This is a genomic window from Salipiger bermudensis HTCC2601 (assembly GCF_000153725.1).
GTDB classification, from domain to species: domain Bacteria; phylum Pseudomonadota; class Alphaproteobacteria; order Rhodobacterales; family Rhodobacteraceae; genus Salipiger; species Salipiger bermudensis.
In genome coordinates, this window is record NZ_DS022276.1 from 2025166 (window position 1) to 2080407 (window position 55242).

Annotated in this window: 57 protein-coding genes and 1 tRNA gene (1 of these 58 only partly in view); 41 read left to right on the top strand and 17 right to left on the bottom strand. The window is 67.4% G+C overall.

What is annotated here, in order from left to right; translation table 11 throughout:
* The 3 genes in view from R2601_RS09655 to R2601_RS09665 are tightly spaced (at most 2 nt apart) and all read left to right on the top strand, a layout consistent with a single transcriptional unit that may run on beyond the window.
* Nucleotides 1-292, top strand: the 3' portion of a protein-coding gene (locus R2601_RS09655) for an ABC transporter permease (protein WP_007797233.1). Its footprint begins 701 nt before the window's first position; the window shows 292 of its 993 coding nt (coding positions 702-993); its start codon lies off the left edge, out of view; it ends in the stop codon at nucleotides 290-292.
* 2 nt (nucleotides 293-294) lie between these two features.
* Nucleotides 295-609 (top strand): L-rhamnose mutarotase, encoded by a 315-nt coding sequence (gene rhaM / locus R2601_RS09660; protein ID WP_110740008.1) that lies wholly within the window; start codon nucleotides 295-297, stop codon nucleotides 607-609.
* Entirely contained in the window at nucleotides 606-2000 is a 1395-nt protein-coding gene (locus R2601_RS09665) for an FGGY-family carbohydrate kinase (protein ID WP_007797240.1), read from the top strand. The genes rhaM and R2601_RS09665 overlap by 4 nt, the downstream gene beginning before the upstream one ends.
* A gap of 161 nt (nucleotides 2001-2161) precedes the next feature.
* Here the strand turns inward: R2601_RS09665 and R2601_RS09670 are convergent, their stop codons facing one another.
* Nucleotides 2162-2650, bottom strand: a complete 489-nt coding sequence (locus R2601_RS09670; protein ID WP_007797242.1) for a hypothetical protein — start codon at nucleotides 2648-2650, stop codon at nucleotides 2162-2164.
* Between the two features lie 500 nt (nucleotides 2651-3150).
* On the opposite strand from R2601_RS09670, the gene R2601_RS09675 reads away from it, so the two are divergent.
* The 4 genes from R2601_RS09675 to R2601_RS09690 are packed head-to-tail and all read left to right on the top strand — an operon-like array spanning nucleotide 3151 to nucleotide 8504.
* Nucleotides 3151-4776 carry a peptide ABC transporter substrate-binding protein gene (locus tag R2601_RS09675; protein ID WP_007797245.1) on the top strand — a complete coding sequence of 542 codons (1626 nt, stop codon included), beginning with the start codon at nucleotides 3151-3153 and terminating at the stop codon, nucleotides 4774-4776.
* 57 nt (nucleotides 4777-4833) lie between these two features.
* On the top strand, nucleotides 4834-5757 hold the full coding sequence (gene oppB, locus R2601_RS09680; protein WP_007797248.1) for an oligopeptide ABC transporter permease OppB: 924 nt from the start codon (nucleotides 4834-4836) through the stop codon (nucleotides 5755-5757).
* Nucleotide 5758: 1 nt separating this feature from the next.
* Nucleotides 5759-6694, top strand: a complete 936-nt coding sequence (locus R2601_RS09685; RefSeq protein WP_007797253.1) for an ABC transporter permease — start codon at nucleotides 5759-5761, stop codon at nucleotides 6692-6694.
* A 1-nt stretch (nucleotide 6695) separates the two neighbouring features.
* Nucleotides 6696-8504: an ABC transporter ATP-binding protein gene (locus R2601_RS09690; RefSeq protein ID WP_007797256.1), complete on the top strand. Its 1809-nt coding sequence runs from the start codon at nucleotides 6696-6698 to the stop codon at nucleotides 8502-8504.
* 294 nt (nucleotides 8505-8798) lie between these two features.
* Here the strand turns inward: R2601_RS09690 and R2601_RS09695 are convergent, their stop codons facing one another.
* On the bottom strand, nucleotides 8799-9446 hold the full coding sequence (locus tag R2601_RS09695; protein WP_007797260.1) for a TetR/AcrR family transcriptional regulator: 648 nt from the start codon (nucleotides 9444-9446) through the stop codon (nucleotides 8799-8801).
* Nucleotides 9447-9557: 111 nt separating this feature from the next.
* On the opposite strand from R2601_RS09695, the gene R2601_RS09700 reads away from it, so the two are divergent.
* The 6 genes from R2601_RS09700 to speB are packed head-to-tail and all read left to right on the top strand — an operon-like array spanning nucleotide 9558 to nucleotide 15006.
* The gene (locus R2601_RS09700) at nucleotides 9558-10607 is read left to right on the top strand and encodes a polyamine ABC transporter substrate-binding protein (protein ID WP_007797263.1); all 1050 of its coding nucleotides are present in this window, start codon (nucleotides 9558-9560) and stop codon (nucleotides 10605-10607) included.
* 48 nt (nucleotides 10608-10655) lie between these two features.
* Nucleotides 10656-11471, top strand: coding sequence for an ABC transporter permease (locus R2601_RS09705; RefSeq protein WP_254656046.1), 816 nt, complete (start codon nucleotides 10656-10658; stop codon nucleotides 11469-11471).
* Nucleotides 11471-12241: an ABC transporter permease gene (locus R2601_RS09710; RefSeq protein ID WP_007797269.1), complete on the top strand. Its 771-nt coding sequence runs from the start codon at nucleotides 11471-11473 to the stop codon at nucleotides 12239-12241. Before R2601_RS09705 ends, R2601_RS09710 begins: the two co-directional genes overlap by 1 nt.
* Nucleotides 12238-13263: an ABC transporter ATP-binding protein gene (locus tag R2601_RS09715; protein WP_007797273.1), complete on the top strand. Its 1026-nt coding sequence runs from the start codon at nucleotides 12238-12240 to the stop codon at nucleotides 13261-13263. Before R2601_RS09710 ends, R2601_RS09715 begins: the two co-directional genes overlap by 4 nt.
* A complete protein-coding gene (locus R2601_RS09720) occupies nucleotides 13260-13988 on the top strand; it encodes an MBL fold metallo-hydrolase (RefSeq protein WP_007797277.1) in 729 nt (242 codons plus the stop codon). The genes R2601_RS09715 and R2601_RS09720 overlap by 4 nt, the downstream gene beginning before the upstream one ends.
* 19 nt (nucleotides 13989-14007) lie before the next feature.
* Nucleotides 14008-15006 carry an agmatinase gene (speB, locus tag R2601_RS09725; protein ID WP_007797281.1) on the top strand — a complete coding sequence of 333 codons (999 nt, stop codon included), beginning with the start codon at nucleotides 14008-14010 and terminating at the stop codon, nucleotides 15004-15006.
* Nucleotides 15007-15201: 195 nt separating this feature from the next.
* On the opposite strand, the gene R2601_RS09730 is transcribed toward speB, so the two are convergent.
* A tRNA-Cys gene (locus R2601_RS09730) sits at nucleotides 15202-15275 on the bottom strand.
* 289 nt (nucleotides 15276-15564) lie between these two features.
* Here R2601_RS09730 and R2601_RS09735 point away from each other — a divergent pair.
* From R2601_RS09735 to R2601_RS09795, 13 genes are all read left to right on the top strand, one after another.
* Nucleotides 15565-15888 (top strand): hypothetical protein, encoded by a 324-nt coding sequence (locus R2601_RS09735; RefSeq protein WP_144266900.1) that lies wholly within the window; start codon nucleotides 15565-15567, stop codon nucleotides 15886-15888.
* The gene (locus tag R2601_RS09740) at nucleotides 15885-17807 is read left to right on the top strand and encodes a cellulose biosynthesis cyclic di-GMP-binding regulatory protein BcsB (RefSeq protein ID WP_007797284.1); all 1923 of its coding nucleotides are present in this window, start codon (nucleotides 15885-15887) and stop codon (nucleotides 17805-17807) included. Before R2601_RS09735 ends, R2601_RS09740 begins: the two co-directional genes overlap by 4 nt.
* 3 nt (nucleotides 17808-17810) lie before the next feature.
* Complete coding sequence (locus tag R2601_RS09745) at nucleotides 17811-19697, top strand: glycosyltransferase family 2 protein (protein WP_007797286.1); 1887 nt, start codon at nucleotides 17811-17813, stop codon at nucleotides 19695-19697.
* Entirely contained in the window at nucleotides 19694-21115 is a 1422-nt protein-coding gene (locus tag R2601_RS09750) for a hypothetical protein (protein ID WP_007797289.1), read from the top strand. Before R2601_RS09745 ends, R2601_RS09750 begins: the two co-directional genes overlap by 4 nt.
* Complete coding sequence (locus R2601_RS09755) at nucleotides 21116-22060, top strand: response regulator (RefSeq protein ID WP_007797291.1); 945 nt, start codon at nucleotides 21116-21118, stop codon at nucleotides 22058-22060. It abuts the gene before it with no gap.
* Nucleotides 22061-22073: 13 nt separating this feature from the next.
* Nucleotides 22074-24038, top strand: a complete 1965-nt coding sequence (locus R2601_RS09760; RefSeq protein ID WP_007797294.1) for an ATP-binding protein — start codon at nucleotides 22074-22076, stop codon at nucleotides 24036-24038.
* A complete protein-coding gene (locus R2601_RS09765) occupies nucleotides 24035-24403 on the top strand; it encodes a response regulator (protein ID WP_007797297.1) in 369 nt (122 codons plus the stop codon). Before R2601_RS09760 ends, R2601_RS09765 begins: the two co-directional genes overlap by 4 nt.
* Nucleotides 24396-25073, top strand: coding sequence for a hypothetical protein (locus R2601_RS09770; RefSeq protein WP_007797299.1), 678 nt, complete (start codon nucleotides 24396-24398; stop codon nucleotides 25071-25073). The genes R2601_RS09765 and R2601_RS09770 overlap by 8 nt, the downstream gene beginning before the upstream one ends.
* A 116-nt stretch (nucleotides 25074-25189) precedes the next feature.
* Nucleotides 25190-25549, top strand: coding sequence for an ElaB/YgaM/YqjD family protein (locus R2601_RS09775; RefSeq protein ID WP_007797301.1), 360 nt, complete (start codon nucleotides 25190-25192; stop codon nucleotides 25547-25549).
* Nucleotides 25550-25558: 9 nt separating this feature from the next.
* Nucleotides 25559-25894, top strand: coding sequence for a phage holin family protein (locus R2601_RS09780; protein WP_007797304.1), 336 nt, complete (start codon nucleotides 25559-25561; stop codon nucleotides 25892-25894).
* Nucleotides 25895-26022: 128 nt separating this feature from the next.
* Entirely contained in the window at nucleotides 26023-26673 is a 651-nt protein-coding gene (locus tag R2601_RS09785) for a protein-L-isoaspartate O-methyltransferase family protein (RefSeq protein WP_007797306.1), read from the top strand.
* A gap of 36 nt (nucleotides 26674-26709) precedes the next feature.
* Nucleotides 26710-28116: a TolC family outer membrane protein gene (locus tag R2601_RS09790; protein ID WP_007797309.1), complete on the top strand. Its 1407-nt coding sequence runs from the start codon at nucleotides 26710-26712 to the stop codon at nucleotides 28114-28116.
* A 68-nt stretch (nucleotides 28117-28184) separates the two neighbouring features.
* A complete protein-coding gene (locus R2601_RS09795) occupies nucleotides 28185-29522 on the top strand; it encodes a hypothetical protein (RefSeq protein WP_007797312.1) in 1338 nt (445 codons plus the stop codon).
* A 114-nt stretch (nucleotides 29523-29636) separates the two neighbouring features.
* On the opposite strand, the gene R2601_RS09800 is transcribed toward R2601_RS09795, so the two are convergent.
* Nucleotides 29637-29966: a DUF6280 family protein gene (locus R2601_RS09800; protein WP_007797315.1), complete on the bottom strand. Its 330-nt coding sequence runs from the start codon at nucleotides 29964-29966 to the stop codon at nucleotides 29637-29639.
* Nucleotides 29967-30183: 217 nt separating this feature from the next.
* On the opposite strand from R2601_RS09800, the gene efp reads away from it, so the two are divergent.
* Nucleotides 30184-30747, top strand: coding sequence for an elongation factor P (gene efp / locus R2601_RS09805; protein ID WP_007797318.1), 564 nt, complete (start codon nucleotides 30184-30186; stop codon nucleotides 30745-30747).
* Between the two features lie 95 nt (nucleotides 30748-30842).
* Nucleotides 30843-31310: a GNAT family N-acetyltransferase gene (locus tag R2601_RS09810; RefSeq protein ID WP_040545287.1), complete on the top strand. Its 468-nt coding sequence runs from the start codon at nucleotides 30843-30845 to the stop codon at nucleotides 31308-31310.
* 12 nt (nucleotides 31311-31322) lie between these two features.
* Here the strand turns inward: R2601_RS09810 and R2601_RS09815 are convergent, their stop codons facing one another.
* The 4 genes from R2601_RS09815 to R2601_RS09830 all read right to left on the bottom strand — a co-directional run bounded on the left by R2601_RS09815 (nucleotide 31323) and on the right by R2601_RS09830 (nucleotide 35368).
* Nucleotides 31323-32120 carry a fructosamine kinase family protein gene (locus R2601_RS09815; protein WP_007797322.1) on the bottom strand — a complete coding sequence of 266 codons (798 nt, stop codon included), beginning with the start codon at nucleotides 32118-32120 and terminating at the stop codon, nucleotides 31323-31325.
* Nucleotides 32117-32851, bottom strand: coding sequence for a CAF17-like 4Fe-4S cluster assembly/insertion protein YgfZ (gene ygfZ / locus R2601_RS09820; RefSeq protein ID WP_007797324.1), 735 nt, complete (start codon nucleotides 32849-32851; stop codon nucleotides 32117-32119). The genes R2601_RS09815 and ygfZ overlap by 4 nt, the downstream gene beginning before the upstream one ends.
* 76 nt (nucleotides 32852-32927) lie before the next feature.
* A complete protein-coding gene (locus R2601_RS09825; RefSeq protein WP_007797326.1) occupies nucleotides 32928-34676 on the bottom strand; it encodes an ABC transporter ATP-binding protein in 1749 nt (582 codons plus the stop codon).
* Entirely contained in the window at nucleotides 34673-35368 is a 696-nt protein-coding gene (locus R2601_RS09830) for a phosphatase domain-containing protein (protein WP_007797330.1), read from the bottom strand. Before R2601_RS09830 ends, R2601_RS09825 begins: the two co-directional genes overlap by 4 nt.
* A 142-nt stretch (nucleotides 35369-35510) precedes the next feature.
* Between R2601_RS09830 and R2601_RS09835 the strand changes: the two genes are divergently transcribed.
* Complete coding sequence (locus R2601_RS09835) at nucleotides 35511-36710, top strand: pyridoxal-phosphate-dependent aminotransferase family protein (protein ID WP_007797335.1); 1200 nt, start codon at nucleotides 35511-35513, stop codon at nucleotides 36708-36710.
* Between the two features lie 16 nt (nucleotides 36711-36726).
* Here the strand turns inward: R2601_RS09835 and R2601_RS09840 are convergent, their stop codons facing one another.
* From R2601_RS09840 to R2601_RS09850, 3 genes are all read right to left on the bottom strand, one after another.
* Nucleotides 36727-36915, bottom strand: a complete 189-nt coding sequence (locus R2601_RS09840) for a hypothetical protein (RefSeq protein ID WP_007797338.1) — start codon at nucleotides 36913-36915, stop codon at nucleotides 36727-36729.
* Nucleotides 36916-37033: 118 nt separating this feature from the next.
* Nucleotides 37034-38152, bottom strand: a complete 1119-nt coding sequence (locus tag R2601_RS09845) for a pyridoxal phosphate-dependent aminotransferase (RefSeq protein WP_007797340.1) — start codon at nucleotides 38150-38152, stop codon at nucleotides 37034-37036.
* 128 nt (nucleotides 38153-38280) lie between these two features.
* The gene (locus R2601_RS09850) at nucleotides 38281-38913 is read right to left on the bottom strand and encodes an NAD(P)-dependent oxidoreductase (protein WP_007797342.1); all 633 of its coding nucleotides are present in this window, start codon (nucleotides 38911-38913) and stop codon (nucleotides 38281-38283) included.
* Nucleotides 38914-39035: 122 nt separating this feature from the next.
* On the opposite strand from R2601_RS09850, the gene R2601_RS09855 reads away from it, so the two are divergent.
* Entirely contained in the window at nucleotides 39036-40322 is a 1287-nt protein-coding gene (locus tag R2601_RS09855; protein ID WP_007797344.1) for a lipoprotein-releasing ABC transporter permease subunit, read from the top strand.
* Entirely contained in the window at nucleotides 40315-40998 is a 684-nt protein-coding gene (locus R2601_RS09860; RefSeq protein ID WP_007797347.1) for an ABC transporter ATP-binding protein, read from the top strand. The genes R2601_RS09855 and R2601_RS09860 overlap by 8 nt, the downstream gene beginning before the upstream one ends.
* Nucleotides 40999-41014: 16 nt before the next feature.
* Here R2601_RS09860 and R2601_RS09865 read toward each other — a convergent pair whose 3' ends face one another.
* On the bottom strand, nucleotides 41015-41449 hold the full coding sequence (locus tag R2601_RS09865; RefSeq protein ID WP_007797349.1) for a DMT family transporter: 435 nt from the start codon (nucleotides 41447-41449) through the stop codon (nucleotides 41015-41017).
* 173 nt (nucleotides 41450-41622) lie between these two features.
* On the opposite strand from R2601_RS09865, the gene R2601_RS09870 reads away from it, so the two are divergent.
* Nucleotides 41623-42039, top strand: coding sequence for a c-type cytochrome (locus R2601_RS09870; protein ID WP_007797352.1), 417 nt, complete (start codon nucleotides 41623-41625; stop codon nucleotides 42037-42039).
* 28 nt (nucleotides 42040-42067) lie between these two features.
* Here R2601_RS09870 and R2601_RS09875 read toward each other — a convergent pair whose 3' ends face one another.
* On the bottom strand, nucleotides 42068-42658 hold the full coding sequence (locus R2601_RS09875; protein ID WP_007797355.1) for a TetR/AcrR family transcriptional regulator: 591 nt from the start codon (nucleotides 42656-42658) through the stop codon (nucleotides 42068-42070).
* Nucleotides 42659-42757: 99 nt separating this feature from the next.
* Between R2601_RS09875 and R2601_RS09880 the strand changes: the two genes are divergently transcribed.
* The 3 genes from R2601_RS09880 to R2601_RS09890 all read left to right on the top strand — a co-directional run bounded on the left by R2601_RS09880 (nucleotide 42758) and on the right by R2601_RS09890 (nucleotide 45370).
* Nucleotides 42758-43045: a hypothetical protein gene (locus R2601_RS09880; protein ID WP_007797357.1), complete on the top strand. Its 288-nt coding sequence runs from the start codon at nucleotides 42758-42760 to the stop codon at nucleotides 43043-43045.
* 9 nt (nucleotides 43046-43054) lie between these two features.
* The gene (locus tag R2601_RS09885) at nucleotides 43055-43948 is read left to right on the top strand and encodes a serine hydrolase domain-containing protein (RefSeq protein WP_007797361.1); all 894 of its coding nucleotides are present in this window, start codon (nucleotides 43055-43057) and stop codon (nucleotides 43946-43948) included.
* Between the two features lie 135 nt (nucleotides 43949-44083).
* Entirely contained in the window at nucleotides 44084-45370 is a 1287-nt protein-coding gene (locus tag R2601_RS09890; RefSeq protein WP_007797364.1) for a homoserine dehydrogenase, read from the top strand.
* Between the two features lie 324 nt (nucleotides 45371-45694).
* Here R2601_RS09890 and R2601_RS09895 read toward each other — a convergent pair whose 3' ends face one another.
* Nucleotides 45695-46867: an acetyl-CoA C-acyltransferase gene (locus tag R2601_RS09895; RefSeq protein WP_007797367.1), complete on the bottom strand. Its 1173-nt coding sequence runs from the start codon at nucleotides 46865-46867 to the stop codon at nucleotides 45695-45697.
* Nucleotides 46868-47116: 249 nt separating this feature from the next.
* On the opposite strand from R2601_RS09895, the gene R2601_RS09900 reads away from it, so the two are divergent.
* The 3 genes from R2601_RS09900 (at nucleotide 47117) to R2601_RS09910 (ending at nucleotide 49034) form a co-directional block, all read left to right on the top strand.
* Nucleotides 47117-47425 carry an STAS domain-containing protein gene (locus R2601_RS09900; RefSeq protein ID WP_040545288.1) on the top strand — a complete coding sequence of 103 codons (309 nt, stop codon included), beginning with the start codon at nucleotides 47117-47119 and terminating at the stop codon, nucleotides 47423-47425.
* 24 nt (nucleotides 47426-47449) lie between these two features.
* Nucleotides 47450-47932, top strand: coding sequence for an ATP-binding protein (locus tag R2601_RS09905; RefSeq protein WP_007797372.1), 483 nt, complete (start codon nucleotides 47450-47452; stop codon nucleotides 47930-47932).
* 538 nt (nucleotides 47933-48470) lie between these two features.
* Nucleotides 48471-49034, top strand: coding sequence for a DUF805 domain-containing protein (locus R2601_RS09910; protein WP_110740066.1), 564 nt, complete (start codon nucleotides 48471-48473; stop codon nucleotides 49032-49034).
* A gap of 65 nt (nucleotides 49035-49099) precedes the next feature.
* Here the strand turns inward: R2601_RS09910 and R2601_RS09915 are convergent, their stop codons facing one another.
* The 3 genes from R2601_RS09915 to R2601_RS09925 form a co-directional block, all read right to left on the bottom strand.
* Nucleotides 49100-50470, bottom strand: a complete 1371-nt coding sequence (locus R2601_RS09915) for a glutamate--cysteine ligase (RefSeq protein ID WP_007797378.1) — start codon at nucleotides 50468-50470, stop codon at nucleotides 49100-49102.
* A 67-nt stretch (nucleotides 50471-50537) separates the two neighbouring features.
* Nucleotides 50538-51062 (bottom strand): hypothetical protein, encoded by a 525-nt coding sequence (locus R2601_RS09920; RefSeq protein WP_007797380.1) that lies wholly within the window; start codon nucleotides 51060-51062, stop codon nucleotides 50538-50540.
* Nucleotides 51059-51781 carry a 16S rRNA (uracil(1498)-N(3))-methyltransferase gene (locus R2601_RS09925; RefSeq protein ID WP_040545290.1) on the bottom strand — a complete coding sequence of 241 codons (723 nt, stop codon included), beginning with the start codon at nucleotides 51779-51781 and terminating at the stop codon, nucleotides 51059-51061. Before R2601_RS09925 ends, R2601_RS09920 begins: the two co-directional genes overlap by 4 nt.
* A gap of 12 nt (nucleotides 51782-51793) precedes the next feature.
* On the opposite strand from R2601_RS09925, the gene ubiA reads away from it, so the two are divergent.
* From ubiA to R2601_RS09940, 3 genes are all read left to right on the top strand, one after another.
* On the top strand, nucleotides 51794-52762 hold the full coding sequence (gene ubiA / locus R2601_RS09930) for a 4-hydroxybenzoate octaprenyltransferase (RefSeq protein WP_040544562.1): 969 nt from the start codon (nucleotides 51794-51796) through the stop codon (nucleotides 52760-52762).
* A 74-nt stretch (nucleotides 52763-52836) separates the two neighbouring features.
* Nucleotides 52837-54750, top strand: coding sequence for an OmpA family protein (locus tag R2601_RS09935; protein ID WP_007797388.1), 1914 nt, complete (start codon nucleotides 52837-52839; stop codon nucleotides 54748-54750).
* Nucleotides 54747-55079 (top strand): hypothetical protein, encoded by a 333-nt coding sequence (locus tag R2601_RS09940; protein WP_007797390.1) that lies wholly within the window; start codon nucleotides 54747-54749, stop codon nucleotides 55077-55079. Before R2601_RS09935 ends, R2601_RS09940 begins: the two co-directional genes overlap by 4 nt.
* The last annotated feature ends 163 nt before the right edge of the window (nucleotides 55080-55242 follow it).

The following is a 55242-nucleotide window of genomic DNA, read 5'->3' on the forward strand; positions in this document are numbered from 1 at the left end:
GGGCGTGGCGGCGATCTGCCTGACCTCGCGGCTGGGCTCCACGCGCCCCTCGATCGGCTTCGGCTGGGAGCTCGAGGTCGTCACCATGGTGGTGCTGGGCGGGGTCAGCATCCTTGGCGGCTCGGGCTCGATCCCGGGCGTGGTGATCGCGGCCTTCGTGATGGGCATGGTGACTTTCGGGCTGGGCCTTCTGAACGTGCCGGGCATCGTCATGTCGATCGTCATCGGCGCACTGCTGATCGGGGTGATCGCGCTGCCGCGGCTCTGGTCGAAGCTGCGCTGGGGGGCATGAGCATGGAGAAGCACGCCTTCCGCATGGTCCTGAACGAAGGCCAGCTCGACGAGTACAAGCGCCGCCACGACGCCATCTGGCCCGAGCTCGTCGAGGCGCTGAAAGCGGCCGGGGTCGAGGATTACTCGATCCATTACGACCCCGAAACCCGGCATCTCTTCGCGGTGCTCTGGCGGCGTGAGGATCACGGCATGGCGGCGCTGCCCGCGCATCCGGCGGTGCAGAAATGGTGGGCCTACATGGCCGACATCATGCAGACCAACCCCGACAACAGCCCCGTAGAGACGCCGCTCGTACCGGTGTTTCACCTGCCATGAGCGCGCCGCGCAACATCGCCGTGATCGACGTGGGCAAGACCAACGTCAAGCTCGCGCTGGTCGATCTCGAACGGCTCGAGGAACTGGCCGTGGTCACCCGTCCCAACGCCGTGCGCCCGGGCCCGCCCTATCCGCATTTCGACCTCGAGGGCCACTGGTCGTTCTTCCTCGAGCATCTGGCGGCGTTCCACGAAAGCCACGGGATCGACGGCATCTCGGTCACCACGCACGGGGCTGCGGCGGTGCTGCTCGACGCGGAAGGTGGGCTCGCCGCGCCGATGCTGGACTATGAGCACACCGGCCCTGATGCGACGGCCGAGGCCTACGACGCGCTGCGCCCGCCCTTTGCCGAGACCGGCAGTCCGCGCCTGCCCATGGGGCTGAACCTGGGCGCGCAGCTGCACTGGCAGCTGGCCTGCGACCCGTCCCTGAAAGACCGCATCGCCCACGTCGTGACCTACCCGCAATACTGGGGCTTCCGCCTCAGCGGCGCGCTGGCCACGGACATGTCCTCGCTGGGCTGCCACACAGATCTCTGGCGCCCCCGCGAGGGCCGGTTTTCCGACTTGCCGGGCCGCCTTGGCCTCGAGGGAAAGATCGCCCCTCCGCGCCGCGCCACCGAGGTGCTGGGCCCGATCAGCGCCGAGATCGCCGATCGCACCGGCCTGCCCGCCGACACGCAGGTAGTCTGCGGCATCCACGACAGCAACGCCTCGCTGCTGCCCCACCTGCTGGGCCGCGCCGGGCCGGTTTCGGTGGTCTCCACCGGCACCTGGGTGATCGCCATGTCGGTGGGCGCCACGGCCCCGGCGCTGGACCCCGCTCGCGACACGCTGATCAATGTCGACGCCTTCGGTCAGCCGGTGCCCTCGGCGCGCTTCATGGGGGGGCGCGAATACCAGTTGATGAGCGAGGGCCTCACCGGCGCCCCGACCGGGGCCGAGCGCGAGGCGGTGCTGCGCGACGGCATCATGCTGCTTCCCGCGGTGGTCCCCGAAAGCGGCCCCTTCGCCGGCCGGACGCATCGCTGGAGCCGCGAGCCGCGCAGCGACGGAGAGCGCCTCTTCGCGCTGTCACTCTATCTCGGGCTGATGACCGACACCTGTCTCGGGCTCATCGGCGCCGAAGGGCCCCAGCTCATCGAGGGCCCCTTCGCGCGCAATCGCGACGTGCTCGACATGCTCTCTGCCCTGCGTCCCGGCGGGGTCGAGACCGCCGCCTCTGCCACCGGCACCTCGATCGGCGCGGCGCTGCTCTTCGCGCCCGGACACAGCAGCGCCACCGCGCGCCACGACGGACCGGCGGACCCGGCGCCCTACCGCGACTATGCCGCCCGCTGGCGCGCCGCTCTCGGCACCCAAGACCGGGCACGCGCGCATCAGCCGGTCTGACCGAGCGACATCCCTGTCTTCTCTGGTTCGGAAAATACCTCGGGGGTGAATTGGCGCTTGCGCCAAGAGGGGGCAGCGCCCCCTGATCCGGTCCCTGAACCTGCCGGATGGGCGCACCGTGGCGCGATCTTGCCGCGCCACGACAGTGTCGTTGCCAGCCCTCAGGCCGCGATGCTGCGGCCGTTCGGGGCTTCCGCTTCCGCATTGCGGGCGGCGGCATAGCTCGCGGCGCCACGGCTCGGGGTTGCGCCGAGCTCGGGGGCGGATTCGCCGGTTTCGGTGCTCATGCTGGCCACCAGCAGGCTCTTCTTGAAGCTCTCCTGCGTGGCGATGGCCTCGGCACGGGCCGCCGCAAGGTCATCCTCCGAGGCGGTCTCGGGGGCGGCTGCCGTCCCGGTGGCGCCCGAGGGGGCGTCGGCCCTGGCGCTTGTGGCGCCAGACCGCTCGGACGGCTTGGCGGCGGTGCTCGCGGTTTCGTCGCTGCCCGAGTTTGCCGCGACCGGCGTCGCGCCAGCGCTGGCTGTCGTCTCCTCGATGGCGGTTTCGACCGCGGAAACAGTCACGGGGGCGGTGGTTTCGGGCTCTGCAGGCTTGGCCACAGGCTGCGCCGCGGAGGGGGAGAAGAGGCCCGCTGCGGCGCTCGTTATCATACCTAGCATTCTGTTAACCTTTCTGATCGTAACGGCTTTTGCCTGCGGGCGAAGCGTGGAAAAAGTTGGGCGACAGATAGACCTTTAAGCGCCGGGATCGTTTCTGTGCCAACAATCTCGCAGCTGCGGCATGATTGTCGGAAAATCCGTCCGCGTTGCGGAATTCGGCGCGGTCGCGGGCCTTGGAATGCTCACGCAATGCGTGTGCCAGGGGGGCTTCACAGCCGGCGGCTGTCCCGAGAGCCCCGATGGGCGGCGGCAAGGACTCGCCCAATCGTCGCTGCATTTCGCCCGATGCGCGATTACGTCGCGTTGTGCCCCCTTGTCTGCGGGAGCGGAATCGGATGTTGGTCCGCCCCATGTCCTCGAGACCGCAGGATCCGTGGTTCTGCAATGCGCAGCCACACGTTTCACGTGATGATTGCTGTGGCTCGAATTCACTTTACCTTGGCGAGAAGGGGGCGCACCGCTCCCGACCCCAGAACAGGGAGGCACATGCCATGACGCGATTGACCCGACTGACCCTGACCACGTTCCTCAGCGCCGGCCTTGCCGCCAGCGCGGTGGCGCAGGAGACCCATCCCGAGACCGGCGACACGCTGGCGGCGGATCAGACCTTCACCTACCGAATCCTCGACAACATTTCCTCGATCGACCCGCAGATCGTCGAGGATACCGACGGCTCTGACGTGGTGCGCGATCTGTTCGAGGGCCTGTTGAATCAGGATGAGAACGGCGAACTGGTCCCCGGCGTGGCCACCGACTGGGAGGTCTCGGACGACAAGATGACCTACACCTTCCACCTGCGCGACGACGCCAAGTGGTCGAACGGCGATCCGGTCACTGCCGGCGATTTCGTCTACGCCTGGCGCCGCGCCGCCGATCCCGCCACCGCCTCGCCCTACCAGTGGTTCATCTCGCTGATGTCGCTCGAGAACGGCGATGCCGTGGTTGCCGGTGGCATGGCCCCCGAGGAGCTCGGCGTCGAGGCCATCGACGACACCACGCTCGAGGTGCGCCTGACCTCGCCGCTGCCCTACTTCCCGCAGATGGTGGTGCACTCGACCACCTTCCCGTCGCCGCAGAGCGTCATCGAAGAGCACGGCTCGGCATGGACCAGCCCCGAGAACTTCGTCGGCAACGGCGCCTATGTGCTGACCGAGATGAACCCCGGCGAATCCATCGTGCGCGAGAAGAACGACCAGTACTGGGATGCCGAGAACGTCATCCTCGACAAGTCGGTGGCGCTGATCATCAACGACGAGAACGTGGCGCTGACCCGGTACCGCGCCGGTGAGCTCGACATGACCGACATTCCCGCCGGCCAGTTCCCGCGCCTGCGCGACGAGTATGGCGAGGAGGCGCACAGCTTCCCGAAGCTCTGCAACTACTACTACACCTTCAACCTTTCCGAGAGCGGCCCTGAGGCCTTCAAAGATCCCAACGTCCGCAAGGCGCTGGCGCTGGCGGTGGATCGCGACATCATCGTCAACAACGTCATGGCCGGTGGCCAGCCCCCGGCTTACGTCTTCACCCCCGAGGCAACCGCGGGCTTCAACGCGCCCGAGACCGAGATGGCGGGCATGACCCAGGCCGAGCGTGATGCGAAGGCCAAGGAACTGCTGGCCGAGGCCGGCTTCGGCGAGGACAATCCGCTGAGCTTCGACATGGTCTACAACACCTCCGAGGCACACCAGAAGGTGGCCGTGGTGCTGTCGCAGATGTGGAAGCAGAAACTTGGTGTCGAGGCGCAGCTTTCCAACATGGAGTGGAAGGTGTTCCTCGAGGAGCGCGGCAACCAGAACTTCGAGCTGGCCCGCGGCGCATGGTGCGGCGACTACAACGAGGCGTCGACCTTCCTCGACCTGCTTCAGTCCGACTCGGGCTACAACGACGGCAAGTACTCGAACGCCGAGTACGACCAGCTGCTCGAGGACGCGCTGACCGCCGAGGACACCGCGCCGCTCTACACCCGGGCGGAAGAAATCCTCGCCGCGGACATGCCGGTGATCCCGCTCTACCACTATGCGGGCGTCTACATGATCGACGATTCGCTGAAGAACTTCCCGGTGAACAACATCCAGTTCAACTGGTACTCCAAGGACCTCTACAAGGCCGCCGAGTAAACCGACCCGAGCGCCCCGCCATGCGGCAGGGGCGCTCCCCCACGGGGAACCCCTGACATGCTGATCTATATCATCCGGCGGCTTCTGGTCGCCATTCCCACCATTGCGCTTCTGGTCATCGCCGCCTTCTGCATGATGCACCTCGCGCCGGGTGGCCCGTTCACCTCCGAGCGGCCGCTGCCGCCGGACGTTCTGGCCAATATCGAGGCCCGCTACGGGCTCGACCAGCCGCTGTGGAAGCAGCTCTGGGACTATTTCGTCAACATCGTGCTGCATTTCGATTTCGGGCCGTCCTTCGTCTACAAGGACCGCGACGTGAACGACATCATCGCGACCGGCTTCCCGATCTCGCTGACCTACGGCTCGCTGGCCTTTCTTGCGGCCACGCTGGTGGGTGTCGCGCTCGGCATCGCCGCCGCAATCCGCCACAACACCTGGATCGACTATTTCGCCGTCAGCCTCGGCATCGCGGCGCAGGCCCTGCCCAACTTCATCATGGGCCCGATCCTGATCCTGACCTTCACGCTCTGGCTCGGCTGGCTGCCCGGCGGCGGCTGGAACGGTGGCCAGTGGCAGTATCTCATCATGCCGGTGATCGCGCTCTCGACCTCCTACATGGGCTCGATCGCGCGCATCACGCGCTCCTCGATGCTCGAGGTGATGAACGCCAACTTCATCCGCACCGCGCGGGCCAAGGGCCTGCCGCAGCGCTCGATCATCTGGCGCCACGCCATGAAGCCGACGCTGCTGCCGGTGGTCTCCTACCTTGGTCCGGTCTTCGTCTACGTGCTGACCGGCTCGGTCTTCGTCGACCTGTATTTCTCCACCGGCGGCCTCGGGCAGGCCTATGTGAACTCCGCCCTGACCCGCGATTACGCGGTGCTGCTGGGCGTGACGATCCTCTATGGCGCCCTGACCGTCATCGTGAACCTTCTGACCGACCTCGCCTATGCGTGGTTCGATCCCAAGATCCGGTACTGACATGGCATTCTTCGGCACTTCCCCCAAAGCCGCGGAGCTGGCGGACGAGATCACCGATTTCACCGCTGTGCGGGGCCGGTCGCTGTTTCGCGACGCGCTCAACCGCTTCCTGCGCAACAAGGCCGCGATGGCGAGCCTCTTCATCCTCGTGCTGATCGCGGCCTTCGTGGTCCTCGGTCCGTTCTTCTCGCAATGGTCGAACGAAGAGATCGACTGGGTCGTGATGGGCGACGTGAAGGGCATGGGCGGCCCGTCGATCGAGACAGGGCACTATTTCGGCGTCGACGACCTTGGCCGCGACCTCTTCGCCCGTACCATCCAGGCGACCCAGACCTCGCTGCTGGTGGGCCTGATCGGCGCCGCCATGGCGCTGCTCGTCGGCACCTTCTGGGGTGTCGTGGCAGGCTATTACGGCGGCAGGCTCGACAGCATCATGATGCGCTTCGTCGACATCCTGCTGGCGATCCCGCTGACGCTGGTGCTGATCCTGATCCTCGTGGTGGCAGGGCGCAGCTTCACGGCGCTGTTCCTCGGGCTCGGCGCGGTGTCTTGGCTCACCATGAGCCGCATCGTGCGCGGCCAGACGCTGGCGCTCAAGAGCCGCGAGTTCATCGAGGCGGCGCGCGCCACCGGTGTGTCGGAAGGCACCATCATCTGGCGCCACATCCTGCCCAACCTCGCCGGCGTGGTGATCGTCTACGCCTCGCTGCTGGTGCCCGAGATGATCCTCGCGGAATCGTTCATCTCGTTCCTCGGCCTGGGCATCTCCGAGCCCAACACCTCGCTCGGCCGACTGATCGCCGAAGGGGCAGGGACCATGGCCTACGGCACGCTCTGGCAGCTGCTCTTCCCGCTCTTCTTCTACGTCGCGCTGATCATTGCGATGTTCTTCGTGGGCGACGGCCTGCGCGACGCGCTCGACCCGAAGGATCGCTGACATGACCGTTCTTTCCGTATCCGATCTGAAAGTGTCCTTCGACACGCCCGACGGCACCGTCGAGGCGGTCAAGGGCGTGTCTTTCGACATCGCGCCGGGCGAATGCCTGGGCATCGTGGGCGAGAGTGGCTCGGGCAAGAGCCAGAGCTTCATGGCCGCGATGGGGCTGATGCCCTCCAACGGCCGCGCCAGCGGCTCGGTGACGCTGTCGGGCAACGAGATCCTCAACCTGCCGATCGGCAAGCTCAATGCCATCCGGGGTGCCGATGTCGGCATGATCTTCCAGGATCCGCTCACGGCGCTGACGCCGCATCTCAAGATCGGCGTGCAGATGGCCGAGGTGCTGCGGGTCCACAAGGGGATGCGCGGCGCTGCGGCGCGGAAGCATTGCCTCGACTGGCTCAACCGCGTGCAGATCCCCGAAGCCGAGCGCCGGCTCGACCAGTATCCGCATGAGCTTTCGGGCGGGATGCGCCAGCGCGTGATGATCGCGCAGGCGATGCTCTGCGAGCCCAAGCTGCTGATCGCCGACGAGCCGACCACCGCGCTCGACGTGACGGTGCAGGCCGAGGTGCTCGACCTGATGGCGCGGCTGCAGCACGAACTGGGCACGGCGATCGCGCTGATCACCCATGACATGGGCGTGGTGGCGCGGATGTGCGACCGGGTGAAGGTCATGCGCAAGGGCGCCTTCGTCGAGGAGGGGGCGGTGGAGCGTATCTTTGCCGCGCCCGAGCACGAGTACACCCGCAAGTTGCTCGAGGCGATGCCGCGCATCGACACCGGCGACGCGCCGGGGCAGGTGAGCGGCAAGACGATCCTCGATGTCGACGACCTCAAGGTGCATTTCGACATCCACCAGAAGGGCGGGCTGTTCGGTCGCAAGGTGCCGCTGAAGGCGGTGAACGGCGTGAGCTTTTCGCTGCAGGAGGGCGAGACGCTGGGCATCGTGGGCGAGTCGGGCTGTGGCAAGTCCACGCTGGCCCGCGCCGTGCTGCAGCTGATCGAGCCCTCGGCGGGCGCGGTCTCTTGGCTGGGCAAGCCGTTGAACGAGATGGACCGCAAGGCGCTCACCCGCGAGCGCAAGGATCTGCAGATCGTTTTCCAGGATCCGCTGGCGAGCCTCGACCCGCGGCTGACGATCTCGGATTCCATCGCCGAACCGCTGAAGACCCATCGCCCCGAGATGACCGGTCGCGAGCGCCGCGAGGCGGTGGTGGCGATGATGCAGCGGGTCGGGCTCGATCCGATCATGTACAACCGCTACCCGCACGAGCTCTCGGGTGGGCAGAACCAGCGGGTGGGCATCGCGCGGGCAATGATCACCAGGCCGCGACTGATCATCTGTGACGAGGCGGTGAGCGCGCTCGACGTCTCGATCCAGGCGCAGATCGTGCAGCTGCTGAAGGAGTTGCAGGCCGAGTTCGGCATGTCGATGCTGTTCATCAGCCACGACCTGTCGGTGGTGCGGGCGATCTCGAACCGGATCATGGTGCTGTATCTCGGGCGCATCGTCGAGCTGGGCGATGCCGGCACGGTCTGCGACGCGCCGCGCCATCCGTACACGCAGGCGCTGATCTCGGCGGTGCCGATCCCGGACCCCGAGGCAGAGCGCGCCCGGGCCCGGATCCGCATCCCCGGCGAGCTGCCATCACCGCTCGACCCGCGCGCGTCGCTGCGCTTCCTGCCCTCGAAGCTGAGGGACGGCGAAGAGGCGGTCTACGTGCCGCGGCTGGATGACGTTGGCGGCGGGCATCTGGTGGCCGAGCACGACCCGCTGGAGCGGTTGCTCGGGCGGGCTACGGTCTGACATTGGGGAGGCCCCCGTCGAGAGGCGGGGGCTTTTCTTACAGACGGTCAAGCGGTGCCCTCGCGCGGAATCAAGGCGCGACCCGCGCCGCCGGGCATCATAGCATGCCGTCGGCATGACCCGCCCCCCCCCCGGACCGGCGATTTGGTAACGCAAGCGCCGAGCTTGGAGGTCCTTCGGACGTGGCCGGGATAAATCAAGGGATTCCTCGGTAGGCTCGCCAGTCCGCGGCCCAACGATGCGCGGCGGCGCTGGCTTTGCGGTTTGTCCCTATCGACCGCAGGGCAGGGCCTCTTACCGCGCCGCCTGCTCCCGCAGCTCTTCCTCCGGCACCGCCACCAGATCGGTCAGCGCCGCGACCTTGTGGAACATGGCGGCCTTCAGCGCGTCGAGGCTCATGTCCTCGGACAACGTGTAGATCGTGAAGAGCCCGTTCAGCGCGAGGAAGATCACCTCGCCAAGCGCCCGCGCATCCGCCGCTGCGTCGATCAGCCCCTCGCCCTGCAGCCGTTCCATCAGCGCCACCACCTGCTCGGACAGCGCCGCGTCCAGCGCATGGTAGCGGCGCGAGAACTTGGTGTCGGCACTCTGGATCGAGAACGCCATCGCGGTGCGCCACATCTCCTTGGTCAGGTAGACCAGCGAGTGATCGTAATAGGTCGCGATCAGCGCGCAGATCGCGTCCTGTGCCGTGCCGGGCGGTGCTGCGACCACGCTCTCGCCCTGATGCAGAACCTCCTCGACCTCCATCGAGACGATGGCGAGCAGCAGGTCCGCCTTGTGGGCATAGTAGTTGTAGAGCGTCCCCACCGAGACCTCGGCGCTCTCGGCGATGGCCTCGATCCGGGCCGCCTCGTACCCATTCTGCTTAAAAAGCGTGCTCGCCGCTTCGAGAATGGCGCGATTGCGTTTCGCTTTCTGTCTTTCGCGAAGTCCGGCCATGGGGTCTCCTCTGGGTCTTCAAAATTAGTATTGACTGTAAAAATGAATGGCCTCAACTTTTTTTGTGTGACGCGGCCGCCAAGTGCCGCCAAAAACCACAGGAGAGGACAAATGCTCATCAAACTGACCTGCTCGGCGCTGGCCGTCACGGCCGGCCTCGCCTCCGCGGCGCAGGCCGAGGACCTCAACGCGCTGATCTGGTGCGACCATGCCGACCCCGAGCTGCTTCAGCCGTTCGAAGAGGCGCATGACGTGCGCGTCAACGTGAAGGAATACGAGGGCACCGCCGCGGGCCTGACCCTGCTCGAGCAATCGCGCCCCGGCGACTGGGACGTGATGGTGATCGACGCGGTCGATGTGGGCCGTGCGGTCGAGCGTGGCCTGCTGGCGCCGCTGCCGACCGAAGACCTCGCCACCGGCAGCTATTTCCCCGAAGCCGTGCTCGCCGATCACACCACCGTCGATGGCACCACCTACGCGGTGACCGAAAAGTTCGGCTACAACACCATCGCCTACAACAAGGCCGCGGTGGATCCGGCGGATATGGAGAGCCTCGATGCGCTGTGGTCGGGCAAGTATGACGGCCGCATCGCAATCTATGACTATTACCTGCCGGTGCTGGGGCTCGTCGGCCTCGAGGCGGGTGTTGCCACCGCCGATCTCGATGCCGCAGCGCTCGAGACCCTGCGCGAGCCGCTGATGAAGCTCGGCGCGGCGTCCAAGCAGGTCTCGGACGTGGTCGGCAGCCAGACCGCGCTCGCCACCGGCGAGGTGGACGTGCTGATCGGCGGCGGCGAGTGGCTGACCGCGGTGCTGAACGCCGAGAACCCGGATCTCGACTGGACCATTCCCGAGGAGGGTGGCCTGCTCTGGGCGCAGTCGCTGGCCATCGTCGAAGGCACCGAAAAGCCCGAGCTGGCGCTCGAGTTCATCAAGTACGTGACATCGCCCGAGGGGCAGGCGCGGCTCGCGACCTCGTCCTGCTACTGGGGCATGCCCGCCAACAAGGCCGCCGGTGACGTGCTGAGCGACGAGCAGAAGGCGATCCTGCGCTGGGACGACCAGGCCGACTACCTCGCCCGCGCCCAGCTCTACCCGGTGCCCGACGCCGAGACCGATACGGCGATGCAGGACCTCTGGACCGACATGCTCCAGAACTAAGGTCCGATGATGAGCATCGAGAGACAGGAAAGACAGCAGGGAGCGGCCTTGGTCGCTCCCGCGCTGCTGTGGACGCTGGCGTTCTTCGTGGTGCCCTTTGCGGCGATGGTGATGATGAGCCTCGCCCACATGGAGGGGCGCGACATCGTGCAGGGGCATGACCTAGGCAACTACCTGAAGATCTTCACCGATCCGTCGCTGCGCCGGGGCATCTTCGTGTCGCTGGAAATCACCGTGGTGGTGACCCTGATCTCGGTGTTGCTGGCCTGGCCGCTGGCCTGGATCATCGCCACGCGGGTGCCACCGCGCTGGCGGCGCATGGCACTGCTGCTGGCGGTGCTGCCGTTCTGGACCTCCTACGTGGTGCGCTCATACTCCTGGGCGCTGGTGCTGGGCGAGAGGGGCGTGGTGATGAATGCGCTCGTGGGCCTCGGACTGCTGGCCGAGCCGGTGCAGATCATGGCGACCCGCGCTGCCACCGTGATCGGCTTCGTGCATTTCTTCGTCATGCTGCTGACGCTTACGATCTATTCCAACCTGATCCAGCTCTCGCCGAACTACGCCCGCGCGGCGGAAGATCTCGGCGCCTCGCGCTGGCAGGTGATCCGGCTGGTGATCCTGCCGCTGACCCTGCCGGGGGTGATGACCGGCGCCTTCCTGACCTTCGTGCTCTGCATCGGCGATTACATCACGCCGCAGATCCTTGGCGGCAACAACGAGCTCAGCCTGCCGCAGCTGATCATGCTGCAGCTCGGGCGGCGCGGCGATTTCCCGATGGCCTCGGCGCTGTCGGTGGTGCTCATGGTGATCGTGACGCTGGCCTATGCGGGTTGCGCGCGCTGGCTCAAGATGGAGCGGCTGTGATGCGCTATCTCTCCTGGGCCTACCTGCTGGCGCTCTTCGCCTTCATCCTGCTGCCGGTGGTGACGCTGGTGATCTTTTCCTTTCAGGATGGCCGCCTGCCGGTCCCGCCCTTCAAGGGCGCGACGCTCGACTGGTATCGCGAGATCCTCACCGACCGGGCGTTGATGGAGGCGCTGGCCAACTCGCTGATCGTGGCGCTGCTGTCGGCGCTGGTGGCGCTGACGCTGGGCTTTCTCGCGGCCTCCGGGCTCGCCCGCGTGGCGCTGCCGGGCTCGGTGGTGATGCGCGGCCTGCTGATCGCGCCGATGACGGTGAGTTACCTGATCATCGCGTTGGGGCTTCTGCAGATGTTCAACAAGGTGGGCATCCGGCCGTCGCTGCTGGCCACCGGCATCGGCCACGTGGTGATCAACCTGCCGCTCTGCTTCGCCATCCTCTACGCCGCCATCGGCGAGCACCAGAAGAGCGCGCTCAAGGCGGCGCGCGATCTCGGTGCGAAGGAATGGCAGGTGCTTTGGTTCGTCGCCGCTCCGATGCTGACCCCGGCGCTGGCCGCCGCCTTCTTCCTCGCCTTCACCTTCAGCTGGGACGAGTTCATCATCGCCTTCCTGCTGACCCGCTTCGATGTCACCCTGCCGGTCGAGATCTGGTCGATGCTGCGCTCGGGCCTCTCGCCCGCCACCAACGCGGTGGGCTCGCTGGTCTTCCTCGTCTCGGTCATCGTGGTGGTGGCGCTCGAACTCACGCTTTTCCGGAAGGGATCGAAATGACCGCGGATGTTCACATCAAGGCCGTCGAACACCGGTTCAAGGCCTTCACCGCGCTGCACCGGGTCGACCTGCAGATCGGCGCGGGGGAGTTCATCGTGCTGCTGGGGCCGTCGGGCTGCGGCAAGACCACGCTTCTGTCGATCATCGGCGGCTTCCTGACGCCCTCGGAAGGGCAGGTGCTGATCGGCGGGCGCGATATGACCCACGTGGCGCCGAAGGACCGGCCGACCACCACGATGTTCCAGGACTATGCGCTGTTCCCGCACATGTCGCTGCGCGACAACGTGGGCTTCGGCCTGCGGATGCGCGGGGTCGGGCGCGCCGCGCGCAACGCCAAGGCGCTGGAAATGCTCGAGATGGTGGGGCTGGCCGACAAGGCCGGGCGCCGTCCGCACGAGCTTTCGGGCGGGCAGAGGCAACGCGTGGCGCTGGCCCGCGCGCTCGCGGTCGAACCGGATGTGCTGTTGCTCGATGAGCCGCTGGGCGCGCTCGACCTGAAGCTGCGCCGGCAGATGCAGGAGGAGCTGAAGGCGATCCAGCGCCGCGTCGGCACCACATTCGTGCACGTGACCCACGATCAGGAAGAGGCCATGGCCATCGCCGACCGCATCGTGGTGATGAACCACGGACGCGTCGAGCATTGCGGCTCGCCCGAAGAGGTCTACCTGCGGCCCCGCACGATGTTCTCCGCGGATTTCATGGGCGAGACCAACCGCGTGCCGGTGACGCCGTCCGGCGGCGGCGTCAGCTCCCCGCTCGGGCCGCTGGCCATCGCGCCCGCCGAGGGGATGCTCTGCCTACGTCCCGAGAATATCGGCCTTGCGGAGGGCTTCAGTCTTGGCCGCGCCACGCTGGTCGAGGCGGCGTTCTACGGCTCCTACCATCGCTGCCATTTCCGCCCGCTCGCCGCGCCCGACATGCTTCTCACCGCGCATCTGCCGCAGGGCGCCCACCCGGGCCTCGGCGACGAGGTCGAGCTCTTCGGCCGCAACCCCGCGGTGCTCGCTTCGGAGGCCGCATGACCCGGATCCCGCCCAAGGACTGGTACCGCCAGCGCAAGCTCGACGATGGCATCACCTGGATCGACGAGCCCCATATCCAGGAATTCTACCGCTGCAACATCTGGCACGTGCGGGGCCGCGACCGCGACCTGATGGTCGACAGCGGCATGGGCGTCGTCTCCCTGCGTGAATGGGTGCCGCTGGTCTCCGAGCGCCCGCTCGACGCGGTGGCGAGCCACACCCATTTCGACCATGTCGGTTGCCACCACGAGTTTCCCTGCCGGCTCTGTCACTCCGCCGAGGCCGAGATCCTCGCCTCACCAACTCGCGCCAGCACGCTGGCCGACCCCTATGTCACCGACGACATCTTCGACGCGCTGCCCGATGTGCCCTACAGCTCGACGAGCTACGCAGTGAAGGGCGCGCCCGCGACGCGGCTGCTCGAGGATGGCGACGTGATCGACCTTGGCGACCGGCAGTTCGAGGTCATCCACACCCCCGGCCACAGCCCCGGCGGCATCGCGCTCTGGGAAGCTGCCTCGGGCGTTCTGATCTCGGGCGATATCGTCTATGACGGGCCGCTGATCGAGGATACCTATCACGCCGATGCCGAGGCCTATATCCGCTCGATGAAGCGCCTGGCCGACCTGCCGGCGCGGGTGGTGCATGGCGGCCATTTCCCGTCCTTCTCGGGCGAGCGACTGCGCGAGATCGTCACCGGCTGGCTGCGCGAGAAGGGCCTCTGAGGGCGCCACAAGAACACCCATGGGCAGGCAAGGCGCCGGCCCCGGAAGCAAGGAGAACGCGTTGACCGAGCGCAGCCTGAACCAGCCCCTCGGGGGCAACCAGATGCCCCGCACCGGAGGCCCCGCCACGATGATGCGGCTGCCCGCCGCCGAGACCGCCGCGGGGCTCGACGCCTGCTTCGTCGGCATCCCGATGGATATCGGCACCTCGAACCGCCCCGGCACCCGGCTTGGCCCGCGCCAGATCCGCGACGAGAGCCGGATGATCCGGCCCTACAACATGGCCACCGGCGCCGCCCCCTTCGAGCACCTGCAGGTGGCCGATATCGGTGACGTGCCGATCAACCTCTTCGACCTGAAGAAATCCGTCGACATCATCACCGAGCATTACCGCGGCATCCTCGCCCACGGCGCGATCCCGTTGACGCTTGGCGGCGATCACACGCTGACCTGGCCGATCCTGCGCGCCATCAAGGAGCGCCACGGGCCGGTGGCGCTGATCCACGTGGACGCGCATTCCGACACCAACGAGGAGATGTTCGGCGAGACCGTCGCCCATGGCTGCCCGTTCCGCAGGGCCTGGGAGGATGGCTGCCTGATCAACGACAAGGTGTTCCAGATCGGGCTGCGGGGTACCGGCTACGCCGCCGACGATTTCGACTGGGGGCGCAAGCAGGGCTGGACCTGCATTCAGGCCGAGGAGTGCTGGTACAAGTCGCTGGCGCCGCTGATGGCCGAGATCCGCGCCAAGATCGGCGATGCGCCGGTCTACCTGACCTACGACATCGACAGTCTCGACCCGGCCTTCGCGCCCGGCACCGGCACCGTCGAGGTCGGCGGGCTGACCACCATGCAGGGGCTCGAGATCATCCGCGGCTGCGCGGGGCTGAACCTCGCGGGCTGCGATCTGGTCGAGGTCTCGCCGCCCTACGATCCGGCGGGCAACACCTCGGTGATCGCGGCGAATTACCTCTACGAGATGCTCTGCGCCCTGCCGGGCGTGCCGCAGCGCGGCTGAGGGCTGGCGGCAACAGGGGCGGAGCGGGGCGCACCCTTGCTCTGCGCCGAAATGTAAGGTGGTGACAGCGCGCACCAGTGCCGGCTCTGTGGCGCGTTGCTTGTCACGAATATGAGGGGGCGGCGCGTGAGACGGCTGGCGAAAACCCGCTCGCTTTGCATGCAAAGCAAGGGGTTCAGAGCCATCATGAAGGGATGGAGGCGAGTACCGGAATCGAACCGGTGTACACGGATTTGCAATCCGCTGCGTCACCACTCCGCCAACTCGCCAGAGTGATGCACTCTCTAGGGCCCCGCCGCGGGGGCGTCAAGCGGTTATGGGCCCGCTTGGAAGATTCCTCGTGCCGTGGATTGCCCCTTCACCTGCGCCCGGCTCTGCGGTTAGGATTCGATATCGAGTGGCGTACCCAGTGCAGATTTCCGAAGACCTGCCCATCGTATCCGGCGTGGCGTCGCGTCAGCCGGGATTGTGGCGGAAATAAGAGTGTGGAAACCGGCCCGGGGTTGTTCTAACCCTTGATCGAAAAGGTTTTTTGCCTGTGTTGAGGAGTGAGCAAACGTGAGTGATGCATATTCGGCAACGTTGAAGCTGCTGCAGGGCAGATTCATCGACGGGCTTCCCGAGATGCTGCGCCCGGTCAAGGAGACGCTCGGGCGCGAGAATGTCGAGCTCGCCGAGATCCACGATCTGCATCGCATCCTGCACGAGGCGGCGGGCAACGCCGGGATGCTCGGGTTCACCGATCTGCACCGGCTTCTCAAGGACGCGCTCAGGATGCTCGAGACCGCCGAGGCCGAGAACCGCACCCTCACGGATCCCGAACGCAACGCCCTGATCGTGGCGCTGGCGGGCATCATGCGGGCGCGGGAGGCGGCTCTTTGAAGCACGTTCCCGGCCTGTTCGCGGCGCTTCTCGCAGCACAGATCGGCTGTGCCTTGCCTGCCTTGGCGCAAAGCACAGCAGATGCGCCCGCCATCCAGTCCCGCGCCACCGAAACGCTGCGCCGCACGGTGCGCTTCGACGAGATCGGCTTTGATGCCGGCATCGAGTTCCGCCAGCTGTCCGGCGAGGTCACGTTCTTCCTGCCGGCGGCGCGCGCCGAGGCCATCGAGGGCGCCATGCTGCGCATCGAGCTCGAGCATGGCGAGAGCATGCAGACCGAGCGCTTCCTGTCGGTCGCACTGGCCGACCGCGTGGTGAAGGTGGCATCGCTCGAAGGCAGTTCCGGTCGCATGACCGTCGAGGTGCCGGTGCCCGACGGCGCGATCTCGGGCGGTTTCCTCAAGGTCACGCTCGGCTACTCCGGGGCACATTCCGAGCAGCTCTGCATCGATGAGCGGGCCTCGGGTGATTTCGTCTTCATCCGTCCGGGCTCCGCGCTCGAGCTCTATGTCCGCGGCGGCGAGCTGGACAGCCCGCTCGATGTGGCGCGGCTGATGCCGCGCGACAAGCGGCTGGTGCTGGACGGCGAGGGGCCGGAGATGCTGCCCTTCGCGATGATGGCCGGTGCCGCCTATGATGCCGAGTTCGGCGCGGTGCGGGTTGGCGGAAGCGATGCCGGTGGCCGGGAATGGACCAGCGGTGCGCTGGTGGCGGGGCGCGACGGGGCGCGCGGCGGCCGCGTCGAAGTCATGGCGCTCGACGGGCGCCCGGCACTTGGGTTCGGTGGCAGCGATCCGGCGCTTGGTCTGGCCCTGCTCGAAAGCGAGTGGCAGGCGCTGGCAGCGGTCGACGGCATTGCGCCGGTCTCGCTCGATGGCGGAGAGGAGGCCTCCTCGCGGATCACCTTCGCGGAGCTGGGGGCGCCGAAGCTGCGGCAGAACGTGGTCGGCAGCTCGACCTTCACCTTCAACTTCGCCGCCGATGCGCTGCCGTCAGGCACGCTGCCCGAGCGGCTCGAGCTTCTGGTCGCGGCGGCCAACTCCGCCTCGGGGCGTGGCGTCGCGGTCAGCGTCTTCGTAAACGACTCGATGGTCGGGTCGCGGCCGCTCGACAGCGCCGAGCCGGAATGGATGGATTTTGCCCTGCCCGCCGGGCTCATCGGGCGCGACAACCAGGTCGACATCCTCGTGCAGCGGCAGGTCGAGGGGGGCGGCTGCCGCTTCGCGCCGCAGGGATACCCGGCCGAGATCCTGCCGCAGAGCCGCTTCGTGCTGGGTGACGGACCTGCGCCGGGCGACGACTTCTTCCTCATGCGGCAGGCCTTCCGCGACGGCGTCACCGTGGTGGCAGAGCCGGGCGCGGCCGAGAGCGCATGGCCGCTGTTGCTGCCGCTTGCGGGCGCTCTGATCCCCGATCGTGCGACGGTCACCGGCGCGGCGCAGCTGTCGCAGGCCGAGGGGCCGTTCATCTATGTCGGCGCCAACCCGCCGGCGGGCAGCGATCCGGCGCTGCGTTTCGATCAGGGCGCGGTCGAGATCCTCGACGGCGATGGCGGGGTGATGTTCGCGGGATCCGGGCTCGAGGCACTGAGCTTCGTGCAGGTGGTCGAAACCGAGCAGGGGGCGGGCATCTGGATCCGCCCCGGTGATGGCCCGGCGCCGCAGCCGACCCGTTCGATACCGCTGCAGCTCGACCGGGGACAGCTGGCGATCCTCGACGAGGACGGGCTGGTGCTGTCGGTGGCGCGCAGCCGCACCGACCTGCTGCAAATCAGCTATCCCGACCAGACCGACCTGCTGCAGCTGCTGGCGAAGTACCGCCCGTGGATCGTGGGCGCGGCATGGCTGGCGCTGACGCTGTTGCTGATCCGCTTCCTTCAGGGTGTCTACCGGAAGCGCCGGGACAGCTCCGAGGGCTGATCGGTGGCGCTCGACGCGGAAAGCGAGGCCATCGGCAACCTGCTCTACGATCGGGGCATCCTGACCGACGAGCAGCTCGACGAGGCCGAGGACCTTGCCGAGGCCTGGAACCTGGGCCTCGTCGAGGTGCTGCTGGGCAAGCGCTGGCTGAAGGCCGCCACGATCTACCGCGAGCTTGCCTATTACTACGACGTGCCGCTGCTGGACCTGTCCGAGACGCTAGCCGACAGCGCGCTTCTGCGCCGCTACGACGTCACCGAGATGACCGAGGCGCAGGTGATCCCCGTCCGCGAGGAGAATGGCCGCCTGACCGTGGCGACCGCGCGGCCCGGGCCTGTCACGCTGGTCAGGATCATCGAAATCTTCGGCAGCGAGGTCGACATCGCCGTGGCGACGCGGCTTGACATCTCGCTGGCGCTGCAGAGTGCGTTCCGCGAGGAACAGTCGCACGAGGCGGTCTACGGGCTGGCCGAGACCGACCCCGTGATGTCGGCCTCGAACGTGATCCTGCCGGCGCAAGTGGTGGTGCTTTACGGTTGCATCAGCCTGTTCCTGCTGGGGCTGGCTTTTGCGCCTGTGCCGACGCTGATCGCGCTCAACGTCGTGATGACGGTGTTCTATCTCGGCAACTTCCTGTTCAAGGCGACGCTGGTCTGGGTCGGCAGCGAGGCGCAGGAGCGCATGTCGCAGTCGATCGCCGCCGAGGCGGCGATGCTGCACGATGACGAGTTGCCGGTCTACACCGTGCTGGTGCCGATGTTCCGCGAGCCCGAGGTGCTGCCGATCCTCACCAACGCGCTGCGCAACCTCGACTATCCGCTGGCCAAGCTCGACATCAAGATCGTGCTGGAAGAGAGCGACCACGACACCATCGAGGCGGCGCGCTCGCTCGACCTCGAGGGGGTGTTCGAGATCGTGCTGGTGCCGGCGTCGCATCCGCAGACCAAGCCCAAGGCCTGCAACTACGCGCTGCAATACGCGCGGGGCGACTTCCTCGTGATCTTCGACGCCGAGGACAAGCCCGAGCCCGACCAGCTCAAGAAGGTGATTGCCACCTTCCGGCAGTCCTCGCCCAACACCGCCTGTGTGCAGTGCCGCCTGAACTACTACAACGCGCAGGAAAACTGGCTGACGCGGATGTTCACGCTCGACTACTCGCTGTGGTTCGACCTGATGCTGCCCGGCCTGCAGCGCCTCGGGGTGCCGATCCCGCTGGGCGGCACCTCGAACCACTTCCGCATGGACGTGCTGCGCCAGCTCAAGGCGTGGGATCCGCATAACGTGACCGAGGATGCCGACCTCGGCATCCGCCTCACGCAAAAGGGCTATCGGGTGGGGGTGATCGACTCGACCACCTTCGAGGAGGCCAACGTCTCGATCCCCAACTGGATCCGCCAGCGCTCGCGCTGGATCAAGGGCTACATGCAGACCTTCCTCGTGCACACGCGCCGCCCCGTGCACCTGGCGCGCACCGTCGGGCTGCCGGGGCTGATCGGCTTCGTGTTCTTCATCGGCGGCACCTTCCTGTCGGGTCTGCTGAACCCGATCTTCTGGGGCATCTTCGTGCTTTGGATGATCTTCGGCGCGCAGCTCATCGAGCCGTATTTCCCGCCCGCCATCCTCTACATGTCGCTGATCAACCTGCTCGCGGGCAACGCGCTGCTGATCTACCTGACGATGGTGGCCCCGTTCCGCCGGCGCTGGACCTATCTCGCGCCGTGGGGCGTGACGGTGGTGGGCTACTGGGTGCTGATGACCATCGCCTCCTACAAGGCGCTGAAGCAGCTGGTGTCGAACCCGTTCTACTGGGAGAAGACCCAGCACGGCCTGTCCAAGCACACCGCCGCCGAGCTCAAGGCGGCCGGTGACGAGGGCGAGGCGGCGACGTGAGGGATCTGGTCTGGAAGATCGCCCTCTGGCTGCTGGTCAGCGCGGCGATGCTGCTGCCTATCGCCTGGGTCGAGGGGCATGGCTTCCTGTCTTCCGCCACCATCCAGATGTGGGCCAAGGCCATCGTGCTGACCGACGGGCCCGCGGTGTTCCGCGCCACCGACGCCTTCTTCCCGCCGTTGCCCTTCGCCATCGCACTGGTGATGCAGGTGCTGAGCGGCGGGACCGACATCCCGCTGCCGCATGTGCTGAGCGCGGCGGTTGGCGGGCTGCTGGCGGTTGCGTGGTACTACAACCTCATCAACCGGGCGGCCTATGACCGTCTGTCGGCGGTGCTGGTGGTGCTGCTTCTGGTGCTGAACCCGGTCTTTCTGCGCTCTCTGAGCGAGGGGCCGAGCATGATGTTCCTCATCCTCGGCGCGTGGCTCTTCTTCAGGGGGCTGGTGAACATCCGCCTGTTCGGCACCGCGCCCGACATGATGAAGGTGGCGCTGGGGCTCCTGGTCGCGACGATGTCGCACGAGCTGGGCGTGCTTTTCGCGCTGGCCACGCTTCCGGCGCTGGTGCTGGCGGCGCGTCCGAGCCTGCTTCTGGTTTCGCCTTCGGGCTATCTCGTGTCGATGTTCTTTCCGGTGGTCGCCGCGGTGCTGTCGCTGTTCTTCGTCAGCGCGGTTCTGAAGACTGATTTCTTCGCGGTGCAGCTGCTGTCGCCCGACAGTGCATGGGCCGGGGCCACCTTTCTCGCGATCTTCTGTCTTCTGCCGGTGCCGCTGATGGTGATCTTCCGGCTGTTCCTCCAGCCGCGATTCTCGATGCCGCTCGGTGGCATGCTGCTGACGCTGGTCGGCATGGCTCTGCTGAACCGGGTCTACCCGGTGGAGCCCGATCCGGTCCTTGTGGCCGCCCCTGCGCTTGGCGCGATCCCGGTCGCGGCGCGCTGGTGGACGCGCACCTCGCTGCGCTCGACGCCGCTGGCCGCGCTGATGGTGCTTTCCGCGATGCTGGGCGGCTGGGCGCTGGGCACTCTGGGAGCGCCGGAGAGCCGTGCCTGGCTGCAGGCGGCGAGCGGGCGGATGGTGACCAACCCTGTGGCGCAGGCAGCACATGTCGCGGCGTTCCTGCGCGACCGCGACGAGGTTCTCGCAGATGTCGAACGCCATCCGGATCTTGTCGCGGCGCTGGGAAATGCGAGCAATTTCATCGCGGCAGGCGATCCGGCCTATGATCGCGTGCTGTTCGGCGGCCGCCCGGCTGGAAAGTTCGTTGTCATCGGGGTGGATGAAAATGATCCAGTTGTTCGGGATCGCCTGTTGCGAGCGCTACCGAGACTGAAGAATAACAACGATTCGAGATTCGATCTCGTATATGACACGGGCAGCTGGATGGTTTACCGTGTGAACAGAGCAGGAGACACCTAAGTGCGGAAGTTTATCGCGGTCGACGACTCCGAGATCGCGCGAGAACTCATCAAGGCGACATTGGCCGATTTCGGCTATCACGACGTCTCGTCCTTCGGGAATCCGAAAGAGGCGCTCGAAAGCATGTCGGCCTCCGAAGTCGCAGCCGATCTGGTGCTGCTGGATGTGATGATGCCGGAAATGGATGGGGTCGAGCTTTGTGCGCGGATCCGGGCACTCGACAAGTGGCGCGACGTGCCAATCGTGATGCTCACCAGCCGCGAGGACAAGAGCACGCTGTCGCGGGCGTTCATGGCGGGTGCCAACGACTACCTTACCAAGCCCTTCGATCGCATCGAGTTCCAGGCGCGCCTGAGGGCGCAGCTGCGCCTCAAGGCCGAGCTCGACCGGCGTAAGTCTTCTGGTCCGCGCAGCGCGCGCGCGTCGCGCCGGGCCCGCTCGCAATTCTCGCTGCCGGGTCTGCTGGCTGATCGCGACGCGCTGCAGGATGCGCTCGCTCAGGTAAGCGACGAGCGGCTCGACGGGCTTGGTGTCTTTGCCCTCTCGGTCGATGCCACGGCGCGCAACACCGTCGATTTCAGCACCCGCGAGCGGCAGGCGATCCTTGCCGCGGTGGCCGAGGTGTTGGCGCAGGTGCGGATGCCGGCGGGCAACATGCTGGCGCATTGGGAGGGCGACACCTTTTGCGGTGCGTCTCTGGTGCACGATGACGACGCGCTGCTTGCGGATGTGCGCGACCTCGCGATGTCGGTCAAGCGGGCGCTGGAATCGATGCCGGGCAAGCTCAAGGGCGCGTTGCCGGGCGTGAGCGTCGGGGTCACGCTTCCGGGCACCGCCGGCACCGTGTCGGAGGCGCTTGGCAAGGCGTTCGGCGCGCTCGAGGAACAGGCGCAGAAAGGCGGCAACGGGATCAAGGTCGCGGGCGCCAGCCAGCGGAACCACTAGGGAGCGACAGGTCATGCCCAACCGACTGGCGCGCGGTTTCCGAAGCAGCTTCGTGGCGCTTGTGCTGACAAGCGGGGCAATGCTGCTGTTCTTCCTGCACTACGACTACCAGCGCACCATGCGCGAGGGCGAGGTACGCCTGACCCATGTCGCCGACCTCTTCAACCAGCATTTCCTCAGTGCCCTCGAGCTCGCAACCGTACGCGCCGAAGCGATGACCGAACGGCTGGGGGCCTTCAATCTCTACCGGGTCCCTGCACTCGAGGCCGAGCTGGGCGGCGGGCTGCGCGAGTTTGTCGAAAATGTCGACCAGATCGCGGCGATGGTGGTCATCGACCACGAGGGGGCGGTGCGCTGGTCCTCGATCGAGGGCGTTCTCGGCCTCTACCTCAATGACCGGGACTACTTTCAGGGCACGCTCGACGGGGCCGGAAAAGGCTATGTGATCGGTGCGCCGCTGGATTCGACGATCACCGGGATGCGCGTGACCCCGATTGCCTGGCCGATCATCTCCGAGACGGGGGAGGTCTCCGGTGTGATGGCGTCCTCGCTCGAGGCCAGCTATTTCCGCAGATTGCTGGAAGAGACCCGCTTCGACCCCGAGATGCTGGTCGATATCCGCTCGGTCGAGGGCACGGCCGCCTTCAGCTCGGAAGGGTTCTCGAAAGTGGGCGAGAACCGGCTCGTCACGGTCTCCTCGCCGATCGAAGGCACCGGGCTGAAGACCGTGATGGCGCTGCCGCGTTCGGTCGTGATCCGCAGCTTCCTGCTGCGTGCGGTGGCCTTTACCGCCGTCTATGCGCTGCTCTCGGGGCTCGCGCTCTACGCCGCGATCCTGGCGCATCGCCGGATGCTGGCGCTGCGCGCAAGCCTCGCGCAGACCGAGCGCGAGGCCTGGAATGCGAAGCAGGCGGCGAGCCAGTTCCAGGCAATCTTCCAGAACGTCGAGGATGGCATCATCGTCTTCGACGCGCTCGGGGAGTTCCGGACCTCGAACCTTCGCGCGCAGGAGTTGTTCGGCGTCGACAATGCCGGTGCGGCGGTCGAGCGCTTCCGCGCCAGCGCCCCGGTCGAGCTCGAGCATCTCGTCGACAGCACGTCGTTCATCTTTGTCCCCGACGCGGGCAGCCATCACGGCGTCATCGGCCGCGAGATCCGCTGCAAGGTGAGCCGGGTCGAGGCGGTCGAAGGGCACACGCTCTACTGCGTGCTGACCGATGTGTCGGCCGAAGAGCGGCTGATCCGGGCGCGCACCGCCTTTGTCGAGACCGTGAACCACGAACTGCGCACGCCGCTGACCTCGCTCAACGGCGCGATGCGGCTGCTGAGCTCGCGCTTTGGCAACGAGTTGCCGCCGAAGGCGCGTCAGCTGCTCGATCTGGCCGAGCGCAACGCCAGCCGTCTGATGATGCTGGTCAACGACATCCTGACCCTGCAGGCGATGGATCAGGGCCGGCTCAATGTCACGCTCGCGACCGTGCGCGCCAACGACATCCCGCGCGAGGCCGTGACCAACATGCAGGGCTATGCCGATGGCTTCGGCGTCGGCCTGCTGCTGGAGTTGCAGAACACCGGCGCCTCGGTCCAGGTCGACCCGCAACGGATGCAGCAGGTGATGGACAACCTGATCTCCAACGCGGTGAAATACTCGCCACAGGGCGAAAGCGTGGAGATCTCGAGCGCGCTGACCGAGACCGAGGTCGTGATCCGGGTGCGCGATCACGGGCCCGGCATTCCCGCAGCGGCGCAGGGCGCGATTTTTGAGCGTTTCGCCAAGCCCGCGCACGGACCGGACACCCAGGCGAGCGGAACCGGGCTTGGACTGGCGATTTCTCGCGAACTGGTCGAGCGCATGGGTGGGACTTTGTCTCTCGAAAGCATACATCTGACGGAAACCGGTGGTGACCGGGCGCACGGATCGACCTTCATCGTGCGTCTCCCGCTGGCGCAGATGGACCAACGGAGTGCCGCGGAATGAAAGTTCTATTCGTCGACAACGAGACCGACATCGTCACGCTGGTCGAGCTCGCGCTCGACGGCGAGGACGATATCGAGCTGACCGCAGTGACCTCCGGCGAGGCCGCCATGGGCGAGATCGCTTCCGGCGGCTACGACATGTTCGTCTTCGACCTGATGATGCCGCCGCCCGACGGGCGCCAGCTGTTGCGGGCGGTGCGCAGCGATCCCGCCAACGCCGGCAAGCCGGTGCTGATGTGCACGGCGAAATCCGATGCGGTGGCCAATGACGACCTGCGCGATGCCGGCGCCACCGATGTCCTGCCCAAGCCATTCGATCCGCTGTCGCTGGCAGACGTCCTGCGCGAGATCCACGCGGATGGCTGAGGCGCGGCGCGGCGTAGTGCCGGGAGCGCTAGCGGCGCTGCTGATCTCGGCGGTGCAGGCCGAGGCGGCTGCCTGGCCGCGGGCGGAGGGGCAATCCTTCCTGTCCTATTCCTACCAGTTCCAGATCAACGAGACGACGGACCGCAACTACTCGTCGCTGTACTACGAATACGGAGTGACCGAACGGCTGACTTTCGGCATCGACGCCGGGCGCAGCGATGGATCGGGCGACCTCACGGGGCTCTTCTTCCTCCGCAGGCCGGTGCTGTCGACCGATGCCGGCACCTGGATCTCGGCCGAGCTGGCGGTTGGTGCCATCGAGATCGAGGACGAGATCTATGGCGTGGTGCGCCCCGGTCTGTCCTGGGGGCGCGGGTTCCAGTCCGGGCTGGGCAATGGCTGGGCCGGGGTCGAATCGTCCTATGCTTTCCGGGGCGATGGCTCCGAGGAGGGCAAGATCGACGCCACGATCGGGCTCAACCATGCCTCTGGCTCGCTGTCGCTGGTGCAGCTCCAGTATGCCGCCCCCACCGGCGGCGAGGACAGCGTCTCGATCGCGCCGTCGCATGTGATCAGCCTGACCCGCGGAGTCTTCCTCGAGCTTGGGGGCGCCTACAAGTTGACGAATGACGCAACCTCGCTGAAAATCGGGCTCTGGAGCGAGTTCTGAGGCGGCTCCCGGCGCCGAGACCTGAAGCCCTTGCATTTGCCGCCATGTGTCGGAACCTTTGACCGGGCCGCCTCGTTGACTTGTCAAAGGACACATCGATCAAGGGAGCCAGGATCATGGCGAATACCACGGCAAACACCCCGACCAGCAGCACAGCCTCGACCAGCACGAGCAGCAAGGACCGCGATCTTGACGCGCTGAGCGATCAGATCGCGACCCTGCGTGGCGATCTGTCGGCCCTGACCGAGATGGTCGGCGATATCGGCAGCCGTCGTGGCCGCGAAGCCAAGGCGAAGGCCAAGGCCAAGGCCGACGACGTGCGCGGGCAGGGCGAAGAGATGCTGCGCGACGCCGGTCGCCGCGTGGCGGATTTCGAAGATCAGGCAATCGGCCAGATCCGCGCAACGCCGCTGCAGGCGGTCGGCATCGCGGCTGCCGCCGGCTTCCTGCTGGGCTACCTCAACTCGCGGAGGTAACACCCGCCCATGTTCTACGCGCTCGAGCTTCGGCTGCGTCTCATCATCCGCCGCATCGTCTTTGGCGCGCTCGCGCTGATCGCGCTGATCGTGTCGGCGGTTTACTTCACCCGAGCCGGGCTCGTTGCGCTGGCGGAGCTGTATGATCCGCAGACCGCTCTGCTGATCGTCGGCGGGATCTACCTTGCGCTGGCGCTGATCCTGCTTCTCATGGCGAACCGCCGCAAGGTGCCGGCGCCGCCGCCACCGCCGGCGACCAGCATCGCCAGCCTGCTCGAGGCCTTCCTCGCCGGGCGTGCGGCAGGCACCGCCGCGGGTCGACGCGGCGATGACGACGACGATTGACGGATCAGCGGGCGCCCCAAGCGGGCGCCCGTTTCCGTTGCGGCAAATGTGACCTCTTCCGACATTGCGGCGCCGTGGCAAGTGTGGCAGAACCATAAGGGACCATACTGAACGGAAGAGTTTAGCGGATGACCGATTTCGCCACGCGCCGCCGCATGATGGTGGATACGCAGGTCCGGCCTTCGGACGTCACCAAGTTCCCGATCATCGATGCCATGCTCCGCATCCCGCGCGAGGCCTTCGTGCCCGATTCCGAGAAGGAAGCCGCCTATGCCGGCCGCAACGTGCGTCTGGCCGAGAACCGGGTGGTGCTCGAGCCGCGGACGCTGGCCAAGATGCTCGACGCGGTGAATATCGACAACGACGACCTCGTGCTCGATATCGGTGCCGGCTTCGGCTATTCCTCGGCGGTCATCGCCCGCATCGCGGAGGCGGTGGTCGCGGTCGAGGAGGACGAGGCGTTCACCTCCGAGGCGCAGAGCCTGCTGGTCGAGCATGGCGACAACGTGGTGTTCCACGAAGGCGCTCTGGCGCAGGGTGCCGCAGAGCATGGTCCTTATGATGCCATCGTGATCGAGGGCGGGGTGGCACAGCTTCCCGAGGAGATCACCGCGCAACTCAAGGATGGCGGCCGTATCGTGTGCCTGTTCATGGAAGGTGCACTCGGCACGGTCCGGGTCGGATGGAAGATCGACGGTGCGATCACCTGGCGCTTCGCCTTCAACGCGAGTGCGCCGGTGCTGCCCGGTTTTGAAAAGCAGGACGCCTTCGCTCTCTGAGGCGCCCGCGAGACGTGCTGCTGGAAGGGGAGGCCGATGGCGCGCAAGTCCGTTCTTGGAATGCTGGCCGGTGTCTGCCTTGCGGCCGTGACATCGGCTCCGGTCGCGGCCGAGTCTCTCGCCAGCGCGCTCTCGAGCGCGTACATCACCAGTGGCCTTCTCGACCAGAACCGCGCCGTGCTGCGCGCCGCCGACGAAGACGTCGCGCAGGCGGTGGCGGCATTGCGCCCGGTCATCAACTGGACCGGCACCGTCACCCGCAGTTTCGGCGCGCAGAACGCGGCATCGACCGGCGGCATGTGGGTCGACTACGCCACCACCACCGCCAGTGCCGACCTTGTGGCCACGCTCGTGCTCTATGCCGGCGGCGCGCGGACGCTGAGCCTCGATGCCGCTCGCGAGGCGGTGCTCGCCACCCGGGCCGGTCTGGTCGGGGTCGAGCAGCAGGTGCTCTACAACGGCGTATCCGCCTTCATGGAGGTTCGCCGCGCCCTCGAGACCGTGCAGCTGCGCCGCAACAACGTCCGCGTCATCGGCGAGGAACTGCGGGCTGCGCAGGATCGCTTTCAGGTCGGCGAGGTGACCCGCACCGACGTGGCCGCCGCCGAGGCGCGGCTGGCGGGCGCCCGCAGTCTGCTGGCCGCTGCCGAGGGCACGCTCGCGGTCAACCGCGAGGTCTACAACGCGGTGGTCGGTCGCTATCCCGAGAACCCGCAACCGCCCGTCGGGCTTCCGCGACTGCCGGCCGATCCCGCGACGGCCAAGGCGCAGGCGCTGCGGGAGCATCCCGATATCGTGCAGCTTCGCCACGTGGTGGCAGGCAGCGACATCGCGATCGCCATCGCCAAGGCGCGGATGAAGCCGACGGTCAACCTCGAGGGCCGCTTGGGCATGAGCGGCACCTTCGATTCGCCCTTTGCGTCCGAGAGAGGATCAGTGACGCTCGGCCTCAGCGGGCCGATCTACCAGGGGGGCGGGCTGTCGTCGGGTGTGCGTCAGGCCATGGCGAACCGCGATGCCTCGCGGGCGCAGCTCTACACCGCCGGCCAGCAGGTCGAGCAATCCGTCGGCAGCGCCTTCGCGCAGCTGCGCATCGCACAGGCCTCGATCGTCTCCACGCGCGAGCAGGTGCGGGCCGCCCGGGTCGCGTTCGAGGGCATCCGCGAGGAGGCCTCGCTTGGCGCCCGGACGACGCTTGACGTGCTCGATGCCGAGCAGGAGCTTCTCGATGCGCGGGCGGCGCAGATCTCGGCCGAGGTCGACCAGACCATCGCGGCCTACGCCGTGCTGGCCTCGATCGGTCAGCTGACCGCCGAGCAGCTCGGGCTCGACGTGCCGCGCTACGATCCGGCCGCGTATTACGACCTCGTAAAGACTGCTCCGGTGACCTCGAGACAGGGCGAGGAACTCGACCGTGTCCTTCGTGCCCTCGGAAAAAACTAGGCATTGCACATCGGTTGTCTGGAATCATCCGTCGCGGTAGAGTTTCGCGAGGCAAGAGTGGAAGATGAATGTCCGACCCCGTGACGAATGTGGAAATCGAGGATGTGCTGTCCTCCATCCGGCGACTCGTCGCCGACGATGCCCGTGAGCAATCCGCCCAGCAAAGCGCGAAGGGGAAGCCTGAACGGTTGGTCCTGACCCCGGCGCAGCGTGTGCCGGACGATGCGCCCAAGCCCGCGACGGGCCGGGGAGACGGATCTTCGACAAAGCGTCCGGCCTCGGAAAATCGCCTGCCGGCAGAGCCCGCGCGCGCGCCAGCCCCGGCATCTGTTGAGCGCGAGAACGTGGCGGTTCCGTTCCGTCTGAACCGCGATCCGAAGGCCGAGTCGCCGTCGCGCGAGCGGCCTGAAGCAGCAGAGCGCCCCGAGAGCGACAAGGCCGGCCCTGCCGCCGCCGCGCGTCGCCTGACCCTTGGGCTCACCGCCTCGGACGAAGAATTCGAAGAGATCTACGAAGACGGCGGAGACGAGCCGTCTTTCGATGCCTCGACCCTGCTCGGCAAGCTCGTCGAGGAAGAGCTGGCGCGGGCGTTGGCCTCGCCGGAGAGCGATGCGCGCCCCAAGTTTGCGCGCTCGAGACCCGCGCAGGCGACAGCGCCGGAGCCCGCCGTCGAGGCGCAGGACGCGGACGAGACAGCGCAACTGCTCGACCGGATCGCGGAGGTCACCGGGGGCGATGCTGCGGACGCCGCCGATGATGGCATCCCGACCGCCGAGGTCCCGCTGCCGGAACCCGAACTGCCCGAAATGTCACCGCGCATCCCCGAGCCGGAGCTCGAAGACGAGCCGGCAGGCGATGTCGGCCTGGCCCAGAAGATCGCCGCGCTCGAGGCGATGATTGCCCGTCACAAGGGCGACGAGCCGGCGGCGCAGGTTGAGCCCGCGACGGTGCAGGAGCCGGAGCAGGGGGCCGAAATCGAGGCCGCGCCCGAGCCCGAGCCCGTGGCCGAGAGCCATGAGCCGCAGGGCGCGGAGGCCGCTTGCGCGGCCTTTGTCCACCGGCCGCAGAAGCCGTTGGAATGGCAGGACCACAAGCCCGATGAGGTCGTCGCCGAGGACCCCCGGCGAGCCGAAGCGCTGGTGCTTGAGGGGCCGACCTGGAAGGGCGCGGATCGGGGCGATGTGCTGGCGGACACGCAGCACTTGCCCGACGTGGCGGCGTCCGAACATGGCGATGCGTTGCCCGCCCCGGTGGACCTGTTCGATGAAGAGATGCTGCGTGACCTCGTGACCGAGATCATCCGTCAGGAGCTGCAAGGCGCGCTCGGTGAGCGCATCACCCGGAACGTACGCAAGATGGTGCGTCGCGAGATCCATCGCATGGTGACCAGCGAGCATTTCGACTGAGGTCGGCCTGCGTGGCCGCTCCGGTCTGTCGCGACGATCACCGCCAATAAACCGAAAGGCGCTCCCCTTGCAGGGAGCGCCTTTCGTTCAACGTGCCGAACGTCTTGGGTAGTATCAGGCTGCTTCGGCGCGATCCGCCGCGGCTGCGGCGTTGCGGCGTTCGCTCTCTTCGCGCGACAGCGCGACAGAGGTGCGGATGCCCTTACCGACAAATTCCATCAGGCCCTGAACGACACGTTCGTTCGGGTCGATGCCGGCACAGCTCAGAACTTCACGGCCGTCGCGCGACCGTGCCCAGCGGGCGATCTGCTCAGGGCCATTGCCGTATTTCTTGTCGTCGGCGATCGCGTCGTCGAGCGCAGCCAGAACCACGGCCGCAAAGAGCTTGCGTGCGCGGTTGCCCTGTTCGGCATTGAAGGCTGTGCTATCCACGAAATCTTTCATATTTCGACCTTTGATTATTGCTCTTGTCTTTTCCGGCGTGTGTGGCGTTATGAACCATTCCGTTCGATTCGGATACACCACAAACGCATGGCTGACATGCGCTCACAACATTGCTTATTTCTTACGCACACGATATTCGCTGTCTTGCATGGGCAGGACTGGCCAGATATAGGACCGGCCAGACAATCATCAACCTTTTGCCGAGGTTTCGCCCCTTATGCCCAAGATCAACGGTAACGAAATCCGCCCCGGCAACGTGCTCGAACACAATGACGGCCTGTGGGCCGCGGTGAAGGTCGATCACGTGAAGCCCGGCAAGGGCGGTGCCTTCGCCCAGGTCGAGATGAAGAACCTGCGCAACGGCTCCAAGCTGAACGAACGCTTCCGCTCCGCCGACAAGGTCGAGCGCGTGCGCCTCGAGCAGCGCGACATGCAGTTCCTCTACGAGGATGACGGCATGCTCATCTTCATGGACACCGAGACCTACGACCAGGTCCAGCTGCCGGCCGACATCCTCGGCGAGCGCCGCCCGTTCCTGCAGGACGGCATGACCATCGTGGTCGAGTTCTACGACTCCGAAGCGCTCAACGCCACGCTGCCGCAGAAGGTGGTCTGCAAGATCGCCGAGACCGAGCCGGTGGTGAAGGGCCAGACGGCCGCAAACAGCTTCAAGCCCGCGGTGCTCGACAACGGCGTGCGCATCTCGGTCCCGCCCTTCGTCGGTCAGGACGAGGACATCGTCGTGAACACCGAAACCATGGAGTATTCGGAACGCGCATAACCCGCGCGCCGACGACTCTTGTCCCCGTGCGATCCGGGGGCAGACATGACGAGATGACCAAAGGCCTCCGGCGCAAAGCCCAGGAGGCCTTTTTCATGATCGACCATCTTCTACAATCGGATCTGCCGCAGGTGGCCAGCCTGCTGCGCGGGCTGAACGCCCTGCATGTGCAGCGCGTGCCGCAGCGCTTCCACGCCGAGGCGGACGATGCCGCGCTGGTGGGTATGCTGGCGCAGGAACTCGACACCGGCGCCGAGGCGCTTGTCTACCGGGCCGAGGGCGTGGCGCGCGGCTACCTGCTCTGGCGGCTGCGCGAGGTGCCCCGGAGCGCTGTGGAGCGCCCTCGCAGCCTTGCGGTGCTCGACCACATCGCGGTGGCGCCATCCTGGCGGCGGCGCGGCATCGCGCGGCGGCTGGTGGCGGGCTTCGAGGCCGAGATCGCCGCACGCGGCTGCGAGAGCTGGGTGGCCCATGTCCACAGCTTCAACGGGCCGTCGCGCGGGCTGATGCAGCGCACGGGCGCGGCGCGGGCGGTGGAGGTCTACGAAAAGCGGCTCGGCTGAACGCTGCCCGGCTCAGGCGCCGGAGGCGTCGAGCAGGCCGCTGACCATGCCGCGGTAATTCGCCCCGAAGAGCCGCAGATGCATCAGCGCCGGGAAGAGCTGATAGATCGGGCGGCGCTCCGCTCGGCCCGGCTCGGTGCCGCCGTATCCGGACCAGAAGGCCTCGGGCGGGGCGCCGAACAGCTCGAGCATGGCGAGGTCGACCTCGCCGTCGCCGTGGTAACAGGCCGGGTCGATCATCCACGCGGTGTCGTGCCCAAAGAGCGCGTTGCCGGTCCAGAGATCGCCATGCAGCAGGGCAGGCGGCGGAGCCACGGGCAGACGCTCGGGCAGGGCGGCGGCCAGCGCCTCGACCCTGTGGGCCAGATCCGAGGGCAGGTGCGGCAGGAAGGGCAGCAGGCGGCGCTCGGCCCAGAACGCGGGCCAGCTCTGCGCTGCGCTGTTCTCGATCGGGAGCGGCCCGAAGGCGTAATCCTCGGGCCAGCCGTAGCCGGTGCCGCAATGTTCGTGCAGCGCCACCAGCCCGGCGCCGAGCGCTTCCCAGCTCTGGGGAGCGGGCCGCGCCTCCTCGAGCCAGTCGAGGCAGAGCAGGTCTTCGGCCTGATGCAGAACGCCGGGCACCGGTGCGCCGGCGGTGGCCATGGCGGCGAGCATCCGGGCCTCGGTATCGACCCGTGCGCCGCGCTTCACCGCCATCACCCGGCCGTCGCTCAGCGTGACCTTCAGTACCTCCGAGAGGTCGCCGCCATGCAGCGGCTGCGCCAAGGTGATCTCGGCGCCGAAGACCGGCTCGAGCGCCGAGAGGCTCATGGCGTGTAGCGCACCGTCGCGCCGTCGGCCGTCATGTCGCCCTTGGCGCGATCGAAGCGCAGGTAGGCGATGCCGTGGCCCTCGGCCTGCGTGTAGAGTGTGCCGGCTGTCTTCTCGCCGGCGAGGATGTCGCTGCCGACCGGAGCGCTGCCGCTCACGTCGACCTGCGCGAGCCCCTTGCGCAGCTCGGTCTTGTGCTTCATCCGCGCGGTGACTTCCTGCCCGACATAGCAGCCCTTGCGGAAATCGACGCCGTTGAGACGCTCGAACCCGGCTTCGAGGATGAAGGTGTCCGGCGTCAGCTCGACGCCGCTCTCGGGGACGCAGGCGGCGACGCGCAGCGCGTCCCAGTCGGCCTCCTCCCCTGTCTGGCCGTCATAACCGCGCCAGCCCATGCGCGGGTCGCGCGGATCGATGAAGGCGCCCTCCGGCTCTGGGCCAGTGCCACGGGTCACCGCGATGTCGGTCTCAACGATCTCGACCTTGGAGCGCAGCTTGTACATCGTCAGCATGCGCTGCAGGTCCGGCGCCAGCGCCGCATCCACATCGATCAGGATGTCCTCGCCCTTGGGCACAAGGAAGAAATCGGCGCGGTACTTGCCCTGCGGCGTCAGCATGGCCGCGTAGACCAGCCCGTCCTTCAGGCCTGCCACGTCATTGGTCACCAGTCCCTGCAGGAACTGCTCCGCCTCCGGGCCGCTCACCCGAAGCACCTTGCGTTCGCTCGTCATCGCGCTCTCCCGATCTGTCCGTCGCGTCGTCTGCCCGCAATCTAGGATGCTTGGGCGGCGGGTGCGAGGGGGTGGCTCAGGTTTCCGAGAACTGCAATGCGTGCAGCCGCGCAAAGGTGCCGCCGCGGGCCAGCAGCTCGTCATGGGTGCCTTCCTCGACCACCTGGCCCTGATCCATTACCACGATCTTGTCGGCATGGCGGACGGTCGAGAGCCGGTGCGCGATGACCAGCGTGGTGCGGCCCTTGGCGAGGGCGTCGAGCGCCTTCTGCACGACTGCCTCGGACTGCACGTCGAGGGCCGAGGTGGCCTCGTCGAGCAGCAGGATAGGCGTGTCGCGCAGGATGGCGCGGGCGATCGCCACGCGCTGGCGCTGGCCGCCCGAGAGCGACGATCCGCGCGGACCGACTTGCGCGTCGAGCCCGCCCTCGAGGCGGGGCAGGAAATCGGCCACGTGGGCGGCCTCGAGCACCTCCTGAAGACGCGCCTCGGAGATGTCGCCCCGGCCGAGCAGAATGTTCTCGCGCAGAGATTCGTCGAACAGCAGGGCTTCCTGGCTGACCACCGAGAACAGGCCCCGCAGCTCGGCGAGCTTCATGTCGGAAACCTCGGTGCCGCCAATCTCGACCCGTCCGCTGGCCGGATCGACGAGCCGGGTCAGCACGTTGAAGATGGTCGACTTGCCGGCGCCCGAGGCCCCGACCAGCGCGGTGGTCTTGCCGGCCTCGGCAGTGAAGCTGGTGCCGCGCAGGACGGGCGCGTCGCCGTAGGAGAGCTGCACGTCATCGAGCACGATGCCCGGCACACCCTGCGGCGCAGGCTTGGGATCGGCGGGATCGCGCAGCGCCGGAACCATGTCCATCAGTTCCTTCAGACGCTCGATCGAGGCGGCGGCGATCTGCCAGGTGCCGCTCACCGCGCCCAGCCGGCGCAGCGGTTCGAAGGCCAGAGCGATGGCGGTGAAAAAGGCCATGAAGTCGCCGACGGTCTTCTCGCCGGCAATGATCTCGCGGCCGCCGTAGAACAGCACCCCGATGAAGCCGATGCCGGCCATGATATCGATCAGCGCCGGGATCGAGGCGCTGCCGAGAGAGGACCTGACCTCGGTGCGGATGCGCTTCCGGGTGAGCTTTGCGTAGCGCCCGGCCTGGTACTCTTCGAGACGGTTGAGCTTGACCGGCACGATGCCGTGGAAGATCTCGTTCAGGCGGGTCGACAGACCGGCCGAGATGTCGCGCGCCTTGCGAGCGTGCCTGCGCACGTAGCGCTGCGCGAACATCGACGGAAGCAGCATCAGGGGCGCCCCGATCAGGGCGACAAGGGTCCAGCGCCAGTCGATCGCAAGCGCCACGCCGAACAGCGAGAACAGGGCGATCACGTCACGACCTGCCCCGGTGATGATGATCTTCCAGACCTTCGCGATGCTGCCCACGTCGCCCTCGACGCGCTGCATCAGGTAGCCGGGCCCATAGGCTTGGTGGAAGGTGCCGTCGAGACTTATGAGGTGGCTGACAAGGTCGTTGCGGATATCGCCGACGGTGATCTGCGCGATCTGCGACATCAGCACCTTCTGGATCACGCTCGCCACCGCGCGCGCCAGGAAGCTGCCGAAGATCACCAGCCCGACCCACCAGATCGCATCCGAATTGCCGCCGACGAAGACGTTGTCGAACATCGGCTTCATCATGTAGCTGAGCAGGCCGAACATGGCGCCCTCGATGCTCATGAAGGCAAGCGCGACGAGCAGCAGCCAGCGGTGCTTCCAGAGGTAGTTCCGCCACAGCCAGCTGAACAGATGGCCGGAGTTTTCCGTGCGCCCGCTCACGCCAGATCTTCCGGAGGACGCTTGGCGTCGAACCCGGCCTGAATGGCCTTGCCGTCGTATTCGGTCCGGACCCACTCCTCGAACGGGATCGGAGCGCGGCGGTTGCGGGCGGCGTAGACATCAAGAATGTAGCCCTGAACGCCGGTGCGGGTGAACTCGAGGTGGATGTATTTCAGCCCAAGCTGCTTGCGCGCGACCTCGACCGGGACGCCTTCGAACACCATCAGGTACACCGCCGAGGCAAAGCCGGCGCGGTCGGCACCTGACTTGCAGTGGAACATCATCGGGCGTTCGGCCTCGCGCAGAGTGTCGATGAGGGTGAGGATGCGCTCGCGCTTGGGGGCGGAGCGGGCCCAGAGCTTGGCGTGTTTCAGGGTCAGCCCGAGCTTCTCGCAGCTCTCCTTTTCAAAGAGGTAATGCGAGAACTTCTCTTCGCCGCGCAGCGTGATCACCGTCTTGATGCCCATCTTCGCGTATTTCTCGAAGCGCCGGTGGGTCGGGTGGTTCGAGCGCCAGACGCCCGGCGCGATCTGCCAGAAATTGGTCCAGACCGTGCGCAGCCAGGCGTGGTCGAAGAGGTTGTAATGGAACTGCGATAGTGCCCGCGCCGCGGGGGTCGAGATATCCTTGCCGAACGACCGGCGCAGGCGCCGCTCGCGGTGTTCGATCTTTCCCCAGAGCTTTGAGAGCATGTGTGACGTCCCCATGGCCTTGCGGCGGTTTAGTGGCCTTGGGCGCGCGTGGCAAGCGGCGGGGCGGATTGACGCCGCCGCGCCCATGCTTAGGTTGACGCCGACCCCGGATTTTCAAGGGGGACTTTCACGGAGAAAACCCATGTCACTTGCCCACGGTCGCCCGTACCTGGCCATTCCCGGTCCGTCGGTCATGCCCGATGCGGTGCTGCGCGCGATGCACCGCGCCTCACCGAACATCTACGAAGGCGAGCTTGTCGACATGGCGGCGGCGATGATCCCCGACCTGCGCCACGTGGCACAGACCGAGGGGCACGTGGCGATCTACATCTCCAATGGTCACGGCGCGTGGGAGGCCGCACTGTCGAACGTGCTGGCCGAGGGCGACAAGGTGCTTGTGCCCGCGACCGGGCGTTTCGGCCACGGCTGGGCCGACATGGCGGCGGGGCTGGGCATCGAGCCGCAGATCATCGACTTCGGCCGCAAGACGCCGCTCGATCCGGTCCGCGTGGCCGAGGCGCTGGAGGCCGACACTGGCCACGAGCTGAAGGCTGTGCTGGTCACCCATGTCGACACCGCGAGCTCGGTGCGCAACGACGTGGCGGCGGTGCGACGGGCGCTCGATGATCTCGGCCACCCTGCGCTTCTGATGGTCGACTGCATCGCCTCGCTGGCCTGCGACGAATTCCGGATGGACGCGTGGGGCGCGGACGTGATGGTGGCAGGCTCGCAGAAGGGGCTGATGGTGCCGCCGGGGCTGAGCTTCGTGTTCTTCAACGATCGGGCCGCAGAGCGCCGCGCCGCGATGAAACGGGTGAGCCGCTACTGGGACTGGACGCCGCGCGCCAATCCCGAGTTCTTCTACCAGTATTTCGGCGGCACGGCGCCTGCACATCACCTCTATGGCCTGCGCGCCGCGCTCGACATCATCCGCGCCGAGGGCATGGAGGCGATCTGGAAGCGCCATGCCACGCTCGCCCGCGCGATCTGGGCGGCGGCGGATGTCTGGGGCTCGGACGGCCCGCTGTCGATGAATGTCGAGGACCCATCGCTGCGCAGCCACGCGGTCACCGCGCTGCGCGTGGGCGCGCCCTACGGCGCCGAGCTGCGCAAGTGGACCGACACCGCGGCGGGTCTCACGCTGGGGATCGGGTTGGGCATGTCCGAGCCGGACGATCCGATGGGCACCGGCTTCTTCCGGATCGGCCACATGGGGCATGTCAACGCCCACATGGTGCTGGGCGCGCTCGGGGTGATCGAGGCCGGTCTGCACGCGGTCGGCATCCCGCATGGGCGCGGCGGTGTCGCGGCAGCGGCCGAGGTGATCGGGTCCGCCGTCTGATCGCGCGCGGCGCGGCTCAGGCCGCGCCGTTCAGCCGCCGGTCGAGCAGGGTGATGAGGTGGTTCACCGCCACCCCGGCCAGCGCCACCGCGCCGAGCCCCCAGCTCACCCAGATCACGCCGAAGATCCACAGCATGTTGATGAACAGGAAGAACAGCGCGGACGAGGTGTAGTCCGGGGCTGGTTGGCGCGTGCGGTTGTCCATGGGCAGATCCTCAGAGCTCGGCGCGGGTCACCAGCATAGCACAGGTGACACCGCGACTTTGGGATCGAACCCTTTACGTAAGGTAATGGTTCCGTGATCGTGCCGCCGCGAGGCCGCGTCAGGCCACGGTTTCGCGGGCCTCCGCCAGCGCCTTGGGCAGTTCCTCGGCCAAGATGTCGAGATCGGCCTCGGTGCCGGCGCTGATCCGAATGCAGCGATTCTGCGGTGCCACGAAGGGCATCCGCACGAAGACGCCATGCCGCGCCAGCCCCTCGAGAACCGCCCGCGCATGGGGGCCGTCGCCGCCGCAATCGACCGCCACGAAGTTGGTGGCCGAGGGCAGGGTGGTGAGGCCGTTGGCCTCGGCAATGGCAGCGATGCGCTCGCGCGCCGAGTTCACGCGCCCGCGCACCTCGGCCAGCCATGCGTCATCGAGCAGCGCCGCCAGCGCGGCTTGCTGCGCCGAGCGATTCATCGAGAAGTGGTTGCGGATCTTGTCGAAGGCCTTGATCAGCGGCTCGGCGCCGAAGGCATAGCCCACCCGCGCGCCCGCCATGCCATAGGCCTTGGAGAAGGTGCGGAAGCGGATCACCCGGGGATCCTCGGGATCGATCTTCGGCGCCGTGCCCTCGGGGGCGAACTCGATATAGGCCTCGTCGAGCGCCAGCACCGTGCCCTCGGGCAGGTCGTCGAGCGCTGCCTCGATGGTGGCGCCGTCGATCCAGCTGCCCATCGGGTTGTCGGGATTGGCGAGGTAGACGATCTTGGCATCGACCTCGGCCGCCTTGGCGAAGAGCGCTGCAATGTCCTCGGCGTCGTCACGATAGGGCACCTTGTGCAACACGCCGCCATAGGCGTTCACGTGGTAGCTGAAGGTCGGGTAGGCGCCGTCCGAGGTCACCACCGCGTCGCCGGGCTCGACCAGCAGGCGCACGAGGTAGCCGAGGCAGCCGTCGATGCCCTCTCCGAAGACGATGTTTCCATGTCCGCAGCCCAGCCGCTTCGACAGCTCCGTCTTCAGCTCGAAATGGCTCGGGTCGGCGTATTTCCAGATCTCCTGATCGGCGGCCTGCAGCGCGGCGATCGCCTTGGGAGAGGGGCCGAAGACGCTCTCGTTGGCGCCGAGGCGGGCGCGTAACACGTGGCCGCTGGCGCGCTCCTGCTCTTCCGGGCCCACGAAGGGCACGGTGGCGGGAAGGCGGGCGATGAGGTCGGGAAATCTGGGTCCGTGGGTCATGGCGGGGATTTACGGCCTGCCGTGGTTCGCGGTCAAGCGGATGCGTCCGAGCGCCGGAACTTGCGCCGCGCGGCCCGGACAATCTCATCGCGCACACGGAGATCTGCAAAGCGGCCCATGTGTGGGCGCTATCGCACCAGCACCGGCGCCTTGCCGATCAACGCATCGTCGCCCGCGGCGCGGACCACGAAATCGGCCACCGCACGGCGGCTGACCAGCCCCATGCGCCATTCTTCGGGCTCGACCAGCACCTTGTAATGCCCGACGCCGCCATTGGTGAGGATGGTCGGGCGCACCAGCGTCCAGTCTAAGCCGGACGCGCGGATCATCTCTTCCTGAATGTCCTTGTCGGCATAGGCGCGGCCCAGCAGCGCCTGATGAGTCATCCGCTCGGTCCAGGACAGCGCCGAGCGCGAATCCCCGGTGCCGATGCCCGTGACAGCGATCAGGCGGCGCACGCCGGTCTTTTCCATGGCAGGGAGGAGCGCCGCGGTGGCATCCGAGAACAGCTTGGTCCGCGTCCAGATCACCGAGCCGTTGCGCGGCAGGCCCAGCGTCATGGCGACGGCGTCGACCCCCTCGACAGCCTCTGCAAGGCACGCCGGGTCGGTGGCGTCACCGGGCAACGGCTCGAGCCCGGCCTGCAGCTCCATCTCGCCGGCGCTGCGGGCCAGCGCCCGAACCGAATGGCCCTGCGCTAGCGCGGTTTCGACCGTCGCGGCGCCTATGCCGCGGCTGGCTCCGATCACGAGAAGTTTCATGCGCCGTGCTCCCTCCTGTTTCGAGGCCAACGCAGGCGCGCTTGACCCCGTTCCGGCAAAAGGCCACTTTCCGCGCCGAGCAGACCTGCGCAGATCAGGCCCCTTCGGCACAGAAAGAGATTATGGCAAGCACCCCAGCCCCCTTCGCCCCGTTCGAATGGATGATCGCGTGGCGCTATTTGCGCGCCCGCCGCGCCGAAGGCGGGGTCAGCGTGATGACCTGGATCAGCCTCGTCGGCATCACGCTCGCGGTCTTCGCGCTGATCGCCACGCTGGCCGTGCGCTCGGGCTTCCGGGCCGAGTTCGTGGATACGATCCTTGGCGCCAATGCCCACGTGACGGTCTATGCCAGCCAGCGGCTCGACGAGTACGACCGCCCGGTGCGCACCTTCGACGATTATGCCGAGCGCGCGGCGCGCGTGGCCGAGGTGCCAGGCGTGATCCGCGTTGCGCCGCTGGTGAAGGGGCAGGTCATGGGCACCGCCGCTGGTCGCAATGCCGGGGTCGAGGTGTTCGGCATCGCCGAGGACGATCTCAAGGGCATTCCGCGCATCGCCGATCCCGAGACCGGGCAGGGCGACATCGACAATTTCGAGCAGGGTATCGCCATCGGCTCCGGCGTTGCGCGTGAGCTGGGGCTTAGCGTCGGCGACCAGCTCAAGCTGATCTCGCCCGATGGCGTTCGCACCGCCTTCGGCGTCAGTCCGAGGGTCAAGCTCTACGATGTGGTCTACATCTTCACCGCCGGGCGCTACGATATCGACCGCACGCGGGTCTACATGCCCTTCGAGGAGGCGCAACTCTATTTCAATCGCGAAGGCGTGGCCGACGAGCTCGAGGTGATGATCGACGATCCCGAGCGCGTCGAGCGGCTGGCACTGCCGGTGCTGCAGGCGGCGGGCGAGGGCGCGCTGATCTGGACCTGGCAGGACGCGTCGGGCGCCTTCCTGCGCGCGCTCGAGGTCGAGGATAACGTGATGTTCGTGATCCTCTCGGTGCTGGTGCTGATCGCCACCATGAACATCGTCTCGGGGCTGATCATGCTGGTCAAGAACAAGGGCCGCGATATCGGCATCCTGCGCACCATGGGGCTCACCGAGGGCGCGGTGCTGCGGGTGTTCTTCATCTGTGGCGCCTTCACCGGGGTGATCGGAACGCTCATGGGGGTGGTGCTGGGCTGCCTCTTCGCGATCTATATCGACCCGATCTTCTCCTTCGTGAACTACGTCGCCGGCGGCGGAGTCTGGGACCCGGCGGTGCGCGGCATCTACGCGCTGCCCGCCAAGCTGCAGATGGGCGACGTGCTCAGCGCCATGGCGCTGTCGCTCGGCCTGTCCTTCGTCGTCACGATCTTTCCCGCCCGCAGGGCGGCTCGCATGAACCCGGTGGAGGCCCTGCGCTATGAGTGATCCGGTCCTTCACCTTCAGGGCATCGAGAAACGCTACAACGCCGGCCAGCCGAACGAGATCGCGGTGCTGCGCGGCGCGGACCTGTCCGTCGCGCGCGGCGAGGTGGTGGCGCTGGTGGCGCCGTCGGGTGCCGGCAAGTCGACGCTGCTTCACATCGCGGGCCTGCTCGACACCGCAGATCGCGGCGACGTGGCCATTGCCGGCGAGACGGTGACCGGCGCCTCGGACCGGCGGCGCACCATCCTGCGCCGGCAGGAGGTGGGGTTCGTCTACCAGTTCCATCACCTGCTGCCCGAGTTCACCGCTCGCGAGAACATCGTGCTGCCGCAGCTCGCCAACGGCGTCGCCAAGGCCGAGGCCGAGGCGCGGGCGCAGGAGCTTCTGGAAAGCGTCGGCATCGGCGAGCGCGCCGGGCACCGCCCCGCCGCCATGTCGGGCGGCGAGCAGCAGCGGGTGGCGTTCTGCCGGGCGATGGCCAACGGGCCCAAGCTGCTGCTGGCGGACGAGCCGACCGGCAACCTCGATCCCACCACCTCGGACACGGTGTTCGGTGCTCTGGTGCGGCTGGTGCGCGAGACCGGACTTTCGGCGCTGATCGCGACGCACAACCTCGAGCTCGCGGCGCGCATGGACCGTCGGGTACGACTCGAGGAGGGGCGGCTGGTCGAGGGCTGAGCCCCGATCCGGCGGCTCAGCCGCGCTGGGCCAGCCAGACACCGGCGCCCATCAGCACCAGACCGCCGACGCGGGAGAGCGAGACCGGCACGGCGCGCGCGCCGAACAGGCCGAAATGGTCGATCACCGCGGCGCTGATCAGCTGGCCGACCAGCACGAAGAAGATCGCCCGCCCGACGCCGAACTGCGGTGCCACGTAAGTGACGCTCAGCACATAGAACGCGACGAAGAAGCCGCCGAGAAACAGGTGCTTTGGGGCGTCGACGGCGCGCACGATCGGGCGCGGGTCGGTGGCGAACATCACCACCGTGGCAGCGGTGAGCGCGACGCAGAACAGGATGAAGGCCGCCGCCGCAGGCGAGCCGATATGCGCTCCCAGCCGGGCATTGAGCGCCGCAAGGACGGGAACGCCGATGCCGGCGGCAAGCATGGTGAGCGCGTGGATGGGCATTTGGTCTCCTTGGGGCATTCTCGGGGAGCGTTCCGCGGTCTTCCGGGGCCGTCTGGCCGGCACAATGCGGCGGTGCAGCGTGAGTGTCACCCCAAAAGGTCAAAGGCTTTGGCTTGATCTGGGACACGCGACGGGCGAGACAGGAGAAAACACCACGAGGGAGGGCATCGAGCATGAAACGGGTGCTGATCGGAACATGGCTGGCGGCGGGGCTGGCAATCGCGGCCTGTACGCCCGACGAGATGCCGCAGGCGGCGGACGGGCGCGGCCTCTACATGGAATATTGCGCCGTCTGTCACGGCGCCGATGGCAAGGGCGATGGCGAGATGGCCCGCTCGATGACCGTACCGCCCAAGGATCTCACGCTGATCGCGCTGCGCCACGGCGACGAGTTCCCGCGCGCAAAGGTGCTGTCGATGATCGACGGCTACGCCCGCTCGGATCTCGATGGCCCGTCGATGCCGGAATTCGGCGAACTGCTGAAGGGCGATCTTGTGCCGCTCGACACCGGCGACGGGGTGCTCACCCCGACACCGCGCAAGATGGTGGCGCTGCTGGAGTACCTCGAATCGATTCAGGCAACGCGCTGACGCTGCACGGGGCCGGGACCACCCGGCCTCAGTCCGCCGAGACCGACTTGCGCACCATGTCCCAGTAGATGTCGGCGACCTCTTCGATGGAGAGCCGCCCGCCGGCGCGATACCACGTGTTCACGCCGGTCAGCATGGCGATGAGCGCGTAGGAGGCCAGCCGCGTGTCGGGCACCGAGAAGACGCCCTCCGACTGGCCGTCGCGCAGGATCGCTTCCAGCGCGCCCTCGTAGACCTTCCGCTGGGCCTCGATCACCGCAAAGTTCTCGGGCGCGAGATTGCGCAGCTCCATGTAGGAGATGAAGATCGCCTGGGGCCGGTCGAGGTTGAAGCGGATGTGAAAGCGCACGAAGGCCTCGAGCCGGTCGCGCGGGCCGTCCGGGCGCGGCTCGGCCTCCCAGGTCGAGAGAAGCTCGTCCATATGGCCCTTGAGCAGCGAGAACAGCAGCGCCTGCTTGTCGGGCGTGTAGTTGTAGAGTGCGCCCACCTGCACGCCGACCTCGCGGGCGATCTGGCGCATCGACACGGCGGCATAGCCGTGCTGGGCGAACAGCCGCAGCGCGGTGTCGCGGACCTTGGGTCCGGTGATGTCGGAATGGGAACCTTGCGTGCGTGCCATGGCGACCAGATTAACTGAACGGATGTTCAGAACAAGGTCTCGTGCTTGCCCCGCGCGCGCTGGTGCGGCAAGAGGGTGACAGACCAGACGGATCCGCCCATGCGCCTCTCGCCTCTTCTGCTGCTGCCCTTCGCCCTGCTGGGCTGCGCCACCTTTCCCGAGCTCGATGCCGCCCGGACCCCGGGCGTGGCGTCGCAGCCGTTCCCGGCGCTGTTGCCGATCGAAGATCTGATCGGCGCGCCGGTGCCGCGCGCCACGCCAGAGCTGCGCGCGGGGATCGAGGACCGGGTCGCGGGCCTGCGATCGCGCGCGGCGCGGCTTCAGGGGCCGGTGGTCTCGGACAGCGACAAGGTTCGGATGGATGGCGGCGTCGATACGTCAGAGTAGGCCGCGCAGGTGACGCGCCAGCCGCCCCTTCACGCCTGCCGGCTTTTCGATGACGGCGGCTGTGAGACCTTCGGCGATCCCGACCTGATGTTCCCGTGGTGGAGCGTCACCAAGACCGCCATTGCGATCTGCGCCCTCAGGCTGGCAGAGCAGGGGCGGCTGGACCTCGATGCGCACATGCCGGATCAGCCCTTCACCCTGCATCAACTCCTGACTCACCGCGCCGGGCTGCCGGATTACGGCAGTCTGCCGGCCTATCACGCGGCGGTGCGCGCGGATGAGGAGCCCTGGCCGCGCGACGCGCTTGTCGAGGCGGCCATGGCGCAGGGGCGTCTCTTCGCGCCGGGGCAGGGCTGGCGCTACTCCAATGTTGGCTACCTGCTGGCGCGGGAGTGGATCGAGGCGGTCGCCGGGCAGGGCCTCGGGGATCTGGTGCGCGCGCAGATCGCGGGGCCGCTTGGGCTCGACAGCGTGGTGCTGGCGCAGACGCGGGGGCAGTTTGCGCGGACCGCGTGGCCCGAGGCGCGGCGCTATCACCCCGGCTGGGTCTATCATGGCTGCCTGATCGGCACGGCGCGCGACGCGGCGCGGATGATGCAGGGGCTGTTCGCGGGGCAGTTGCTGCGGGCCGAGAGCCTCTCCCGGATGCGCGAGACACTCCGTCTGGGTGATGCATTGCCCGGTCGGCCCTGGACCGCGCATGGCTACGCGACGGGGCTGATGAGCGGCAGGGTCGGGGCGGCGGGGCGCGCCATCGGGCATTCCGGCGCGGGGCCGTTCAGCGTCAACGCCGTCTATCACTTCCCCGACCTTCCGCGCCAGGTGACCGTGGCCAGCTTCACCGATGGACATGACGAGGGTGTGGCCGAGCGCGAGGCGGTGCGGCTGGCGGTCTCGGGCTGAGCCAGTGTCCGGTGGCGCAGCGCTTTCGCCGCAGCACTGCCGAATCCCGTAAGCGCGCCGTTGCACCGGCGCGGGCTTGGGGATAATGCGGGCCGGACATCTGCGAAAGCGACAACAGCAAGAAGGAGCACTCCCATGTCTGACCCCCTCCGTCTCGGAATCGCGGGCCTGGGCACCGTGGGTGCCGGCGTGGTCAAGATCGTCCGCCAGAAATCCCTCCTGCTGGAAGCGCGCACCGGGCGCGGCATCGCGATCTCGGCGGTCTCGGCCCGCAATCGCGAGAAGGATCGCGGCGTGCCGCTGACCGATTACGGCTGGGAAGACGATCCGGTGACGCTCGCCACGCGGGACGACGTCGATGTTTTCGTCGAACTGGTCGGCGGATCGGACGGGCCTGCCAAGGCGGCGGTCGAGGCGGCGCTGAAGGCCGGCAAGGACGTGGTCACCGCCAACAAGGCGCTGCTGGCTCATCACGGCCAGGCGCTGGCCGAACTCGCCGAAGAGAACGGCTGCGTGCTGCGCTTCGAGGCGGCCGTCGCGGGCGGCATCCCGGTGATCAAGGCGCTGACCGAGGGGCTTGCCGCCAATGACATTACCCGCGTCATGGGCGTGATGAACGGCACATGCAACTATATCCTCACGCGCATGGAGAGCGGCGGGCTGAGCTATGCCGAGGCCTTCGCAGAGGCCGATGGGCTGGGCTTCCTCGAGGCCGATCCCGAGCTCGACGTGGGCGGCATCGACGCCGGCCACAAGCTGTCTCTGCTCTCGGCCATCGCCTATGGCACGCAGGTCTCCTTCGATGCGGTGGAGCTCGAGGGCATCGGTCGGGTCAGCATCGACGACATCCGCCAGGCATCGGACATGGGCTACAAGATCAAGCTGCTCGGCGTGTGCCGGATGACCGGCCGCGGGCTCGAGCAGTCGATGTCGCCCTGCCTCGTGCCGGCATCTTCGCCGCTGGGGCAGCTCGAGGGCGGCACCAACATGGTGGTGATCGAGGGCGACCAGGTCGGGCAGATCGTGATGCGCGGCGCCGGCGCGGGCGAGGGCCCGACGGCAAGCGCGGTGATGGGCGACGTGGTCGACATCGCGCGCGGCACGCGGGTGACGACCTTCGGTGCGCCCGCCAGCAAGCTCGTCAAGGCGACGCCGGCCAAGGCCGCGACGCCGGCGCCGTACTACCTGCGCATGAACCTTGCCGACAAGCCGGGCGCACTGGCCAAGGTGGCCTCGGCGCTGGGCGAGGCCGGGGTCTCGATCCACCGCATGCGCCAGTACGACCATGTCGACAATGCCGCGCCGGTGCTGATCGTCACCCACAAGACCACCCGCGCGGCGCTGGATGCGGCGCTGGACGCGATCCCGGCCACCGGCGTGGTGCAGGGCGAGCCGGTGGCGCTGCGCATCGAGCAGGTCTGAGACAATCGCGCGGTGCGCCCCTGACGGGGCGCGCAGGTCTTGCATGAGCCCGCCTCGGCGGGCCCATGCGGTGAGGGGGGCGGGCCCCTGTCGCACCAAAGGTGCGCCTTGAGAAGAAAGGAGGGGGCGCTGCCCCCTGTCGCACCAAAGGTGCGCGTTAGGAAGAAAGGAGGGGGCGCTGCCCCCTGTCGCACCAAAGGTGCGCGTTAGGAAGAAAGGAGGGGGCGCTGCCCCCTCTTGGCCTTCGGCCAATTCACCCCCGAGGTATTTTTGAACCAGAGAAGGGGCGGGCGCTTTCGGAGACGGCGCGGGCGCGTTCAGGTCTCAGGGGCGCTCGATGGCGATGGCGGTGCCTTCGCCGCCGCCGATGCAGATCGCGGCGACGCCGCGCTTGAGGCCACGGCGTTCGAGCGCGTTGAGCAGCGTGACGATGATGCGCGCGCCGCTGGCGCCGATCGGGTGGCCGAGCGCGCAGGCGCCGCCATGCACGTTCACGATGTCGCGCGGCAGGCCCATCTCCTTCATGAAGGCCATCGGCACCACCGCGAAGGCTTCGTTGACCTCCCAGAGATCGACATCGGACTTTCTCCAGCCAATGCGGTCGAGGAGTTTCTGCGCTGCCGGGATCGGCGCGGTGGGGAAGAGATTCGGGGCCTGCGCGTGGCTGGCATGGCCTAGAATGCGGGCGCGGGGTGTGGCGCCGGCGGCCTCGGCACCGGCGGAGGATGTCAGCACGAGGGCCGCGGCACCGTCCGAAATCGACGAGGAATTAGCCGCGGTCACCGTGCCGTCCTTGCGGAAGGCTGGTTTCAGGTGGGGGATCTTCTCGGGGCGGGCGCGGCCTGGCTGCTCGTCGCGGGTGATGATCTCCTCGCCGGTGCGGGCATGCACGCTCACCGCGGTGATCTCGGCCTCGAAGGCGCCGGAGCGCTCGGCGTCGAGCGCGTTGTCGAGCGAGGCAATGGCGTATTGGTCCTGGGCGTCGCGGGTGAACTGGAAGGCCTCCGCGCAGTCCTCGGCGAAGGTGCCCATCAGGCGGCCCCGGTCATAGGCATCCTCGAGCCCGTCGAGGAACATGTGGTCGATCACCTGGCCATGGCCGATGCGGGCGCCACCGCGCATCTTGGGCAGAAGGTAGGGCGCATTGGTCATGCTTTCCATGCCGCCGGCGATCATCGTCGTGGCATGGCCGAGGGCGATCTGGTCGAAGGCCATCATTGCCGCCTTCATGCCGGAGCCGCACATCTTGTTGAGCGTGGTGGCGGGCACGCCCTCTCCGAGCCCGGCGCGGAAGCCGGCCTGCCGCGCCGGGGCCTGGCCCTGTCCGGCGGGCAGGACGCAGCCCATCAGCAGCTCGTCGATCTCGGGGGTGCCGGCCTCGGAGCGCGCCGCACGGATCGCCGCGCCGCCGAGATCGGCCGCGGCAAGATCCGAGAACATGCCCTGAAAGCCCCCCATCGCGCTGCGCGCCGCGCCGGTGATCACCACGTCCGTCATGAGTATTCCTCCCTCTCTCCTGCATATCCTTACCGAATGCTAAGGATTGCCGTCTAGCCATGGCGGCGGAAACCGTTGCAAGGGCGGAAGATGCAGCTGACCGTTGTTCAGAACGAAGTGATCCCGCCACACTGTGGCGCGGCGACGGATCGCGCCGGCCCCGATGCCGGTTCCGACCATGTCAGCCGCGATGCGGCGCGCGACAGAGGCGTTGCCGGGCAGGGGGCGCCCGCGACCGCGCCGGAACGGGTGCAGGTGATCCGCGTCGACGAAGACCGCATCGATTCGCTGGTGGCGATCCAGTTCAAGGACGCGGTGCGCGCCCTGGTCGATCCCGAAGCAAGCCGGGTGATCCTCGATCTCGAGCGCGTGGCCTTCATCGATTCCAGCGGCCTCGGCGCGGTGATCGCCGCCATGAAGGGGCTTGGCGCGGGGCAGAGGCTGGAACTCGCCGCCCTCAGCCCGGTGGTCGACAAGGTGTTCCGCATGACCCGGATGGACAGCGTCTTTACCATTCACGAGGTGGTTCCGCCGCTTGGCGAAGCCGGGCCGGCCTGAACGGGCCGCCGGGAGCGAGGGCCCATGGTGGAGGCGCATGACCCTGACCCGCCGCTCATTCTCGATCTCTGGATAGGCGCGACCTCCGTCGAGGTGCGCCGCAGCCTGGGGCAGGCCAAGCAGGCGCTCTGCGCGGTCGGCTTCGACCGGGACCGCGGCGATGAGGCCGAGCTTGTTCTTGCCGAGGCGCTCAACAACGTGGTCGAGCACGCCTATGCGGAGCAGGCGAACGGGCGGCTCCATCTGCAGATCCTTGCGAATGGCGAAACAGCGGTGCTGCGACTGTGCGATCACGGCGCCGAGATGCCATGCGGAGAGCCGCCGGCGGGGCTGATCCGCCCGAGCGCAAGGCCGGACGACCTGCCAGAGGGAGGGTATGGCTGGCACCTGATTCACCGGCTGGCGGACGCTGTCTGCTATGATCGCACCGATGGCTGGAACAGGCTCGAGTTGCGCCTCGGCCATACGCAGTTGCGGGACGGTGCAGATCAGCGAGGATCTTCATGAAAGCGCCCAGATCCGATCTCATTGGTGCCTGAAATGCCGGCGATACAGAGAGGGTAGCTGCTTAAGGCTTCCCTCGGCGCCGCGCCGTTTCAGCCCCCACCCAGTGCGTGGCGTCGAGGTCTTTCAATCTCAGCAACGTCTTCCCTAAACCCCTGTCCGATCTCGCCGCCGGAGCCCATGCCCGTGCGGCCGTCTGCGCGTGGCGCAGCGTCTTCGGGACTGGCGGCAGCGCAATGTGGCCCGGCCACCTCAATTCCTTCAAGCGATCATATTTCCGCCCGAATGAGCCGCGATACAGGGAGTGTAGCTGCTAAAGGCTTCCCTCGGCGTCACGTCGTTTCAGCCCCCACCCAGTGCGTGGCGCCGAGGCACTTCCTCCTCCCGGAAAATCCATCGCTTGCAGCCTGCGCCAGCCCCCGAACGGGTTGGTGTATACCGCACACGCATAGCGCGAAAAAACTCCCGATCTTGCCACATTTCGGCCTCCGATGAAGGCGAAGCTCCGGGAATGTGCGTTTTCCGCTATGGAGCCAATGGCATGGTCGGACCGATCTCCGCTCTCGAATCCTATGTTTTCAATGCTTTTCGTCTGAACGGGCGTGCGACGCGCTCGGAATACGTTTGGCCCGCGCTTGCCTATACGCTGCTGTTGATCCTTGCCGGGGTCGCGGATGCGATGACGCTTGTCGCGGCCACGCAGGATGGCGGCATGCCGCCGCTGAGCCCGCTGGCTTACTGGAGCGTCCCGCTCTTCCTGCTTTGCATGATCCCGAATTTCACCGTGGCGATCCGCCGCCTGCATGACAGTGGCAAGTCCGGCGCCTGGATGCTCGTCATGTTCGTGCCGATGGTGGGCGGGATTGTCTTCCTGATCCTGATGCTGCTGCCCTCTCAGGACCGCGAGAATGCCTGGGGCCAGCCGCGTGGCCCATCAAGCGACAGCGGCGCGCCGCGCGCCCGCGACCACAAGGCCAGCGCGCTCGATTCCTACGCGCTGCTGCTGCAGTCCGAGGCCGAGCCGTCGCCGGAAGAGGTCGCCCGCCGCAAGCAAGAGGTGCACGAGTACTTCCTGCGCAACGTCTCGCGCCGCACTGCGTCCTAGGGCGGGTGTGCCGCAAAAAAGGGCGGCCCCGCGGGACCGCCCTTCGCAAGACCGTGTTGCGATGATCAGTAGCTGAACTGCGAATAGATCCGGCCCAGATCGCCCTTCCAGTCGCCGTTGTAATGCTCGAGAAGCTCGTCTGCCGGCACCTTGCCGGTCTCGACGCTCTCCTTCAGCGCGTTCAGGAAATGGGTCTCGTCGGGCAGCATGCCGCCAGCGCCGGTGCAGGCGCGCGCCTTGAGCCCGGCCTCGGCGATCTCGAGCGTGCGCGCCGCGAGATCGTGCATCCGGATACCGCCAACCTCGGCGTCGAGCGCATGATCGGCGGCGGCGACGCGCAGCGCCTGCCGGGTCGGGGCATCCCAGCCCTTCACCAGGTCCCAGGCCGCGTCGAGCGCGCCGGCATCGTAGGTCAGACCGACCCAGAAGGCGGGCAGCGCGCAGAGCCTGCGCCAGGGGCCGCCATCGGCGCCACGCATCTCGATGAATTTCTTCAGACGCGCTTCGGGGAAGATCGTTGTCAGGTGGTCGGCCCAGTCCGACAGCGTCGGCACCTCGCCGGGCAGCGCTGGGAGCTTGCCTTGCATGAAGTCGCGGAACGACATGCCGAGCGCGTCGATGTACTTGCCGTCGCGGTAGACGAAGTACATCGGCACATCGAGCGCGTAATCGACATAGCGTTCAAACCCGAACCCGTCCTCGAACACAAAGGGCAGCATGCCGGTGCGGTCCTCGTCGAGGTTGCGCCAGACCCAGGAGCGGTAGCTCTTCATGCCGTTGGGCTTGCCCTCGAAGAACGGCGAGTTGGCGAACAGCGCAGTGGCGACCGGCTGCAGCGCCAGCGCCACGCGCATCTTCTTGATCATGTCGGCCTCGGAGCCGAAATCGAGGTTCACCTGCACGGTGCAGGTCCGCCGCATCATGGTGGTGCCGCTGATGCCGACCCGGTCCATGTAGGCGTCCATCAGCTTGTAGCGCCCCTTGGGCATGAGCGGCATCTCGTCATGCATCCATTCCGGCGCCGCACCGAGGCCGATGAAGCCCACGCCGATCTCGTCGGCGATGCTCTTCACCTCGCGCAGATGCTCGTTCACCTCGTCGCAGGTCTGGTGGATGGTCTCGAGCGGGGCGCCCGAGAGTTCCAGCGCGCCGCCCGGCTCGAGCGAGACATTGGCGCCGTCCTTGGTCAGCCCGATGAGCTTGCCGCCCTCCTCGACCGGGTCCCAGCCATAGCGGTCGCGCAGGCCTTCCAGCACCGCGCGGATCGAGCGTTTGCCGTCGTAGGGCAGGGGCTCGTGGGTGTCGGTGAGGTAGCCGAATTTCTCGTGCTCGGTGCCGATACGCCAGTCCTCGACGGGCTTGCAGCCGGCCTCGAGATATTCCGCGAGCTGTGCGTGGCTCTCGATCGGGCCGCCGCCGGATTGGGGAATGGACATGAGGGCGCTCCGAATTGTCTGGCCGTATCGCTTTGAAGGTCAGGCATGGGCGCTGCGCCCTGGCTTGTCAATGCAGACGGAGGTGTGTGGATTTGCACGAAGCCTTGCGCCAGATCTCCACCGGACGGGTGCCGTCGCGGCGCATCTCGGCCAGCATCCGCTCGGTCTGCAGGCCGGGCAGGGTGGCGAAGGCGTCGAACAGCGCGTCGGCGCCTTCGGCGTTGAGCGGGATGGCGAGCGGCTCCTGTCCGGGCTGGTGCAGCATCCAGTGCGGCGGCTTGCCGGTCGGGTCGAGGCTCAGCGCGCTCAGCGCATCAAGGTCCGCGACGCCGCCGGACAAGGGGCCGAAATAGGTGATGCGCCCCTCAAGCACTTGCACGATGCCGGGGCCGCCGCTGCCAATGCGGAAGCGGCCGCGCTGGATCCCCGCGACGATCAGCAGCACCCCGGCCAGCGCCACCGCGTAGCCGATCCAGTGCAGCAGCCCGCCACCGGTGAAGAATCCCCAGTAGACTCCCAATGCCAGCACGCCGAGCCCCACCAGCGCCTCGCGCCATTGTGACAGCGCCGCCTTCGCCTCGGGCCGGATCATGCCCAGTCCCCGCTCTGCGACTGCCACAGCGTCAGCGCCGCCACCGCCGCCGTGTCGGCGCGCAGGATGCGCGGACCAAGGGCGATGACGCGGGTCTGTTCCATGCGACCAAGACGCGTGCGCTCTGCATCCGAGAACCCGCCCTCCGGTCCGATCAGGACCGCAGAAGGGGCAGGGGCGCTCGCAAGGGCTCCGGCGCGGCTGCCCGCCTCCGCCTCGTCGCAGAACAGCAACCCGCGCTCGTCAGGCCAGTCCGCGAGCAGCCGGTCGAGCCGCACCAGTTCCGCCACCTCCGGCACGAAAAGCGCGCCGCATTGCTCCGCCGCCTCGAGCGCATGCGCCTGCAGCCGGTCCTGTCGGATGCGCTCGGAATTGGTGAACTGGGTTTGCACCGGCAGGATACGCCGCACCCCGAGCTCCACCGCCTTCTCGACGATGAAATCGGTCCGCGCCTTCTTGATCGGCGCGAAGAGCAGCCACAGGTCCGGCGGCATTGCCTGCGCCCGCGTCTGCGTGTCGCAGACCGCGGTCCCGGCCTTCTTGCCGGCCTCGGTGATCTCGGCCCGCCATTCGCCATCGTGGCCATTGAACAGAAGAATCTCTCCGCCCGTGGCCATGCGCATCACGGAAAAAAGATAGTGAGCCTGCTCCCGTGTCAGCGGGACAGGTTGTCCCGCGCCCAGCGGGTGCTCTACAAACAGGCGAACCTTCGCAGTCATGAGGCGCACCATATGAGCCAACCGGAACCAACGCCAGAGGCAGACGGACAGGTCTCCGACGCCGTGCGCGGCAACTGGGTGGATCACTACGCCCCGGCCTGGAGCCGGCCCTACCTGCGGCTGTCGCGCGCCGACCGTCCCATCGGCACCTGGCTGCTGCTGCTGCCCTGCTGGTGGGGGCTCTTGCTGTCGATGGTCCATGACGGGCGGGCCTCGCTGTTCGACCTGTGGATCTTTGCCGGCTGCGGCATCGGCGCCTTCCTGATGCGTGGCGCCGGCTGCACCTGGAACGACATCACCGACCGCAAGATCGACGGCTCGGTGGCGCGCACCGCGTCGCGGCCGATTCCCTCCGGGCAGGTCAGCACCAAGCAGGCGCTGGCCTGGGCGGTGATCCAGTCGCTGGTCTCCTTCGGCATTCTCGTGACCTTCCCGCCCATGGCCATCGCGCTTGGCGTTCTGTCGCTGGCACCGGTGGCGATCTACCCCTTCGCCAAGCGCTTCACGTGGTGGCCGCAGATCTTCCTCGGCATCGCCTTCAACTGGGGCGCGCTGCTGGCCTGGACGGCACATTCCGGGAGTCTTGGCTGGCCGGCGGTGCTGCTCTACTTGGCCGGCATGGCCTGGACGCTGTTCTACGACACCATCTACGCCCACCAGGACAAGGAAGACGACGCGCTGATCGGGGTGAAATCCACCGCCCGCCTGTTCGGCGACGCCGCCACTCCGAAATGGCTGGCGGGCTTTCTGGTGGTCAGCGTCTCGCTGATGGGGCTCGCCATCGTCGCGGCGGTGCCGCGCGGCGAGATCCTGCAGCTGGTGATCCTGATCGGCGGGCCGTGGGCGATGGGCTGGCACATGCTCTGGCAGATGCGCCGGCTCGAGGTGAACGACCATGACCGGCTGCTGATGCTGTTCCGTTCGAACCGCGATGCAGGCCTTCTGCCTGTGCTGTTTTTCGCCGTTGCCCTGCTGGCTTGATTGCGTGAGCAGGGGGCGGGGCGTATCACCTCCGCCAGACCGACAAGAAGACCAATAAAAAGGAAGGAAGGCCGATGCGCCTCTCCAGAATCGCCATCCCAGCCGCCGCTCTGCTGATCGCTGCGGCGCTCTGCGTCATCACCGCGTTCTTTTCCGTCAGGCTGGTCGAGGACAGCTCGATCTCCGGTGTCGAGGAGGCGCTCGACATCGCCGAGCTCGACTGGGCCGATGTCGATGTGAACGGTCTGCAGGTCTTCTTGATCGGCGAGGCCCCGGACGAGGCGGCGCGCTTCCAGGCGGTGACGGTGGCCGGAACGGTGGTCGATTCGGCCCGGGTCATCGACCAGATGCTGGTGGCCGAGGCCGCCGATATCCGCCCGCCGGCCTTCTCGGTCGAGATCCTGCGCAACGATGACGGCATCTCGGTGATCGGCCTGATCCCGGCCAGCACCGACCGCGAGGACATGCTGTCGCGTTTCGAGGACATCGCCGGCCGCGACGGCGAGGTGGCGGACCTGCTCGAGGTTGCCGACTTCCCCGCCCCGGACGGCTGGGAGCCGGCGCTGTCCTTCGCGCTGCGGTCGCTCTCGGATCTGCCGCGGTCCAAGCTCTCGATCTCGGCCGAGGCGGTGGCGATCAAGGCGATGACCGAAAGCGAGGCGGACCGCCGCAAGCTGCTTTCCAACCTCGAGCGCCGTGCGCCGGAGGGGCTCGAACTGGCGCTGGATCTGTCGGCGCCCCGCCCTGTGATCACGCCCTTCACCCTGCGCTTCCTGATCGACGAGACCGGCCGCGCGCATTTCGATGCCTGCTCCGCCGATACCGAGGCCAGCCGGGATGCCATCCTTGCCGCCGCCCAAGCTGCCGGTGCCACCGAGGACGAAACCTGCCGCCTCGGCCTCGGCGTACCGAGCCGGCGTTGGGCCGACGCGGCGGTGCAGGCGATTTCGGCAGTCAGCGAACTCGGTGGCGGCTCGGTCACCTTCTCCAATGCCGACATCGCGCTGCTGGCGCTCGAAGGCACCGATCAGGGTCTGTTCGACCGCGTCGTGGGCGAGCTCGAGACCGGCCTGCCGGAGGTCTTCGCGCTGAAGGCCGTGCTGCCCGAGACGCCGGACGCCAAGGACGAGGGCCCGCGCGAGTTCACCGCGACGCTGAGCCCCGAGGGCTCGGTGCAACTGCGCGGCCGGGTGCGCTCGGAGATCGCCCGCCAGACCGCCGACAGCCTCGCCCGCGCGCTCTTTACTTCGGCCTCGGTCTACACCGCCGCGCGCGTCGACGAGACCCTCCCGGCGAACTGGTCGCCGCGGGTGCTGGCCGGGCTCGAGGCGCTGGGGGGCCTGTCAAATGGCGTGGTGCGCGTGACCCCGGATCTGGTCAGCCTCTCGGGCAACACCGGCAACCCCGATGCCGAGGACGAGATCTCGGGCCTGCTGGCGGACAAGCTTGGCGAGGCCGGCGAGTTCGAGATCAGCGTCACCTACCAGGAGAAGCTGGACCCGACGCTGGGCATCCCGACGCCGGAGGAATGCGAGGCGCAGATCGTCGAGATCATCGGCGACCGAAAGATCAACTTCGAGCCGGGCTCGGCCAATCTCGACGCTTCCGCCAAGGACGTGATGGACGACATCGCCGAGCTGCTGAAGCTCTGCGGCGACATCCCGCTCGAGATCCAGGGCCACACCGACAGCCAAGGCCGCGAATCGATGAACGAGCAGCTCAGCCAGGACCGCGCGCAGGCGGTGCTCGACGCGCTGCGCAACCGCCGGGTGCTGACCGCCTCCTACCGGGTGAAGGGCTATGGCGAGATGCAGCCCATCGCCGACAACGGCACCGAGGAAGGCCGCGAGGCCAACCGCCGCATCGCTTTCCGCCTGATCCGGCCGGAACCGGTGGAAGAGGAAAAGACCGCGCTGGAAGAGCTTGAAGAAGCGGCCGCGGAAGGCGATACGGAAGTCCCAGAGGCGGAACAAGGGACGGGTGAATGAACAGGGCCGAATTCGTGATCGCCACGGCGATCATCCTCTTCGTGGCCTTCTGCATGGGCTGGTTCGCCAACTGGCTCGTGCATCGGTTCAAGCGGGTGAGCCAGTCGGATGTCGACCAGCTCGAGCGCATGAGCCAGGAGCTGCACGAGGCCGAGGAGACGCGCGACCAGGCCATCACCTACCTGCAGCAGCGCGAGGCGGAGCTGACCAACCAGCTGGCGCAGACCGAGGCGGAGCTCTCGGCGGCCATGGAAGGCCTGCGCGAGGCGCGTCACGAGGCCGAGGAAATGCGCGGCTGGATCGAGCGCAACAAGGGTGGCGCCGCCTGACACCGTACCACGTGCCGGTCGCTGAATGAGCCGCTAACGCGGCACAGGTCGAGCCCCGCCCCGCCTGCGGCGGAACGGGGCGGCGGGAGCCTTTGGTGCCGTCTTCCCGCCTGCCGGGGCATGCGATCCGTGGCATATGGCCTTTCCTGAGTATTTGGGATGT

Coding starts and splice junctions, on each gene's coding strand:
- R2601_RS09775 (WP_007797301.1), top strand. CDS start 25,190: ATGGCGAATACCACGGCAAACACCCCGACCAGCAGCACAGCCTCGACC.
- R2601_RS09880 (WP_007797357.1), top strand. CDS start 42,758: ATGCGCCTCTCGCCTCTTCTGCTGCTGCCCTTCGCCCTGCTGGGCTGC.
- R2601_RS09710 (WP_007797269.1), top strand. CDS start 11,471: ATGCGCTATCTCTCCTGGGCCTACCTGCTGGCGCTCTTCGCCTTCATC.
- R2601_RS09835 (WP_007797335.1), top strand. CDS start 35,511: ATGTCACTTGCCCACGGTCGCCCGTACCTGGCCATTCCCGGTCCGTCG.
- R2601_RS09785 (WP_007797306.1), top strand. CDS start 26,023: ATGACCGATTTCGCCACGCGCCGCCGCATGATGGTGGATACGCAGGTC.
- R2601_RS09905 (WP_007797372.1), top strand. CDS start 47,450: ATGGTGGAGGCGCATGACCCTGACCCGCCGCTCATTCTCGATCTCTGG.
- R2601_RS09770 (WP_007797299.1), top strand. CDS start 24,396: ATGGCTGAGGCGCGGCGCGGCGTAGTGCCGGGAGCGCTAGCGGCGCTG.
- oppB (WP_007797248.1), top strand. CDS start 4,834: ATGCTGATCTATATCATCCGGCGGCTTCTGGTCGCCATTCCCACCATT.
- speB (WP_007797281.1), top strand. CDS start 14,008: ATGGGCAGGCAAGGCGCCGGCCCCGGAAGCAAGGAGAACGCGTTGACC.
- R2601_RS09865 (WP_007797349.1), bottom strand. CDS start 41,449: ATGCCCATCCACGCGCTCACCATGCTTGCCGCCGGCATCGGCGTTCCC.
- R2601_RS09845 (WP_007797340.1), bottom strand. CDS start 38,152: ATGACCCACGGACCCAGATTTCCCGACCTCATCGCCCGCCTTCCCGCC.
- R2601_RS09690 (WP_007797256.1), top strand. CDS start 6,696: ATGACCGTTCTTTCCGTATCCGATCTGAAAGTGTCCTTCGACACGCCC.
- R2601_RS09675 (WP_007797245.1), top strand. CDS start 3,151: ATGACGCGATTGACCCGACTGACCCTGACCACGTTCCTCAGCGCCGGC.
- R2601_RS09870 (WP_007797352.1), top strand. CDS start 41,623: ATGAAACGGGTGCTGATCGGAACATGGCTGGCGGCGGGGCTGGCAATC.
- R2601_RS09665 (WP_007797240.1), top strand. CDS start 606: ATGAGCGCGCCGCGCAACATCGCCGTGATCGACGTGGGCAAGACCAAC.
- R2601_RS09795 (WP_007797312.1), top strand. CDS start 28,185: ATGTCCGACCCCGTGACGAATGTGGAAATCGAGGATGTGCTGTCCTCC.
- R2601_RS09760 (WP_007797294.1), top strand. CDS start 22,074: ATGCCCAACCGACTGGCGCGCGGTTTCCGAAGCAGCTTCGTGGCGCTT.
- R2601_RS09765 (WP_007797297.1), top strand. CDS start 24,035: ATGAAAGTTCTATTCGTCGACAACGAGACCGACATCGTCACGCTGGTC.
- R2601_RS09720 (WP_007797277.1), top strand. CDS start 13,260: ATGACCCGGATCCCGCCCAAGGACTGGTACCGCCAGCGCAAGCTCGAC.
- R2601_RS09790 (WP_007797309.1), top strand. CDS start 26,710: ATGGCGCGCAAGTCCGTTCTTGGAATGCTGGCCGGTGTCTGCCTTGCG.
- efp (WP_007797318.1), top strand. CDS start 30,184: ATGCCCAAGATCAACGGTAACGAAATCCGCCCCGGCAACGTGCTCGAA.
- R2601_RS09695 (WP_007797260.1), bottom strand. CDS start 9,446: ATGGCCGGACTTCGCGAAAGACAGAAAGCGAAACGCAATCGCGCCATT.
- R2601_RS09915 (WP_007797378.1), bottom strand. CDS start 50,470: ATGTCCATTCCCCAATCCGGCGGCGGCCCGATCGAGAGCCACGCACAG.
- R2601_RS09910 (WP_110740066.1), top strand. CDS start 48,471: ATGGTCGGACCGATCTCCGCTCTCGAATCCTATGTTTTCAATGCTTTT.
- R2601_RS09685 (WP_007797253.1), top strand. CDS start 5,759: ATGGCATTCTTCGGCACTTCCCCCAAAGCCGCGGAGCTGGCGGACGAG.
- R2601_RS09855 (WP_007797344.1), top strand. CDS start 39,036: ATGGCAAGCACCCCAGCCCCCTTCGCCCCGTTCGAATGGATGATCGCG.
- R2601_RS09670 (WP_007797242.1), bottom strand. CDS start 2,650: ATGATAACGAGCGCCGCAGCGGGCCTCTTCTCCCCCTCCGCGGCGCAG.
- R2601_RS09895 (WP_007797367.1), bottom strand. CDS start 46,867: ATGACGGACGTGGTGATCACCGGCGCGGCGCGCAGCGCGATGGGGGGC.
- ubiA (WP_040544562.1), top strand. CDS start 51,794: ATGAGCCAACCGGAACCAACGCCAGAGGCAGACGGACAGGTCTCCGAC.
- R2601_RS09830 (WP_007797330.1), bottom strand. CDS start 35,368: ATGCTCTCAAAGCTCTGGGGAAAGATCGAACACCGCGAGCGGCGCCTG.
- R2601_RS09780 (WP_007797304.1), top strand. CDS start 25,559: ATGTTCTACGCGCTCGAGCTTCGGCTGCGTCTCATCATCCGCCGCATC.
- rhaM (WP_110740008.1), top strand. CDS start 295: ATGGAGAAGCACGCCTTCCGCATGGTCCTGAACGAAGGCCAGCTCGAC.
- R2601_RS09890 (WP_007797364.1), top strand. CDS start 44,084: ATGTCTGACCCCCTCCGTCTCGGAATCGCGGGCCTGGGCACCGTGGGT.
- R2601_RS09920 (WP_007797380.1), bottom strand. CDS start 51,062: ATGATCCGGCCCGAGGCGAAGGCGGCGCTGTCACAATGGCGCGAGGCG.
- ygfZ (WP_007797324.1), bottom strand. CDS start 32,851: ATGACGAGCGAACGCAAGGTGCTTCGGGTGAGCGGCCCGGAGGCGGAG.
- R2601_RS09860 (WP_007797347.1), top strand. CDS start 40,315: ATGAGTGATCCGGTCCTTCACCTTCAGGGCATCGAGAAACGCTACAAC.
- R2601_RS09810 (WP_040545287.1), top strand. CDS start 30,843: ATGATCGACCATCTTCTACAATCGGATCTGCCGCAGGTGGCCAGCCTG.
- R2601_RS09840 (WP_007797338.1), bottom strand. CDS start 36,915: ATGGACAACCGCACGCGCCAACCAGCCCCGGACTACACCTCGTCCGCG.
- R2601_RS09875 (WP_007797355.1), bottom strand. CDS start 42,658: ATGGCACGCACGCAAGGTTCCCATTCCGACATCACCGGACCCAAGGTC.
- R2601_RS09800 (WP_007797315.1), bottom strand. CDS start 29,966: ATGAAAGATTTCGTGGATAGCACAGCCTTCAATGCCGAACAGGGCAAC.
- R2601_RS09700 (WP_007797263.1), top strand. CDS start 9,558: ATGCTCATCAAACTGACCTGCTCGGCGCTGGCCGTCACGGCCGGCCTC.
- R2601_RS09715 (WP_007797273.1), top strand. CDS start 12,238: ATGACCGCGGATGTTCACATCAAGGCCGTCGAACACCGGTTCAAGGCC.
- R2601_RS09925 (WP_040545290.1), bottom strand. CDS start 51,781: ATGACTGCGAAGGTTCGCCTGTTTGTAGAGCACCCGCTGGGCGCGGGA.
- R2601_RS09815 (WP_007797322.1), bottom strand. CDS start 32,120: ATGAGCCTCTCGGCGCTCGAGCCGGTCTTCGGCGCCGAGATCACCTTG.
- R2601_RS09935 (WP_007797388.1), top strand. CDS start 52,837: ATGCGCCTCTCCAGAATCGCCATCCCAGCCGCCGCTCTGCTGATCGCT.
- R2601_RS09850 (WP_007797342.1), bottom strand. CDS start 38,913: ATGAAACTTCTCGTGATCGGAGCCAGCCGCGGCATAGGCGCCGCGACG.
- R2601_RS09940 (WP_007797390.1), top strand. CDS start 54,747: ATGAACAGGGCCGAATTCGTGATCGCCACGGCGATCATCCTCTTCGTG.